Genomic DNA, 56821 nt, shown 5'->3' on the forward strand with positions numbered 1-56821 from the left:
CCGCTTTGCGAACCCAGAACCGGAATTGGTCCTCATCAGCGACCACCTCACAGGGATAACGCCCGTATTTGCTCATGAGTGAAAATTCCATGGAAGCCTTCCCCCTTCACATGTTATTGTTTTATTTTACCCGCCGCAAGTTGTTATGTAACAGATTTTTCGAAAAAAATCGTGAAGGAGGGAAGGGGGGAGAAGAATGACCTATTTGTTCGCGGTGGTGGCCGCTTATCTTCTCGGTTCGATCCCCGTACGCCCGTGGTTTGGAAAGGTGCGGAAAGGGTTGATTCGAACCCCGGTGGCTGAGAAGGAACTTTGGATTCTGGCTTTGGAAATGGCCAAAGGGATCCTTGCCGCCTCGGCCGGGTTTTTACTGGCAGGTTGGACCGGAGCTTCCCTGGCCGCCGTGGCGGTTGTTTTCGGGGAAATCGTTCCCCTCGGTTCGGCGCGCCGGCGGGGCAACGGGGCGGCCACGGCGGCGGGAGCTCTTTTCGTCCTCAGTCCGCTCTTGATCTTCATCGGCGCGCTCATCTATTTTCTCAGTCTGCTGATCACCCGTTATCCCCCATTTTCCATCCTGTGCGCCGCGATCGGCGTCCTGCTGTTCGGACTGATTCTCTCCGTCCATCTGTATGTCTGGCTGGTGATCCTCTGTTTGGTGGGATTGATCCTTCTCCGGCCGGGGAACGGGAGAAACCGTTATTTTTCCGGCAGAAATCCCTTTAGGTGGAGGCCGTTTCGGTGAAAGGCCTCACGCCTTGCCGCCCAGCACCACCCGCACCTTGTATCCGCTGTACTTTCTCATGTTGATGACGCCGTTTTCAAAGATCATGTATTGTCCCTTGACCCCGATCAATGTCCCCTCGATGTGGGCTTGCTTGTTCAAATCGAGGGACTTGATTTTTTCGGGAATCTGGAGCTGAGGATACCTAAAATCCATGACTTGCTGGGAGTCCAAAAAGTATTGCGCGTAGTTTTCGGGGATTTTTTCGCGGAGTTCCGAGCGAACCGCCGTCAGGTCCTTGTCGGCGACCTGGTTTTTCAGCATTCTTCGCCAATTGGTCTTGTCCTTGATGAATTGAGACAGATGAAATTCCAATTCGCCGGCGGTCTTGCGGTCCGGAACCTCCGCGATGGGAAGGGCGGCGACGGCCCCTTGGTCGATCCAGCGGTTGACGGCGTTCGATTTTCTGGTGATGCCGACCTTGATGTCATCGCTGAGGGCGATGTATACGAGGTGGGGCTGCATGCAATGGGCTCGTCCGAAGGCTTCATCCCGGCAGGTGCCCCGGTGAAAGTGGCACAGATGGGGCTTGACGATGCAGAGATCGTTTTCGGCCCGATCCCGGAAACACGGGTAGCAGGAACCGCTGTTGAAGGATTTTTTGATTTTTCGGCCGCAATAAATACAGGAAATGGTTCCGAGATAGTCGATTTGAACGGTATTTCCCAGGAAATCATTCAGCGGGGCTTCCTGATCGTCCAGCCGGAGGCGGTAGGCGATGGGATTTTTGTATTCGTGGCACAGCGGCCGAAGATGTCCTGTCAGAATCATGGACAATACCCCTTTTGTCGGTTCTTTGCCTTTCCGGCAATGGCGGAAGCCGGTAGTCGGCCTTCAAAATCCCGGTTCCATTTCCATGATAACTGATAATCAATCAGTGAAAAAGGGAAGAGATAATCCCAAGGGTTTTTGTTGCCAAACAAGGGAGGGATGTGCTGCGGCACTCCCGTGTCAAGGGGATCGCCCTGCCCTTTGGTTGTTGCGTCCTTCCCGGGATGCGGGCAGCGGACGCGATTCCTTCGAAGGAGGTTTCCCCATGATCCGACTGAAGCGGATCTATGATCCCCCGGAAGAGACCGACGGTTTTCGCATTCTGGTCGATCGGCTGTGGCCGAGGGGAGTGAAAAAGGAGAAAGCATCCATCGATCACTGGGCGAGGGAGCTGGCTCCATCGGATGAATTGCGGAAAAGATTTCACCGGGACCGGGATTTTGACCGTTTCAGGGAGGCGTATTTCCGGGAGTTGAATGATCCGGAAAAAACGAAAGCGTGGCGTCTCATCCTGGAGCGTGCCGCCGGCAGGCCGATCACCTTTCTTTATGCAAGCCGGAACAGGGCGCAAAATAACGCCATGGTGCTGAGGGAGTGGGCGGAAGCACAAACGGCCCGGGGAACCGGTTCATCCCGGAATTAGGCATTTCTGGATTTTGACGCCGAAGGGGCGGATGCCTTTTCCTCTCCGCCGGCGAAGCATATGATGCGATTGAAATCAGTGCAAAGGAGGGTTAACATGAGCGGATACGGCGGAGGATACGGATACGGTTACGGAATCGGTTTTCGTCGGCTCCTGATCTTCCTGTTGGTCATTGCCACCATCTTTGTTTTTGCGGGAGTCGGATTCGGCTGGTAAGCTGAAGCGGGCAGCTCACACCCCTTACCCTGGGCCTGACCTTTGCTCGAAAAATTTCATGAAGCGGGTGCCGGTTCCGCCAGGAACCGGCCTTTTGCTTCATTCAAAGGGGTGAAATCTCCAAGGACGTTTTTCCCCGGGAAAAAGAATGGATCCCGCTGATGCGCTAAAGCGGAAAAGGATGCGAAAAATGTGAAAGGACGAATTGAAAAAGAAAAATATAATGAGATGTGAAACCTTTTCCTCCGGGATATCGTTCCCCTTGACAAAGGGCTAGGCTGTGAAACGACAGGGATCCCGGAATGGGGAGCCCGCGTTTGACAAATGCAATTCTAATATTCTATAAATATATTTAAAGAGATTTGTGCGCTGCGCAATAATCCTCATAATCGATAAATCTTGTTGACCCCCTTGGGCGAAAAGGCCGGTTCATACCGGCCTTTTCGCTGTTCGAATGCCCCTGATGGCGTCCGTTACAGGACCTTCGCAAAGAAATTCGCCGTTTCTTCCAGCACCCGATCCAGATGGGGAGTGGACCCCTGGAAGGGATGGACGGCTCCAAAGGTGTGGTTTGCCCCGGGCAGAATCCGGAGGGTGGATTGGGGGGCGGCTTGGTGAAGCTGATGTGCCCCCTCCACCAGTCGGGAAACGTCCTGATCCCCTTGCAGAATCAACAGGGGGCGATTCCACTCCGGAAGCCGTTTCAGGAGGTTCCATCGCTCCCGGTTTGCCTCCAGGTCCTCCAGCACTTCCCGGTGGATGGGCATTTCCTGACCGGTTCGGGCGTTCAGGACGGTTCCTACGCCCTTTTCCCGGATCTCCCGTTTCAATTCCTCGGGAAATATATCGACGTCGGCGACGCCGTTCCATGTCACCACGCCCTTGACATTCGGGTCCTCCAGGGCGTACAGCAGGCTGTTCGCCCCTCCCCGGCTGTGGCCGATCAGTCCCAGCCGGTCCGGATCCAGGGTGCCGTCGGGAGGCAGAAGCCCTGCCTTGATTTCCCCGATGATTTTTGCCACGTCCTCCTGTTCCCGGCTGTAGGTGTTTCGGGCGAATTTGTCCAGCTCCGTAAATTCAAAGAGGTTTTCCCCCACGCCGTTCATGGAGAAATTGAAGGTGATGACTCCAAAGCCCCGTTTGGCCAGGGTTTCCGCGGCATAGGGGAAAAATCCCCAATCCTTGAACCCCTTGAATCCGTGCAGGATGACCAGCGTCGGGAGCCGGCGGGCATCCTCGGCGGCGTACAGGTCGCCGCGGATGATCCGCCCTTCCTTTCCCAAATCGAGAACGAACGATTGTTTCCGCATCGCCTTCGGCGCAGAGGGACGCGCGCCTTCTCCTCCTTTCCAAGGGATCGCAACAATTCCTTTCTGGATCGGCCCCTCCAAATCCTCTTGCCAGCCGGTCCGCCTTGCCGGTATAATGAAGCCACAAGTGAATACGGTGAAAGCGGTCTTCCGTGCCATCGGCGCGGAAGTGAAAAGGGAAGTCCGGTGCAAATCCGGCGCGGGCCCGCCACTGTGAGTGGGGAGCGAAGCCGCAGAATGCCACTGTCCGTCCGGATGGGAAGGCGCGGCGGAGCGAGGATCCACGAGCCAGGAGACCTGCCGTTTTCGCCTGACACTTGCGGTTCTCCTTTCGAGGTAAAAGGGGAGCACGCAGGCTGCGGCGTGTTTTGGTCGCGGCTTTTCGTGGACGTTTCCCCGTGCCTCGATGGAGGTGTGGGTTTTTTTTTGATCTTTTTCCGGGAGGGGACGGAAGGATGAAGCGGAGGTTCCACGGCCTTTTTGCCTGGATGATGGTCTTGGTCCTGGTTTTGGGGCTGATCGGCTGCGGGAATCCGGATGCGGCAAAGGAGGAAAAAACGCAGGCGGAGCAGAAACCGGGCGCCTCTTTCCCGGTAACGGTCCAGGATGACTCCGGCGCGGAGGTGACCGTCGAACGGGAGCCGAAACGGATCGTGTCCCTGATTCCGAGCACCACGGAGATTGCCTTTTCCCTCGGGATCGGGGATCGGATCGTCGGTGTGACGACCAATGACAATTATCCCCCGGAAGTGGAGAAAATCGAGAAGGTGGGCGACATCAACATCAATGTCGAAAAGGTGCTGGAGCTGAAGCCGGATCTGGTTCTCGCCTCGCCCCTCAACGGGGAGACGGTCGAAAAACTGCGCTCCTTGGGCTTGACGGTCTTGTCCGTGGATGCCCAAAGCCTGGAGGGGGTGTACGACTCGATTCGCCGCGTGGGGAAGGCGACCGGCGCTTTGAAGCAGGCGGAGCAGCTGATTGACGAGATGGAGAAGGAGAAGGAGCAGGTGGTCCGGAAGGTGGCATCCATCCCGGAGGAGGAGCGACCGAAGGTCTGGGTCGAGGTGGATCCCACCCCCTACACCGTCGGGGGTGACACCTTTCTGAACGAGCTGATCACCTTGGCGGGCGGACGGAACGTGGCGGCGGAGATGAAGGGATGGCCCCAGGTGTCTGCGGAACAGGTGATCAAGTGGAATCCGGACGTGATTCTGACCACCTATGAAAAAGCGGACAAATCCGTCGCTTCCCGCCCCGGTTGGGACCGGATCGCGGCGGTGAAGGCGAAACGGATTCATTCCCTCAACCCGGATTTGACCACCCGGCCCGGTCCCCGGGTCACGGAGGGATTGAAGCAAATCGCCCAGATTTTGTATCCGGAACGGTTCGATGAGAATTGACGGATGGCTTCGATTCGTCCTGTGGCCGGGGATCCTGGGGTTGTCCCTCTTCCTTCTGATCGGTGCCTCGGTGGCGGTGGGGGGAACGGAGATCGATGTCCGGACGGTCTTTGGGATCATCCTGGAGCGGATGGGCATCGGGGGGTTGTCCTCCGGGGACCCCGCCTCGGAAGCGATCGTCATGGAAATCCGGTTTCCCCGGACGCTGCTGGCGGCGCTGGTGGGCGCGTCCTTGGCCGTGGCGGGTGCGGTGTATCAGGCGATCCTGCGCAACCCTCTGGCCGATCCGTACATTCTGGGCGTCTCTTCCGGGGCGTCTCTGGGGGCGGTGCTGGCCATCCTGACAGGATGGGGTGCCTCTTGGTTCGGCCATTGGACCCTTCCGGTATACGCTTTTGTCTTCGCCTGCATCGCCCTTCTTTTCGTCCTGCGCCTCGCCCGGGCCGGGTCCCGAACGGACACGAAAACGATCGTGCTGTCGGGGGTGGTCGTTCAGGCCTTTTTCGGAGCGCTGCTCACCTTCGCCATCTCCTTGTCCCATGAACAGCTGCAGCGCATCCAATTTTGGCTGATGGGCGGCGGCTTTTCCCTGCGGGGGTGGGATCACGTCGAGGCGATCGTCCCTTTTTTTGCGGTGGGCCTGCTGGTCATCGGCTGGCACTCCCGGGAGTTGAACCTGTTCTTTCTGGGTGAACGCCACGCCGCTCACCTGGGGGTTTCCGTCGGTCGGATGCGGGTGCTGCTGCTGGTGACCGCTTCCCTGGTCGCCGGAGCGGCGGTTTCCGTCTCGGGCACCATCGGCTTTGTCGGCCTGGTGGTCCCCCATGTGATGCGAATGTTGTTCGGGCCGGACCATCGGCTTTTGTTGCCGGTTTCCGCTCTGGCGGGGGCCATGTTTCTGGTGGGAAGCGACATGTTGGCCCGGGTGTTGCTCGCCCCCCGGGAATTGCCCGTCGGCGTGATCACCGCCTTTGTGGGGGCCCCCTTCTTCGGGTGGTTGCTTCGGAAAAGCAGCGCTTCCCAAGGGACATGAAGGAAGAGGACGGGATGGATCAGGGCGGTCGGGCCGAAAGCTTTCCAGGGAGGAGACAGGTTCCAGGAGATGGAAGGAGGAGGTGGGTATGCTCCGGGCGAAGGGGTTGACAAAGCGTTACGGCGGCCGCTCCGCCCTAAGGGGCGTCGATCTCCAGGTGGAACGGGGCGAGACCGTCGGACTGATCGGGCCCAACGGGAGCGGCAAGTCGACGCTGGTCCGCCTTCTCTGCGGGGAAGAAAGGCCCGATGAAGGCCGCATATATCTCGCGGGGCGGGAACTGTCCGCATGGTCCCCCCGCGAGCGGGCCAGGCAGATGGCGGTTCTTCCCCAGGAGGGGCTGCCGCCGGTTCCTTTCACCGTGGAGGAAGTGGTGAAGATGGGGCGCCACCCGCACATGCGGCGTCCCTGGATGAGCAGGGAAGATTGGAACGTGGTGGAGGAGATTTTGAAGCGGACGGGTCTTGACCGGGATCGCCACCGGCCCGTCAACCGGTTGAGCGGAGGAGAGCGGCAACGGGTGGCCATTGCCAAAGCGATGGCCCAGGAGCCCCGGCTGATGATCCTGGACGAGCCGACCACCTATCTGGATGTCCGGTATCAGCTGGAGGTTCTGGATGCGGTGCGTCGCTGGAAGAAACGGGGGGCGGCCGTCCTCATGGTGCTCCACGATTTGAACTTGGCCGCCCAATACTGCGACCGCCTCCTGATGTTGAAAGAGGGGGAGCTGGTCGGTGCGGGGAAACCGTCGGAAGTGATCCGGCCCGATCTGATTCGGGAGGTGTACGGAGTGGAAGTCCTCGTCACCCTTCACCCCGACAGCGGCGTTCCCCAAGTGCTGCTCAAGACCCGGGAGGAGCGGGGGGCTTCCGCAACGCGGCACGTCCTTCCGACGGGCGAAAGCGGCAGTGGGCCCGGGAAAGCGGAAAACGACCAACACAAGGGAGGCGAACGGGATGCGCATATATACGCGAACCGGTGACGGGGGAGAGACGGGCGTCATCGGGGGGAGGGTTTTGAAGGACGATATCCGGGTGGAAGCCTACGGTACCATCGATGAGGTGAACGCCTTCATCGGCGAGGCGATCGCCCGGATGGATCCCCGGAAATATGAGGACGTCATCCGGGATTTGACGGAAATTCAGCACGAATTGTTTGATGCCGGCGCCGATCTCGCCCAGGCGGGGAAAAAGAGGACCTATCGGGTGACAGATGAGAGGGTGAAGCGGCTGGAGCAGTGGATCGACCGGTACGATGCGGAAACCCCGGAGATTCGTCACTTCGTGCTGCCCGGCGGAAGCGCCGTCGCGGCTGCCCTTCACGTCGCCCGCGTGCTGACGCGCCGGGCGGAGCGGCGGGTCGTCACCCTGTGTCGCCAACAGGAGACCAACGAAGCCGTGCGCCGCTATCTCAACCGTCTGTCCGATTTCTTCTTTGTCCTGGCCCGGGTGGCCAACGCGCGGGAAGGGGTGCCTGATGTCGAATACAAGCGGGGCGGACAGGTGTTTCGTTGATTCCGGCCGAAGGGGTATACTTATGGGGACGGAAAATCGCATCGCGAACAACTTCTTCAACGGGAGGATCCGCCATGTCTGCTCCGCTTCTGATGTACTGGTATCCGCGCTGCGGCACCTGCCGCAAGGCCAAGAAATATCTGGAGGATCGGGGCGTCCCCTTTGAGGAGCGCCACATCGTGGATCACCCCCCCAGCCGGGAGGAACTGAAGCGTCTCATTCAGAAGAGCGGCCTGCCGGTGCAAAAGTTCTTCAACACCAGCGGGAAGAAGTACCGGGAGCTGAACCTGAAGGAAAAGTTGAAAACGATGAGCGAGGAGGAGATGCTGGACCTGCTCTCTTCCGACGGCATGCTGATCAAAAGGCCCATCGTCACCGACGGGGAGCGGGTCACCGTCGGTTTCCGGGAGGATCAGTTCGAGGAGGTCTGGGTGCGGGGGAATGCGTGACAGCCCGGCACGGGTTTGGTGCCATTTCCGGTCAAAAGCCGTCAACCCTTGTGGTTGACGGCTTTTCCGCTTTTTGCGGCCCTTCCGGTTTTCCCTCCCCTTTTTGCGCAGACTAGGAGGAAAAAGAAGGGGAGATGATGAAATGGCCGCGATGATGACGGGGACCCGGACGAAAACGGCGGCCCGGCATCTCGTGGAACAGCTGGCCGCCTGGGGCTGCCGGACGGTGTACGGGGTGGCCGGGGATGAGAACCTTTATTTGCTGGACGCCTTGGCAGGGCAGGATGCGATCCAGTATGTCGCCTGCCGGCTGGAGACGACGGCGGCCCTGATGGCCTCGGCGGAGGCGAAGCTGACCGGACGGCTGACCGCCTGCACGGCCGGGGCGGGGCCCGGTGCCGCCCTGCTGACGGCGGGGCTGGGGGATGCGGCGCTGGATCGGGCGCCGGTTCTGGCGATCACCGGACAGGTGGAACGGAAAAAGATCGGGACCGGTGCGAAGCAGGCGGTGGATCAGCAGTTCCTCCTTCAGCCCTTCGCCCGTTACACCGCGACGACCGCCGATCCCGGGGCGCTGCCGATGCAGCTCAACCGGGCGATGCGCACGGCGCTGGAGGAGGGAGGCGTCGCCCATCTGTCCGTTCCCAAGGATGTGTGGACGCAGCAGGTGGATTCCCCGATCTTTCCTCCGCCGCCGAAGCGCAAACCGCCTCGTCCGGCCGGGGAGGAAATGGAAAGGGCGGTCCGGGCGATGGAAGGGGCGAAGCGGCCGATCATCCTGGCGGGACGGGGAACGGAGGAATCCCGGGAGGCGCTTTTGGCGTTGGCGGAGCGGCTTACGGCGCCCATCACGGTGACGATGCCGGCCCGCCCGGTCGTCCCCGCGGATCACCCCCTGTTTCTGGGAGGACTGGGCCAGGCGGGAAGCGGGATTTCCTCCGAGCTGCTCCGGGAGTCGGATCTCTGTTTGGTTCTGGGCGCCACCTGGTGGCCGGAGGATTTTGTTCCGAAGGAGATCCCCGTGGTCCAGGCGGATATTTCCCCCGGACAGATCGGGCTGCACGCGCCGGTGGTCGCGGGCATCGTGGGTGAGATGGACGAGGTGCTGAAGGAATGGCTGGAGCGCCTCCGCCCCCAGGACCGGTCCGAATGGAAAAGACGCATCGAAGGAGCCCGGATTAGGTGGAAGGAGCAGATCGAAAGGGAAGCCCGTCAACGCGCTGTTCCCCTCGCTCCGCAGCAAGTGATCGCCGCTTTGGCAAAAGTGGTGGATGACGATGCCGTGATCGCGCTGGACACGGGGGACCACACCCTGTGGTTCAACCGGATTTTCCAGCCCAAAAATCAGGAGATCCTTCTGTCGGGCCGGTGGCGGACCCTGGGATTTGCGCTGCCGGCGGCGATGGCGGCCAAACGGGTGTACGACGGCCGTCAGGTGGTGGCGCTGGCGGGGGACGGCGGATTTGCCACCACGATGGCCGATCTGATCACCGCCGTCCGGTACGGCTGGCCGATCGCCGTCATCGTGATGAACAACGGATCCTTTGCCATGGAGAAAAACCGGATGGAGGCCGCCGGGCTTGACGCGTCACCCGCCGGGCTGGTCAATCCCGACTTTGCCGCCTTGGCGGAGGCCTTCGGCGGCGAGGGCCATTTTGTCGAAGAGGCGGACCAGCTGGAGGAGGTCCTCCGGCGGGCGCTTTCCTCCCGCCGGCTTTCCATCGTCGAAGTTCGCATCGGTTCGCCCCGGGTGCCCCACACCCGGCTTTAGGAAATTTGATGAAATATATACGAATTATTCCGTTGTAATTGTTACAATTTAGTAGTAAATCCCATATGAAATTGACTCCAAACAGGCTTAATGCTAACCTTAAGATTGGCCCATGGCATCCGTGACTACCGGCCCGGAAAGATGGGCATAGTAAAAAATGGATATGCCTTGGGTGAAAGATGGAATGTTTTTTCAAACCATATCAGTAGGAGGGAAACCATCGTGGCAACCGTGACGGAAGCCCCCAAAACCCTGCGTCTCGTTGGATTGCCTGCTCCCGATTTTGAAATGGAGAGCACCAAAAACCTGGAAACTCTCGATGAAAAAGTGAGGCTGTCCGATTATCGGGGCAAGTGGCTGGTGCTCTTCTTCTACCCGCTGGATTTCACCTTCGTCTGCCCGACGGAGATCACGGCTCTGAGCGATCGGTACGAGGAATTCGAAGACCTCAACGCGGACATCCTGGGGGTCAGCACCGACAGCAAATACTCCCACCGGGCCTGGATCAACACTCCGCGGGAGGAGAACGGACTGGGTCCCATCAAATTCCCGCTGGCTTCGGATATCACCCACAAGGTGAGCCGCGACTACGGCGTCCTGGTGGAAGATCAGGGTATTGCCCTGCGCGGTCTGTTTATCATCGATCCGGAGGGGATCGTCCGCTATCAAGTGGTCCATGACGAAAACATCGGCCGCAGCGTGGATGAGACCCTGCGCGTCCTGCAGGCATTGCAAACGGGAGGTCTCTGCCCCTCCGATTGGAAGCCGGGTCAAAAAACCCTCTAAACGCGAGCCATCGGATCGACGGAGCCCGGGGCCGGGGCACCGCCGTCTGGGCGGTGCCGTCCGGCCTTTTGAAAAAGAAGTGTCCATCATGACGAGAGGAGGTTTTTTCCATGCCGATGCGCCTGCGCACGGAAATGCCGGAGCTGACCGGCGTGACCGAATGGGTCAACGGTGAGGTTTCCAAGGCGGACCTCAAGGGGAAACCGGTGTTGGTCCATTTCTGGTCCATCAGTTGCGGCCTGTGCAAGAAAAGTCTTCCCGATGTGAACGCGTTGCGGGAAAAGTATAAGGAACACGATCTTCAGGTGATCGGTGTGCACATGCCCCGCTCGGAAAAGGATACGGAGATCGGTCCCGTGAAGGAGACGATCGAAAAATACGAACTGAAGCATCCCCAGGCGATTGACAACGAACACAATGTGGTGGATGCCTTCGAAAACGAATTTGTCCCTTCCTTCTATCTGTTTGACCGCGATGGACTGCTTCGCCACCGTTCCGCAGGCGAAAAAGCCCTGAGCCTGTTGCAGAAGCCCCTTGAGAAAGTGTTGGGAATCAAAGAATGATGCGGAGGGATTAGGTCGATGAATCTGCCCAGCGAGCTCAAGTACAGCGAAGAGCACGAATGGCTGAAGGTTGAGGGTGAGGGCCGCGCGCGGATCGGCATCACCGATTTTGCCCAGTCGGAATTGGGGGACATCGTGTTTGTGGAACTCCCGGAAGTGGGCGACGAGGTGACGGCGGGCGAGCCCTTCGGCAGCGTTGAGTCGGTGAAAACCGTCTCCGAGCTGTATGCCCCTGTCAGCGGAAAAGTGGTGGAAGTCAACGAAGCCTTGGCCGACTCTCCGGAAAATGTCAACACCTCTCCGTACGGGGACGGGTGGATGATCGTGGTGGAAATGTCCGATCCCTCGCAGGTGGATCAGCTGCTGACGGCGGAACAATACAAGGAAACTATTTCCGAAGATTAAACTTTCCGACAATGGGGCATATATATGTATAGGAAACCTTTCGGAACAACCGGCCCGCGGTTCGACGGGCCGGCTTCCGCCATCGGCGCCGTCGCACAAAGGGGGTGGACGGATGGACGGAAATACTTACCGGATCAATATCACGCGAAAAGTGGTTGGGAGGTTCAGGGACGGAGACATCGTCCTTTATTACCATAAACAGCCGATCGGGAGGATCGCTCTGTCCGAGGGTGGCGGCATCGAGATGGCCGAGGGCTACGAAATGGACAATCATCACATCTATGTGCTGGGTCGGTACGATGACCACAAGGATCAATACACCCAAAGCTGCGATATGGGATGGTGTTGACATGGTTCGGAGAGCATAGCGCAAGCTATGCTCAAGTTTTTTCAGGGACATGAAAGGGCGGGACATGCAGGGAAAATCCCTTTCGGCGCATGGGAAGCCGAGCTTTTTTTGTTTTCAGGTTTTTTCAAGCGGCCGGTGTGGTATCATGGTATCAAGACGGAAAATTTCCTGGAGACAGATAAGGGAACGGGTGGAAGGAGGAGGGGGAAACATGAGCTTTTGCTGTGGGGCGACGATGATCGGCACGGTGGGAACCCTGCGCCAGGGATCGACATTGGTCCATAACGTCCCCCTGTACTACTGTCCGGTTTGTCACCAGGTGGAAGTGCACCCGACCGTGAAGGACGAATTCGAGCTGCTGGTGGAATATGCCCAGGAGGATAATGCCCGCGAAGTCAATTTGAAGGATTACATCGATGAGGAAATGGTCGCCGAGTGGAAAGAGAATTGCACCAGCTTCCAGGATGACAATCCGGAGGAAGTCCTTCGCGAACAGATCGATATGGCTTTGGACCTCTTGGGCGTGGCCAAGCAGTTGAAGGACGACCAGTGGGTGTCCGACCTGAAACGGCGTCTCCAGGTTTTGAGTTCCAGGCTGACCAAGCTGAAAAAGAAACAGGCCGAAAACAACTGATGGGTTTCGCACAAAAAGGAGCGGCTCCCGTCCGGGAGGTGTCTCCTTTTTCGATTTCGGCATCATGCTGCGGTGATTTTCTGAGTGGAGCCTGGCGCGATCATCGTCGGCCCCCTTCGCGGCGGCATTTCCTCCCTTTTTGTCGGGAAGCGATGGATCATCCAGGCGCTGCTTTGTTTTGCTTTTTTGCATTGGTGTTATTTGAAAAATATTTCACCAAAGGGATTGCGTCGGAGTTTTTGGGGAATCGTCTGTTGGCGTCGGCTCATGTATTCGCCGCCGCGGTGTCTCCCCTGATGGCCCGGGCAGTCCGGCAGAGGGAAATTTTCCGGCAAACCCGTTCCGGTTTCATCCGGGGAGGCGTCTTTTCGATCCTGGATTTGCATCGCCGCCACATCGCATTTTTCGGCCGTCTTCCGCGGATGGAAACTTTTCGACAAAACCCGGAATTCTGGGTCGGTCTGTTTTTCGTCAGGGGGGAAGGCTTCGGATTCTTCCATATGTTTTGGGTTTTGCGTTTTTCATCGCGGCGCCAAGGAAAAATCGTGACAATGAAGGGAAATTTCAGCTTGTGAACGCTGGAGCCGGTGGCGGGGCCGATGTTGTGCGCCGGCGCACCGACCCGCCTGTCCCGATTTTGTTTTCCATGGTTTGCTTTGCGGAGTTTTTAATTGGGTTGTCGATTTTGAAAAAGCCGAGGCATCGTTTTTGCGGACAAGCTTTCATTTTCAGGGGTGGTGAAGAGATTGCGCGTTCTGATCGTCGGAGCCGGCGGAGTCGGCGGTTATTTCGGAGGCAGACTCGTCGAAAAGGGGGCCGATGTCACTTTCCTGGTACGACAGCGGAGGAAGGAGCAGCTGAGGGAAAAGGGCCTGGTGATCCACAGCGTTCACGGGGACTTTTCCTCCCCCGTTCAGGCGATTACCGCCGGGGAGAAGGCGGCTCCCTTCGATCTGATCATCCTGTCGGTGAAGGCTTATCACCTGGAAGACGCGATCCGGGACATCCGCCCTTACGTGGGGGATTCCACGGCGATTTTGCCGCTGCTGAATGGCATGTCCCACATGGAGCGGCTGGAAGAGGCTTTCGGCCGCGAAAAGATCCTGGGGGGGCTCTGTCAGATCGAGACCACCCTGAACGAGCGGGGAGAGGTGGAGCAATACAGTTCCTTCCACAATATCGTTTTCGGGGAATTGGACGGGTCGATTTCGGACCGGGTGAAGCGGATTGAAAAGCTCTTCTCCGGCGCGCGGATGACGGCCCAAGCGAGCAGGGAAATCCGGGTCGAGATGTGGCACAAATACGTGTTTATCGCCGCCTTCAGCGGCATGACCTCCATGATGAGGAGCAGCATCGGCCCCATCATGGAAGCGCCCTGGGGCCGGGAGACGTATCGGCGCCTGGCGGAGGAGATCGCCGCGGTGGCCCGCTTCCACGAGCCTTCGCTGACGCCGGAAATCGGCGAGAAGGCCTTTGCCATCGCGGCGGCGTTGGAGGCGCCGATGAAATCCTCCATGTTGAGGGATGTGGAAAGGGGGGGACCGACGGAGACGGATCACCTCCACGGCTGGCTGATCCAAACGGCCCCGGAAGATTTGGACCTTCCTCTTCTGAAGGCGGTCTACGCCTCCATCAAGGCGTATGAGGCGGGAAGAGAACAAAAGGGATGAAGGGAAAGAGGTGCTCCCGAACCGATCCGGCGGGACTTGTGGCGACATGGAAATTGGTGAAGAAAAACATGTCCCGGGAAGAGGAGGGGTTCGTGAGGACGGGTCAAAACGGGGGGCGAGCTGCGTCCCGGAAATCGGAGAGAGCTTGACCGATTTATAAGGAACTCGGTCCGTGATCCGAATCCTGATGCATTCCCCATCCGGGGCTGTAAGGAGAACAGCGAAGGAGATGTTCTGCAGCAGAACATCTCCTTTTTGTTCCCGTTTGTTGGCGGGCCTCGATGTGCGGACTTCCGTCGGGTCCGCGGATTCATATGGGCCGGCGCCGCCGGGGCGGGCGGCTTCCCGGATGCGGCCGGTTTTTCGCGGGAAATGGCAGTCGCCCATCGCGTAACCGGATGATTACTTCCGCTCCTCTACAGTTTCAGCCCGGAGCCTCCCGGCCAACTGGGGAACGGGAGACAAGGGGGCCTGCATTTTTATCCCGGCGATCGCGGCCCTCTGTTTGTCCGCGCATCCCGCCGTCGAGGCGGTTTCAGGAGCACATCCCGGGTCGAACGCCGTTTTCTAGGACCTGCATGCCCGGTTGCCGCGCGCGGCTTGTACGGCATGTGCTTCTCATCGGTCACGGGCATTTCCAAAGGATCGGACGGTCCCGCCTTCCGCCAACGAAGGTCGCATTTCCATGGACCCGATCCTTTCGCCGTTTCGGATGACGGAAATCCTTTCTCCGGGGAGGATCGGACGGTCGTATTTTGCCCGCTTCCCCTGCCGGTCCGCAAAGCCGCGCGAAACTTCCGGGAGCTGTAAAAACACCGCTCCATGACTTCCGCCTTGTCTGTCCGGAAGCGGCAGCGAAACAGCGGCAAGGGCTTTCTTCCCGGATTTCCTCTCCTTTTGCCTCCGACAAGGAGGACGGCGTCCGGTGCCCGGCCGATGCGACGCCGAAAGGAGAGGGCCTGTGTCCCGAAAAGCCCTTCGCGTTTTCCCCATTCGCGCCGGCGGACCGAACGAGACCTTCCGCGGGAAGGAAGACATTTCCTTCAAGAACTGAACATGATAATCATTATAAAATAGTATTGACTATCATCTGATACTCATGTTAAACTCGGTATTGCAGGGGTTGTCCAAAAGGATCCGCCGGGTGGAAAAGCGCTTTTCCTCAACATCCCTGCGAGGTTGAGAGTCTGTTCCATCGCATACCCACGATTCAGCAGGAGGGGATTTTGTCATGTTCTTAAGAATCAACCGTCTGCAGGTGGAGTTGCCCAAGCCGAAGGAAGCCGACCCCAACGCCGGCGCGGCGGTTCAGGAGCTTCTGGGGGGCCGCTTCGGTGAAATGTCCACCTTGATGAACTACATGTACCAGTCCTTCAATTTCCGCGAGCGCAAAAAACTGAAGCCCTACTACGATTTGATCGCCAACATCGCCACGGAGGAACTGGGGCACATCGAACTGGTTGCCCACACGATCAACCTGTGCGTCACCGGTTCCACCAAGGATGAAGGCGACGCTCGCCTCAAAATCGCGAAGGATCTGCGCAACACGCACCACTTCATCGCAACCGGACAGACGGCCACGGTGGCCAACTCCATGCAGCAGCCCTGGAGCGGAGATTACGTATTCAACAGCGGCAACCTGGTCCTCGACCTGCTGCACAACTTCTTCCTGGAATGCGGTGCCCGTACCCAGAAGATGCGGGTGTACGAAATGACGGACAACCCGGTTGCCCGTCAAATGGTCGGGTACCTCCTGGTGCGCGGTGGAGTGCACGCCCTCGCCTATGCCAAAGCGCTGTACACCCTGACCGGCGTTGACATGACCAAAATGCTTCCCATCCCCAACCTGGACAACAGCAAGTTCCCCGAAGCGCGCAAATTCGAAGAGCAAGGATTCCACCGCAAGCTGTACCGGTTCAGCCCGGAAGATTATAAAGACATCGCCAAGATTTGGAAAGGAAATCATCCGGATGGCGGAGCCCTGGAAGTGGTGGACGGACCGCCGGCCGGCGGTGAAATGCCCGACCTGCAGGCCGTCACCGAGGAATATGCGCCGGGCGTTTCCGCCGAGGACATTGAGGAAATGGCCAAAAAGCTCATGCAGAATCTGTGATCTCCCCCCATCTCCCCGTTACCGCGGCGGGCCTCCGGGCTCGCCGCGTTGATGAATAGAGCTTCAGACAAGGTTTTGCCGAAGCCGGTTACAAAAAAATCGCCCGACACTTTCGGGCGCTGGATCGACTGAAATCCGCGGGCCGAAGGCCCGCTTTTTTTGGTTTTGAACATCCGCCGAAAAAGCCCTTCCGGCGGGGAAGGGCTTTTTCCATCTATTCGGCTTTCGGACCGGCATCGCGAATCCTGCTGGGAATGTCCTTGAACTTGGCGAAGTTTTCCTGGAAACGGCGCGCCAGTTCCCGGGCCTGCCGGTCAAATTGTTCCGGGTCCTTCCAGGTGTTTTTCGGCCAGAGAATTTCCTGCGGGACGCCCGGGCAGGATTCGGGGACCGCCACCCGGAAAACGGGATCGGGCCTCATCGGCACTTTTTCCAGGTCTCCCTTGATGGCGGCCCGGACCATGGCCCGGGTGTATTCGAGCTTCACCCGCTTTCCGACTCCGTAGGGACCGCCGGACCAGCCGGTGTTCACCAGGTAGACCCGGACGTCGTGCTCGGCGATCTTTTCGCCCAGCATTTCCGCGTAGACGAGGGGCGGGCGCGGGAGGAAGGGGGCGCCGAAGCAGGCGGAGAAGGTGGCTTCCGGTTCCACGATCCCCCTTTCGGTTCCCGCCAGTTTGCTGGTGTATCCCGAAAGGAAATGATACATCGCCTGTTCCGGCGTCAGGCGGGAGACCGGGGGCAGGACGCCGGAGGCATCGGCGGTCAGAAAGAGAATCACCTTCGGGTGGCCGGCAATTCCCGGAACGACGGAGGAGGGAATGTAGTCGACGGGGTAGGCCGCCCGGGTGTTTTCCGTGATATCCTTGCGATCGTAGAGAGGGGTGCGCTGATCATCCAGCATCACGTTTTCCAGCACCGAACCGAAGCGGATGGCCTCCCAAATCTGCGGTTCCTTCTCCCGGGACAGGCCGATGCATTTTGCGTAACAGCCCCCTTCGATGTTGAAGATTCCCCGGCCGGACCACCCGTGTTCATCATCCCCGATCAGGCGCCGCTCGGGGTCGGCGGACAGGGTGGTTTTTCCCGTGCCGGACAAGCCGAAGAAGAGGGCGACATCCCCGTCCTCCCCGACGTTGGCGGAACAATGCATCGGGAGAACACCCTGTTCCGGCAACAGGTAGTTCATGACGCTGAAGATCGATTTTTTCATTTCCCCGGCATAGTAGGTGCCGCCGATCAGGATCAGCCCCCGCTCCAGGCTGATGGCGATGAAGGTTTCGGAACGGGTGCCGTCGCGGGCCGGATCCGCTTTGAATCCGGGAGCGACGATCAGCGTCAATTCCGGACGGTGCTCGGCCAATTCCCGCTGTGTGGGGCGGATCAGCAACTGCCGGATGAACAGGTTGTGCCAGGCGAGCTCGTTGATCACCCGGATGGGCAAGCGGTGAGCCGGATCCGCCCCGGCATATCCGTCGAAGATGTAGGGTTGCCGCTTCTCCATGTATTCCGTCACCCGCCGGTATAACCGGTCAAACACCTCCGGATCCATCGGCTGATTGACGGGACCCCAATCGATCTTGTCGCGGACCGAGGGCTCATTGACCAGGAATTTGTCCTTGGGGGAGCGTCCGGTGTATTTTCCCGTGACGGCGCGAAGGGCCCCTTCCCGGGTCAGGATGGCCTCCCCCCGGGCCAATGCCGCCTCCACCAGCGCAGGAACGGGAAGGTTGCGGTTTCTGTCATCGAAGGAAAACGGGTTGCTTCGCGTGGTCGCATATATTGGAGTGCTCATAAGTCCCACCTAGCCTCCAGTCTTCAGAATTCAGCAAAAATATGCTGACATGAACGGGGTTTTTACGCCAAGAAGTATAACATATATATATAGCCGGTGAAAGCGAATTCATCACAATCACTGGGTATTTTGCCCATTGACTTGGGGACAAATTAATGGTATCTTCGTACAGAATGAATATCACATCGGGAGTGTTTGAATGAGCAAGGTAATGGAAGGTGCCATCGTCAGCGGTGAAGTGGTGGCCATCAAACCCTTCGGCGCTTTCGTCAAACTGGAGACGGGAGAGACGGGTTTGATCCATATTTCCCAAATCTCCACCAAGTATGTGGAGAAGGTGGAAGACGAGCTGTCGGTGGGGGACGTGGTCAAGGCGAAGGTTCTTTCTGTCGAACCGCCCGGGAAAATTTCGCTTTCGATCAAAGCGCTGAGCGATGACCGCCCGCAGCGGGGAGACCGCCGTGGCCGCAAGGGGCCCGCGGACTTTGAAGATATGATGAAGAAGTTCATGAAGAGCAGCGAAGAGCGTCTGAGCGCCCTGGCCGCCAAGCAGAAAAGGCGCTGACGAAGCGGCAGAAGAGGGATTGATTGCAACATCTTCCTTCAGGAAGATGTTTTTTGTTCCGGACCAAACGGGTGAATTTCCAGGGGATTTCCTGATTCATTAATCAATTTGTATGATTTTATCCCATTGGTTTGATGAATTTATTACAACTTTTTGCTTTTTCCCCTGTTATGGCATGGACTTTTCCAGTTTATTGGGATATAATGGACTTCGCGCGTGGGACAAGCTCCGGATGTCCCGGCAAACTCGCTCTCTGGAGCAAAACAGTGGTGGAGGGAGACACAGCTGTGAAACAAATTTTGCGTCCTTTTTTTATTTTGTTGATCATGGCGTCGCTTGTGGTTGCGGGATGCGGCAATTCCGCCGAGCAGGGATCCGCGGATGCGGAAAATCCCGAAGAGAAGAAAGAATTGGGACTCAGCGACGTGCTGTCTGAGGCGGAGAAGGCTCTGCAGGAGGAGAAGGGATTCAGCTATGCCGCTTCCGGAACCCAGACCATGTCCATGGATTTGGGCGGCCAGAAACAGGATATCGAACAAACCTTCAACGTGGACATGGATATGACGACCGATCCTCTGGCCATGCAGATGAAGGGTTCCATGCAAATGATGGGACAGGAGATCCCCATGGAAATGTACATGGTTGACAATATGATTTATCAAAAGACGCCGACGGGCGCTTGGACGAAGGGCCAGTTGGAAGGTTTGGACATGTCGCAAATGGGTGGTCAAACCCAGACGCCGAATCAGGTTTTGGAACAGTTGCAGAAGTTTCTTGAGAAGTTCCAGGGTGATCAGCAAAACGAAAATATCAAGATGAGCAAAGAGGACGGGGCTTATGTGATCGAGGTGGCCGTAACGGAGGACGTCGACGCGGAGTATATGAAACAGCTCGAGGATGCGCTCCGTTCGACCATGGTGCCCCAGATCGAGCAGAGCGGCCTTCCCATCAACAAGGATGACGTCGATGTGAAGGTGAACGAGTTTACCCAAAAGGTTTGGATCGATGAAAACAACTTCCAACAGAAAAAAGTGGAACAGTCGATGAAAGCGGCGATCAATCTCGGCGAAATCCAAATGGACGTAGTCCAGGACATGACGATGGATCTGAAGGGGAAATTCGAGGGCACCATCACCGTTCCGGAAGAAGCGAAGTAAGCGGCGGGAAATGAACACGGCCCGGAGACCGCTTGTGCGGTTTCCGGGCCGGTTTTATTATGTCTCCGGTTCTTCCCGGCGCTTTTCCACGGCGAGAAGGGATGGGGCGTGATTTCGGTTGGGCAGCTGCACCCACATGGTCTGGAACCGGCGGGGACTGAGCGCTTTCGCCCACCGGAGCACCGCCTCGCATTCCTCGGTTCCTCCCGGATGGCCGGTGTAGAGGACGATGCTCATCATTCCGCCGGGGGCGAGAAGACGGGAGGCGGCCTCCAGGGCGGGAACGGTGGTTTCGGGACGGGTGATGATCGCATGGTCACCGCCGGGGAGGTACCCCAGATTGAACATCACGGCCCGGATCCGGCCGTGCACCTCGGCAGGCAGGCATTCCGCCATCCGGTGGTGGCTTTCCTTAAACAGGGTGACCCGCCCCTCCAGATTGGCCGCTTCCAGGCGTCGGCGCGCGGCCTGAAGGGCCTCCGCCTGGATGTCGAAGCCGTAGACGCGGCCTGCGGCTCCCACCGTTTCCGCGAGAAAAAGGGTGTCGTGGCCGTTTCCCACGGTGGCGTCCACCGCCGCGTTCCCCGGCTGGAGAGCCTGCCGGATCAACTGTTTGGACAGGGAGAGTATGGAAGGGAGCATCATGGTGAAAATGCCGCTCTCCGCCGATGGCGGAGCATCGCAAGCCTCCTTCCACAGGGTTCATGGTTGTTGCCGGGAGGGTATCCTTCACAGCGCGGCGCGATACCTTGGGGCATATTTTTTGCCCTACCAGGAGTTGCGCCTTTTCAATTCGTCGTCGATCGCATTCAGCACTTCCCATTTCTTCAGGCTCCACCGGGGGCCGATCAACAGGTCGGGAGGACCGTCCCCGGTCACCCGGTGAATCACCATGTCGGGAGGCAGGATTTCCAAAGTGTCCACCACCAGGCGGACATAGGTTTCCTTGTCCAGGAAGCGCAGCAATCCCGCCTCGTACTGTTTCACCATCGGCGTGTTTTTCAGCAGATGGAGCAGGTGGATCTTGATGCCCTGAATATCCATGGCGGCACAGGCCCGGGCCGTTTCCATCATCATTTCCTCGTCCTCGCCGGGGAGGCCGTAGATGATGTGGGCACAGGTGCGGATGCCGTGGCGCCGCAGTTTTTCCACTCCTTCAAGGAAGCAGGCGTAATCATGGCCGCGGTTGATCAGCCGGGAGGTTTCGTCGTGAATCGTCTGCAGGCCCAGCTCCACCCAGAGATAGGTCCGCTCGTGAAGTTCCGCAAGGAGTTCCACTACGTCATCAGGGAGGCAGTCGGGGCGCGTGGCGATGGACAGGCCCACGACTCCCTCCTGTTCCAGGATGGTTTCGTACATGGGACGGAGGGTGGAGACCGGTGCGTAGGTGTTGCTGAAGGCCTGGAAATATCCGATGTACTTCGCCTTCGGCCATTTTTGATGCATCCGGTCGCGCACTTCCCGAAACTGCTTCACCAGATCGTCGCGCCGGTTGCCGGCAAAATCCCCGGACCCCCGGGCGCTGCAAAAGGTGCAGCCGCCGACGGCGACGGTGCCGTCCCGGTTGGGGCAGGTGAAGCCGCCGTCCAAGGGGACCTTAAACACTTTCCCGCCGAAGGTTTGGCGCAAATGGTAATTCCATGTGTGATATCGTTTGTCTCCCCACAGAAGGGGTTTTTCCTGAAATTCTCGCATCATGCAGATTCTTCCCCGCTTCCTGGCGTCCAGACTTTCGCCGGAACAGGCGGTTTCCGCGCCTTTCGGCGATGGGTCGAAACCTGTACCCATTATACATTATCGAGCCGGTCGGTGCAGACCGGCTTATGTATTTCCGCCGTCCAGCGGCCGGATGCAGGCTTCGGTGTCGTTTCGGGGGGAATTGACCAGGGTGGAGACGGGATAGAAGCGGACGGACTCATCCGGATAAGGGACGAGCAGTTGGCGGAGAAAGTCGGGCTCCTTCACCGCGGGGTCCAGCCAAAGGTCTTCCGCAGACCGCGGAAGGATGACGGGCATCCGATGGTGGATGCGGGACAGTTTTTCATTGGCCCGGGTGGTGATGATGGTGAAGGATTCGACGGTCTTCCCCTCCGGAGAGACCCAGCGGTCCCACAAACCCGCGAAAGCGAAAAGTTCTCCGTCGCCGACGATGATCCGATAGGGCTGTTTCTTTCCGGTTTCGGTTTTGGACCACTCGTAGTACCCGTCGGCGGGCACGAGGCAGCGCCGCCGGTGGAGAAGGGGACGGAAGGAAGGTTTTTCCGTCAAGGTTTCGCTCCGGGCGTTGATCATCCGCTGTCCGATGGATGTCTCCTTCGCCCAGCGGGGAATCAGCCCCCAGCGCATTTCGCGGATTTTTCTTTCCTCCCCCTCCTGCCGGATGACCGGAAGGTTCTGGGTGGGAGCGATGTTGAACCGGGGGCGGTGGAGGGAAACATCTTCAGCCGAAGCGAGAAACCGGCGACGCAGGGCATTCAGTTCGACGGTCAGGGTGAAACGGCCGCACACGGGAATCCTCCTCTCAAAGCCGAAATTCCCTATTCTTTATTTCCCGGTATCGGACGCTTTTATTGTTGATGGAAAAATAGGAACAGATCGACATCTTCCTTTTCGGTTTACAAAATAATTGATTCGATATACTGTTATATTATGTTTAATAACCTGTAAGACAAGGAGATTTTTCAAAAATCACAGCTCTGTATTAGTACATTGAATGAACCTGTATCATTGTTGTGCGCCAGAAAGGAGCCGCAAAAGCGCGGGGAGAGGGAATGTCGAATCCCAATATAAGGAATCCTAAGCAATGTACTGTTTGCTTTTTCCATTGGGTTGCCGCAGGAACTTTTGGAGAGGAGTGAAGCCTTGTGGCTGTCGAACTGAAGCAAACCTTCGACATGATACAAATTTTGAACGAAGAAGGCGAGCTCAACCCGGGTCAAGAGGTTCCGGAGTTGTCGGACGAGGAACTGAAGGACTTGTACCGGTGGATGCTGCGGCTCCGCATCTTTGACCAGCGGGCGGTCAAGCTGAACCGGCAGGGCAGGTTGGGATTCTACGCGCCGATGGCCGGGCAGGAAGCCTGCCAGATCGGATCGGTCGCCGCACTTCGGAGGGAGGACTGGCTGTTTCCCAGCTATCGGGACATGGGAGCCTCCATGTATCACGGGCTTCCCCTGCACCAAGTCTTTCTCTATTCCCGGGGGCAGATCGGCGGCGGAAGAATCCCCGAAGGGGTGAACATGTTTCCGCCGCAAATCATCATCGCCGCCCAGGTGCTCCACGCCGCCGGCGCCGGCTGGGGATTCCAGCTTCGCGGGGAAGAGAAAGTAGCGATGGCGATGTTCGGGGACGGCGCCACATCGCAGGGCGATTTCCATGAAGGGCTCAATTTTGCATCCGTGATGAACGCCCGCACCATTTTCTTCTGCCAGAACAACCAGTACGCCATCAGCGTTCCCATCTCCAAGCAGATGAAGAGCAAAACGATCGCCCAAAAGGCGATCGCCTATGAAATTCCCGGCGTCCGGGTGGACGGCAACGACATCCTGGCCGTATACCGGGAAGTGAAAGCGGCGGGAGAGCGGGCGCGCCGGGGTGAGGGGCCGACGTTGATCGAGGCGGTGACGTACCGTTTGGGGACCCACACCATGGCCGGCGACGATCCCTCCCGTTACCGCGAAAAGCGGGAGGAAGAGGAGTGGAAGGAGAAGCGCGATCCCCTGAAGCGTTTCCGCCGGTTCCTGGAAAAGAAGGGCTTGTGGTCCGACCAGGAGGAGGAGCGGACGGAACAGGAAATGCTCGAGGAGATCAACGAGGGGATCAAAAAAGTGGAAGCCATGCCCAAGGGGGCCGTCGTCGACGTGTTTGAAGACGTGTACACCGAGATGACCCCCGATCTGAAGGCGCAGAAGGAAGAGTTCCTGAAGTGGAAGGGGGAAACCAAATAATGGCCGTCATGACGATGATCAAAGCGATCCAGGATGGCATGCGAACGGAGATGGAACGGGATGAATCCGTGCTGGTCTTGGGGGAAGACGTCGGAGTCAACGGCGGCGTGTTCCGGGCGACGGAGGGCCTTTACCAGCAGTTCGGGGAAAAGCGCGTCTTTGACACGCCCCTGGCCGAATCGGGCATCATCGGAACGTCCGTCGCCCTGGCCGCCCTCGGCTTTCGTCCCGTGGCGGAAATTCAGTTTCAGGGTTTTGTTTACGAGACGATGGATCAGATCTGCTCCCAAGCCGCCCGTCTCCGGTTCCGGTCCGGCGGACGGTTCAACGTGCCGCTGGTGATTCGCTCCCCCTTCGGCGGCGGAGTAAAGACGCCGGAGCTGCATTCCGACAGCCTGGAGGCGCTGTTTTTGCACACGCCGGGTTTGAAAGTGGTCATTCCCAGCACCCCCTACGATGCCAAGGGGCTGCTGATCGCGGCCATCCGGGATCCGGATCCGGTGCTTTTCTTTGAACCGATGCGCCTCTACCGCTCGGTCAAGCAGGAGGTGCCGGAAGAGGCGTATACGGTTCCCATCGGCAAGGCCCGCATTGTGAAGGAAGGGTCGGATGTCACGCTGGTCGCCTACGGGGCGATGGTGCCGATGGCGGAGAAGGCGGCCTTGCAGGCGGAAAAGGAACGGGGAATCACGGCGGAAATCATCGATTTGCGCACGATCAACCCGCTGGATATGGACACATTGCTCGCTTCCGTGGAGAAGACCGGACGGGTGGTGATCGTCCATGAGGCGGTGAAGACGGGCGGCGTCGGCGCCGAACTGATTGCGCGCATCAACGAGCGGGCGATCCTTTCCCTGGAGGCGCCGGTGGTCCGGGTGACGGGCTATGACACCCCCTACCCGATTTCGTCCCTGGAGGATGATTGGCTGCCCTCTGTCGGGCGGATCCGCGCGGCCATCGATCAAGTGCTCGATTTCTGATAAAGTCCATCTCCGGAACCGCCGACCGGTCGGATCAAATCGGTGAGGCGGTTCCAACCTGCTTTCTGACGACCCATCAGGAGAAGGAGGGCATCGGTCTTGGCATATGAATTCAAGCTTCCCGATGTGGGAGAGGGCATCCACGAAGGGGAGATCGTGAAACTGCACGTGAAAGAGGGAGACCGGATCCAAGAGGATGACATCTTCGCCGAGGTTCAGACGGACAAGGCCGTGGTGGAGATTCCCGCGCCGGTTTCCGGAACGGTGAAGGAGCTGAGGGTGAAAGAGGGGGAAGTGGTGCTTGTGGGGAGCGTCCTGGCCGTGTTTGAAGCGGACGGGGAGGCTCCGGAAAGCGCCGGGGAAAAGGTGACGGAAGAGCCCTACGCCAATGCCCACGAGCAGGCAAAACCGATGGACAGCCTTCTGGAGACGGAGGCGAAAGCGGAGGATGCGGCAGGGAAAAAGGCTGTCCAGGTCGAAGCCGATAGAGGGGGCCGTGGAAAGGTCCTGGCCATGCCCTCGGTGCGCAAGCTGGCCCGGGAGCTGGGAGTGGACATCGCCCAGGTGAAGGGAACGGGCCCCCGCGGGCGGGTGACCGCGGAGGATGTGCGCCGGCATGCAGGTGAAGAACCCGCCCGGGCGAAGGAAGATCGGAAGGTGGTTCCGGCGGCCGAACCAATTGCCGAGGAAGAGGAGCGGATTCCCCTTCGCGGACTGCGCCGGACCATCGCCAAGCGGATGGTCGAGAGCAAATATACCGCTCCCCATGTGACGATCATGGACGAAGTGGATGCCGCCGAGCTGGTTTCCATCCGGGAACGGGGGAAAAAATACGCGGAGGAGCGGGGCATCAAGCTCACCTATCTGCCTTTCATCATCAAGGCGGTCATCGCCGCCCTGCGCGAGTTCCCCACGCTGAACGCTTCCATCGATGATGAAGCGGAAGAGATCGTCATCAAGCGGCACATTCACATGGGGATCGCCACGGCCACGGAGGACGGCCTGATCGTTCCGGTCGTCAAACACGCCGACCGAAAAACCATCTTCGAACTGGCCGAAGAGATCGCCGATCTCGCCGAACGGGCCCGCAGCCGCAAGCTGGATGTGAAGGAACTGAAGGGAAGCACCTTCACCATCACCAATATCGGTCCGTTTGGCGGACAGTTTTTCACGCCGATCATCAACTATCCCGAAGTGGCGATTCTCGGCGTCGGGACCATCGCCGAACGGCCGGTGGCCCGGGACGGGCAAGTGGTGATCCGGCCGATCTTGTCGGTCTCCCTCAGCATCGATCACCGTCTGATTGACGGCGACGTGGCTGCCCGTTTCTTGGGTCGGGTGAAGCAGCTGCTGGAGAACCCAAACCTATTGATGATGGAGATGAGGTAAGATGGTCGTAGGAGATTTCGCAAACGAAGTGGACGTGTTGGTTGTCGGCGGCGGTCCGGGCGGATATGTGGCTGCCATTCGGGCAGCCCAGCTGGGCCGAAAAGTGACGCTGGTGGACAAGGGTGAACTGGGGGGCGTCTGCCTCAACCGCGGGTGCATCCCCTCCAAGGCGCTGATCAGCGCGGCGGACTGGGTTCAGCAACTGAAGGATGCGGCCCGCATGGGCATTCGTGTAAACGGGGACATCACCGTCGATCTGCCCGAACTGATGAAGTGGAAGGACGGCGTGGTGAAAAAGCTGACCGGCGGCGTGGCCACCCTGCTGAAGGGGAACAAGGTGGACGTGATCAAAGGGGAAGCCTACTTCTCCGGTCCGGACACGGTCCGCATCGCCACGGAAAAGGACAGCCAAACCTATCAGTTCAAGGACTGCATCATCGCCACCGGTTCCCGTCCCGCCGAGCTTCCCAGCCTGCCCTTTGACGGAAAGCGGATCCTCTCCTCGACGGAAATCCTCTCCCTTCAGGAGATTCCCAAGCGGCTTCTGGTGGTGGGCGGCGGCTACATCGGCCTCGAGCTGGGGACCGCATACCGGAAGCTGGGAAGTGAGGTCACCATCCTCGAAGGCACCGACAGCCTGCTTCCCGGTGTGGATCCCTCCCTGGTGCGCATGGTGACGCGCAGATTGAAAAAGCTGGGCGTCACCGTCGTGACCGGCGCCATGGTGCAGGGAGGCGAAAGCTCCGACGATGAAGTAAAGGTGACCGCCCAGGTCAAGGGCGAAGAAAAAACCTTTGCCGCCGACGTGGTTCTCGTGGCGGTGGGCCGGAAGCCGAACACGGACGAGCTGGGACTGGAACAGGTGGGAATCCAGAAGGACGAGCGCGGCTTCATCAAGGTGGATAAGCAGCTGCGCACCTCCGTTCCGCACATCTATGCCATCGGCGACGTGGCGGGGGGTGCCCTCCTCGCCCACAAGGCCAGTTATGAGGGCAAGGTGGCGGCGGAAGTGATCGCCGGAAAGCCCAGCGAAGTGGATGTCCGGGCGATGCCTTTTGTCATCTTCAGCGATCCGGAAATCGCCTACACCGGTCTGACCGAAAAGGAAGCGAAGGAAAAAGGCTACGACCCCGTTGTCAGCCGCTTTTCCTTCCAGGCCAACGGCCGCGCCCTGACGATGGATGCGGCGGACGGTTTTGCCCAGGTGGTGGCGGACAAGGAGAGCAAACAGATTCTGGGGGTGCAGATCGTCGGGCCGGAAGCTTCCACCCTGATTTCCGAAGCGGTGTTGGCGATCGAAATGGGCGCCAATGCCGAGGATTTGAGCCTGAGCGTTCACGCCCATCCCACCCTGCCGGAATCGTTGATGGAAGCGGCGGAAGGCGTGCTGGGGCACGCGATCCACATGGTGAAACGGTGACGCGGTTTTCCGAGGCCCCCGGAGCGGGAAAGGCGGGTGCGCCCTTTCCCGGCTTCCGGCGGGGGTTTCCGGCAAAAATCCCGGAAAAGGCTCCGGGATTTTTGCCCTTTAAAGGGGAGGAAATTCACCGAATTTTGTCGAAGAAAGTACCCGTCCTGGAGGGGATTGGAGGAATATCGCAGATCACGGGAGGAACGGGATGGAAACGTCCATTCAGATCGAAGTGCGCTCCACGGAAATCGATGTGCTTGGTCATGTCAACAACGCGAAATATCTTGAATATCTGGAATGGGGGCGGGAAGACTGGTATAACCGGATCGGACTGCCCTTTGAGGCGTTCTCCGAAATGGGGGTGGGCACGGTGACGGTCAACATCAACATCAACTACCGAAAGGAAGCCCGCCTCGGCGAAAAGCTGACCATCCGGACGCGTCCCCTGCGCAAGGGAAAGAGCAGCTTTGTCTTGGAACAGATCATCGACAACGAGCGGGGGGAGCGGGTGGCGGACGCCCAGGTGACCAGCGTCACCATCGATTTGAAAGAGCGGAAAAGCGTACCCCTCCCTCCGGAGCTGGGCAAGTGGTTTGAGTGACCTTCGGCGTCTCCGATGACCGGAGAAACCGGAAGACATGGGGAAAAAGGGGCCGGAAAACCCATTCCGGCCCCTTTGCTCCGCCGCGGTTCACCGCTTCTCTTTTCGCAGCCCGCCCAGCTCGGCGAGGATCCCTTCCAGCTCCATGGGGGTCAGCGTCTTCTTTTTTTGGATCATGCGGTAGAGGGCCAGAAGCTCATCGTATTTATCCAGTTCAAAATCCTCCGGATCGATGATGGCGGTGTTGACGAGTTTGAGACGGGACTTGATCTCGTCCACGATGTGCGCCACGTTTTCTCTGCTGGGGGTTTCCAAATTCACAAAGACAACTCCTTCCTGTTCCGGGGTTCCTACTTATTGTATCGAAAACGGGCCGAAATCCAAAGGATTGTCGGTCGCCGGGAGGCGAATTCGATGGAAAGCCCGAGGAATGAGTATCCGGATCAATATGTCCGTTTTTTGGTGTATTTCAACATCGACAGGGATTACTACGAATGCCATGAAGTGATGGAAGAGCTGTGGCTGGAAGAGGGGCGGGACCCCTTTTACCAGGGGTTGTTGCAGGTGGCGGTGGGACTGTTTCATTTTCGGAGGGAAAACATCAGCGGAGCCCGGAAGCTGTTTGCATCGGCCCTGTCCAAGCTGAGGCCGTATCCGGAGCGCTACATGGGGATCGATCTCGGCCGCCTCCGCAAGGACGTGGAAGCGCATCTGAAACGGCTGGAAAGTTACGAGCGAACCCCCTTTCCCTATTACGATCTGAACATTTCGATCATCGACCGGGATCTGAGAAACCGGATTCATAAAGGGGGCGCTTGAAGGTGGCCAAAAAATATTTCACCCTGGAGGAGGCAAACAGGCTGATCCCTTTTCTCCAGGGTGAAGTGAAGCGGCTTCAAGCCCTGAAACGGGAGTTTGAGGCCCGATTTTCCGAGCTGCGGCGGATGAAAATGCTGCACGGGGCAGGCCATGTAACGGCGGGACAGGAAGATCCCTTTTTCGAGCCGGAAGCCTGGTTGGAGTTTCTTCAAATTGAGGCCCGCGGAATCATCCGCCGCATCCACGAGACTGAGGCCCAATTGAAGGACATCGACATGGGGTTGGTCGATTTTCCGGCGAAACTGAACGGCTGGGAGGTATTGCTTTGCTGGCGCCTGGGGGAGGATCGGATTCGCCACTGGCACCACGTGTGGGAGGGATATTATGGCCGGAAACCCCTCGGCGGCGAGCAGCCGGATGAGTAGGAAAAAGCCTTCCGCCCTTGGCGGAAGGCTTTGCTTTATCGGTAATTGTTTTTGACCGTTTCCATTTTCCAGGCGTACACCTTGTAGTACCGGAGCCAATCGGTGATGTTTTTGTCTTTGTTGTCGCTGGAATGATAGGTGGCGTAGATTTGGCCGTTTTGGATCTTCGTGATTACGACGCTGTGGTTGATGCTCCCGTCCCCTTCAAAATCGACGCTGATGATGTCTCCGACCTGCAGGTTCGAAGGTCGCGTGCCGTTTTGCGCCTTGCGGACTTCTTTCATGTGCAGGTAGAAGCTGTGGGCCAGGCTCCAGGTCAAGGCAGGCCGATCGTCATTGTAGAACCAGTAGTCGTACCAATCGTACCGGCCGACCCGTTCCTTGATTCCCCCGTTTTTGATCACCTGGGAGACAAAGTTGGTGCAGTCGTACCAGCAGTCATAGCAACCGCCGCGTTCCCGGCTGTAGAATCCGTATTCCTCGTTGTTGCGCTTGTTCCACCACTTATAGGCATATTCGACGGCTTTGGCCCGGTCGTAGCCGTTGGCTTCCTTCTTCAGCGGCGGCTGGTTCGGTTCGGGCTGTTCGGAGTCTTCGCCCTGTCCGTCTTCATTGCCGCCTTGGCCGTCGTCGCTGCCGTTTTGACCCTCATCGCTCCCGCTTTGTTCGTCCTCACTGCCGGTCTGTCCGTCTTCATTGCCCTCTTGTCCGTTTCCGTCCTGATTCCCGTCGCCGTCATCCTGCTGCCCTTCGTCCCGGGGTTCATCCCTGCCGGTGTCCTTTTGCTTGTCTTCCCCCGGTTGGGTCCCCTTTTCCCCTTGGGGATTCTCCTTGACGCCGTCTTTCGGTTGGTCGCCCTTTTGCTTATCGGCCGGTTCTTCCTTGCCGGGGGTCTTTACCGGTTCCTTGGACGGCGTGGACGGTTTCTTTTCAGCCTCTTTTTTGGGTTCGGGCTTCAATGCGGGGCCGGGATTTTTGATCGGGAGCAGGCTGATCAGTTCCGCCCGTTCCTTTTCCGTCAGCCCCTCTTTTTTGGCTTTCTTTTCAAGTTCTTTGATGCGTTTGTTCAGTTCCTTGTTATGGTATTTGTCCACTTTTTTTACAAAATCCGCAAGATCCTTTTGTTCCTTGGGCGTTTTGCCTTCCAGCTCCAAGCCCGCTTCCATGGCCAGTTCCCGGTAGCGCGGATTGTCCAGATCCGGCTTCACATTTTGCTGCTTGGCCTTCTGATTGACGATTTTTGTGGCGGTGGGATGGCTGCGTTGGATCTCTTCCTTGGACAGGGAGATTTCGTCGTAGTAGTGAATTTGGTTGACCAGCTCCTCATCGGTCGCTTTGGCCAACTCTTCCAACGCCGGTTCCGCTTTCACTTCCGCCCCGGCCTTTTCCGCGTCGGCGGAAGGAGGTGTGGAAGGTTCTTCAACCGAATTGAATCCCGCATACGCCAGTGAGGCGGAAAGGAGGAGGACCGCCGCGGCGCTGATCCATGCGATGCGTTTCCGCCTGGTCGAACGCTTGATCCGAGATGACCGCTTTTCCAAGATGTACTTCCCCTCCACGATGGATTGGAAAATGATGTGCGTCCCCATCGTAGAAGATTCTATTAGAATTGTCAATATACGATTTCTAATAAATATCGGTTGATCCCGTAAAATGCATAATTTGAAGCAACGGAAGAAGAAACGAGAGATGAAGTTTCATATAAAAAAGACCCCGCCGGGGGGTGAAGATTTGGCGGGGATTTTCTGCGGACATCGCGTTCCGTTTGTGGTCCGCGCCGCCCACGGCCCGGCCGTTGCCGGCCGGCGGAGCGGAGCCGCATGGCCGAAACAAGGATTTTTTGGGCGAGGGTTTCGGGGGGATTTTCCTGCGCCTTGGCAGGTTGTGCGTCCCTTGTGGTCACCCGAGGGCTTCCTGGATCCACATCTTGATGATGGAGAGACACTCCCGGGTCTTGTAAAACGGGATGAACAACACCCGGGAATGGACGGGGGCCGGCGCGGCGTCGATTCCCGCCCTTTCGGCGAGGCGCAGGGCCCGGTACATGTGGTAGTCGTGGGTGATCAGGTAGATCTGATTCCAATTCCGCTCAAGAAGAATCTTTTTGGAATTGGCGATGTTTTCGGCGGTGTTGCGGGACTTGTCCTCCAGGAGGAGCCGGTCGGGAGGGATGCCTTTCTCCACCAAATATTGCTTCATGCCCTCGGCTTCCGACGGTCCTTCATCCCCTTTCCCTCCCGACAGAATCAGGTATTGAACCCAGCCTTCGCGGTACATCTGGTAGGCCAGATCCAGCCGCTCCCTCAGGGCGGGGCTGGGCCTTCCGTCCCACAGGGCCGCGCCGAGGACCAGCCCGGCAGGGCGGGGCTGCGGATTTCGCTGAATGGAAGTGTCATCGTATAGGGATGCCTTGGACCAGAGGGAGATAAAGAGTATCAGACCAATGATGACGGGGAAAATCATCAGGATCCACTTCTGAAAAGGCATGGTGATCGTCTCCGTTTCGATTATTTCTGCTTTGGAGGGGAACGCAGACGATGGGGGCGGGGCTCTCCCTTTCGGGGAAGATGTCGATCCCCGGGCGATCGGGATACCACTGCCAATATAGCAAAAAAGGATCGGGGAGGGGAAGGCGGGTGCGGGTGTTGAAGGGACCTGAGATCCTTTGCCTTGCGGGCGCGAACAGGGGGGAGGGGTGGGGATTTCCGCGGAGTCCGGGATGGGTTTGAAGGGCGGAGGGAGCGATGTCCGGAGGCTGTGGGATGGCGAAGCCTTGGGCTGACCGGCTTCAATGGAAAAACCGGGCATGGCCCGGGTTTATCGAAGAGGGGAATTCCGTTGCATGACAATCTCTCGTGGCGGTGAGCTCACCGATACCGACCACATCGGGGTGGATCCGGCTTCCTTCGGCGCGCTTTTTACATGGTGACGACCAAGCGGGCCACTTGTCCGCGGGCCAGCCGGTCAAAGCCTTCGTTGATTTTCTCCAAGGGAAGGGTGTCTGTCAACAGGCGGTTGACGGGCAATCGACCCTGTTTGTACAGCTCGATGTAGCGCGGGATGTCCCGGCGCGGAATGCAGCTTCCGATATAGGATCCCTTGACCGTGCGTTCCTCGGTGGTCAGTGTGACATGGGGGATGGAGAATTGTTCTTTCGGGTGAGGCAGACCCGAAGTGACGGTGACCCCGCCCCGGCGGGTGATCTGGTATGCGGTTTGCATGGCCTGGACGACACCGGCGGTTTCAAAGGCATATTCAACACCGCCATCAGTGCAGGAACGAATGCGATCCACCACGTCGGGGTCCTTGGCGTTGAAGGTGTGCGTCGCGCCCAGGGATTCGGCCAGTTTCAACTTGTTCGGATTGACATCGACGGCCACAATCTGCCTGGCTCCGGTGACGACGGCACCGAGCAGGGCGCTCAATCCCACCCCGCCCATCCCGACAATGGCGACGCTGCTTCCCGCTTTGACTTGGGCCGTGTTGAGGACGGCCCCCACCCCGGTGATCACCGCACAACCGAAGAGGGCTACTTCATGAAAGGGGATGGAGGGATCCACTTTGATCAGGGAGTGTTGATTGATGACGGCATATTCGGCGAAACCGGACACCCCCAGATGGTGATGGATGTGTTCGTTTCCTTTTTTCAACCGGCGTTGACCGCCGAGGAGAACCCCTTTGTTGTTGGCTTCTGCTCCGGGTTCACACAGGGCGGGGCGGCCTTCCCGGCAAGGACTGCAATGGCCGCAGCTGGGAATAAAGGAGCAGACCACGTGATCGCCGATGGCAAGATCCCGGACACCCTCTCCCACTTCAACCACTTCGCCTGCTGCTTCGTGTCCGAGGACCATCGGAGTGGGGCGGGGGCGGGTTCCATTAATGACCGAAAGGTCGGAGTGGCATAAACCGGCGGCCCGGATCCGAACCAACACCTCCCCCTGCCCCGGAGGCTCCAGGTCCAGATGTTCGATGACAAGCGGCTTGCTCTCCTTGTAGGGGGTGGGAAGGCCCATTTTATACAATACAGCGGCACGAGTTTTCAATGGGGAACCCTCCTTATTCGTAACAGCCATCCGTCGACTTTATCAGTTGCTTGAATTGCTCGGGGTCATGACCATACCACACCTGGGCATTGTGTCTGGCCGCGTATTTTTTGATGTATTCCACCGTTTTCACATATCCGACGGAATCGTAGATGATTCCCGGCAGGCGGATGGGTGGGCCGTAGTTTTCCGAGCAATAGATGGCGTCGGAAGCCAAAATGATATTTCCCGTACCCGGGAGATTGACATGCAGACCCAGGAGACCCCATGCATGTCCGCTGCCGAAGTTTAGGATTTTCACCCCGTCCACCAGAGGGATTTCCTGTTCGTCTCGCTTGATCGGATGCCAGTCCAGTCCGTTTTTGATCCAGGCGTCGATATCCGCCCAGATATAGGCACCCATATTTTTGTTGATGGCGTAGCTCTTCATCGTATTGGCCAGTTCGTCTTCATGGACGATGATCTTGGCGTTGGTGAACATCTCCAAACAACCGGCGTGATCCAGATGGAGGTGGGAGGCGACGACGTATTTGATATCTTCGGGACGAACCTTCAATTGTTCCAACCGGTTGGGGAGATAACAGGCTTCATCGGCATAGTAAGGAAACATTTTCTGCACGGACTCCGGCCAGCGACCTTGTTTGCCCATCCCCTCGGGATGGCAGGCGGTATCAAAGAGGATTTTTCCATCGGGATGATCAATCAACACCGTGTAGATGGGGAATTCCACAAATTCCGCCGGCGGATTGGGGTTGTCCACCGTGGCCGGATTGTGCATGGCGACCATGAAGTTTTTGTCCATTTTCATCCTTCCATTATCTAGGACATACAATTTTGTGTTGGCCATTTTATCCCCTTCCTTTCCATGGGTATGGTGGCTATTTTATCCCCGTCCTTTCTGCTGTTATCATTGAAGCAAAGGACATGCCAACCGAAGCCCGCCTGAGCTGAGGGGTTTTGGAAGCGTTTTTATGCGAAGATTGTTGCAAAACTGCGACGGGAGGTGCAGAAATGCCACTTTCTGAGGGCGTCTCTGATCCGAAGCGATACCCTCTGCAGGTGCCATGGGGTGGGAGGTGTGATGGGTTCATCTTCCAGCAGACATCCTTGGGAGTCTATGTGACGGATCACCAGGGGAAAACACTCTATGTCAACGATTCCTATGTGCGGATCAGCGGCGTGCCCCGGGAAGAGCTGGTGGGAAGGCGAGTGGATGAGCTGGTTCGGGAGGGGTATTTCGATCATTCGGCAACGCTGCTTGTCCTGGAGTCGATGCGGTCGGAAAAGATCCGACAACGGATCCGCAACAAGGTTTCGGTGACTGCCACCGGAAATCCAGTGTTGGATGGGGATGGGTTTCTCCACTATGTCATCACCCTGGTCCAACCCCGCAAAGGAGATTCGGTTGAGGGGAGAGACGCTCAAAAAACGTTCATTTGTGAAAGCCCGCTCATGAAAGAGGTGCTGGCGGATGCGGAAAAGGCCGCAGCCTTTGATATCCCCGTCCTGATTCTAGGGGCGACGGGAACCGGTAAAGAAGTGCTGTCCCAGTGGATTCATGAGCGCAGCCGGCGGGCGGACGGGCCCTTCATCCGGGTCAACTGTGCGGCTTTGTCCGACGACCTGCTTGATGCCGAATTGTTCGGCTATGGTCCGGGAGCTTTTACCGGAGCGCAGAGACAGGGAAAAAAGGGATTGTTGGAAGCTGCATCAAAGGGCACCCTGTTCCTGGATGAAATTGGGGATATGCCGCTCCAGACCCAGGCCAAACTGCTTCGCGCCCTGGAAAACCAGCGGATTCGCCGCATCGGTGAGACCAAGGAGCGGGAAATCGATATCCGTATCATTTGCGCCACGAATAAGGATCTGCCCGCTTTGGTCGAGCAGGGACAATTTCGAGCGGACCTGTTCCATCGCATCGACGGCATCCGCCTCCACCTTCCCGACTTGAGTCAACGGAGAGAGGATATCCAGCCCCTGGCCCGCTTGTTTTGGAGACAATTGATTGAAAAGTATGGTATATCCAAAGAGTTGGGCGATGTGTCGATTTTGGAGCAGTTCGCCTGGCCGGGCAATGTCAGGGAGCTCAAAAATTTCATGCAGAAACTGTATGTCCTCGCTGGGGAAAGGGTAAGTCCGGATGACATTAAAAGAATCGCCGAGAAATTTGGAAACCGGCCGAAACCGGTTCAAGACTTAAAAAGCCGGATGAAGGAGATAGAAAAGAGGATTATCCGGGAGACGATCCAGCAGGAGGGATCTGTCAGCAATGCTGCAAGAGTTCTCAATATCGATCGCTCTACGCTGTTTCGAAAACTGAAGGGATGATATCTCAAAACGGCATCGAGGAAGGATGGTCGGATAGAGAAGCGCAAAAGGCCTCCATCCCCGGAAACGTGGCGCTCGCGCTGTGTATGCGGGGATCGCTGATAAGTTCAAATTATGGGAATCGGGAGGCGATATTCCGCCCGCTGGCAATGGAGCGGTCGGTATATCGCGCTCCCGAAATTTTTTATTCACCTTCCGGCATCCCGGGTGAGTTTCGGCCGGCGTTGCCCGGAGAAAGGGGATCGAGCTCCCGTTCCCCCGGCGCGGTGTGGAATTCCCCATTGATGGGATCCGCTGCCTCGTCCCATCATCATGCCGTGGGAGTTTTCCTTCCGTCCCTGTTCGGTCCTGCAGGGCTCTTCGCCGATTTGCGGCCTTTTTGTCCTCGGATCGACCCCGGAGGCGCGGTTTATTCCCCGACATTCCACTCCACGGTGAACACAGACCGGAAGTCGCCCCTTCGTTAAGGCTATAATGAATAAAAAGCGAGGTGAGAGTGTGGATAAAAGAGGGACTGTCGGATTGGCACTTATGGGAATTTTGGTGCTCTCTGCGTATCTGATACCTTACACGGTCCTGACGGATGTGCCCAAATGGTACGGAAGCGGCCTTTACTGGGTTCTCTTTGCCCTGGCTGCCATTTTCGTCATGGCCTGGCTCACTGCGGAGTGGAGGGAATGAAAGATGAAACCGACGCTTGTCTGGACGGGATTGGCGGTTTACGTCGCGGCAGTGGTCGCCATCGCCCTGATGTCCCGGAAAGGGATGCGAAAGGAACTCAATGACTATTTTTTGGCGCGAAGGGCGATGAGCGGGGTGTTGTCGGCGCTCAGCTACGGCGCGACGACCTACAGCGCCTTCATGCTGGTGGGGTTGGCCGGCCTCACCTATCAGGGAGGAGTGGGGGCGCTGGGATTTGAGCTGGTGTACTTGTCCGGAATGGTGCTGGTGGTTTATTTCGGCCCCCGATTCTGGATGGCGGGAAAAAAGTACGGCTATGTGACCCCTTCGGAGATGCTGGGGGACCGTTATGAAAGCCGGGCGGTGGCCGTCGTGACGGCCGTTGCCAGCTGCCTCTTTCTCATTCCCTACAGTTCGGTTCAGCTGGCGGGGGTGGGTTACCTCTTGTCGGGAATGAGCGGCGGATCCGTTTCCTTCACCGCCGGGGCGTTGATCGCAACGGTGCTGGCCATCGCGCTGGCCCTGATTGCGGGAATCCGCTCCGTCGCCTGGACGGATGCCTTTCAGGCGCTGATCATGATCGTCACTTCCGTCGGCGTCGTCTGGGTTGTCGCCCAGGGATTGGGCGGCTTTGACAGTCTGTTTTCCGCCCTGGAGCGCGATTATCCCGAATGGCTGACGGTGCCGGGGAACGGCTTTTTCAGCTTCGCCACCTTTCTGGGGCTCACCTTGCCCTGGTTCTTTTTCAGCATTTCCAATCCCCAGGTGAGCCAGCGCCTGTTTATGCTGTCCTCCCTGGCGGAGATGCGCCGAATGCTTCTTCTCTTTCTCGGATACGGCCTCATCTATACCCTGGTGGCCATTTTGTGGGGCTTTTCGGCCCTCGTCCAATCCCCGGATCTGGAGAATCCGGATCTGGCGACTCCCACCCTGCTCAGCTCCCCCCTGGTTCCCCCGGTGCTCGGGGTGATCGTCATGATCGGGATTTTGGCCGCCGCCATTTCGACGATTGATTCGATTTTGCTCACCTTGTCGTCCCTGGTGGCCCGGGATGTCTATGGAAATCTCGGCAGGAAGGAAAGCTCCGCCCAACAGCTTCGGGTGGGGCGCTGGGTGATTCCGCTGATCGCCCTTCTGGCCTACGGTTTTGCCGAGCTGCAGTTGGATTTGATCGCCGTGCTGTCCGTCTCTTCTTCGGCGGGACTGTTGGTGATGGTGCCCGCCATTGTCGGCGCGTTTTTCTGGAGAAGGGGAACGGCGGCCGGGGTTCTCTCCTCCGTCGTGGTCGGAGGACTGCTGGTGATCTTCCTGGAGCTGACGAGGATCAAGCCCCTGGGGCTCGCCTCCGGCATCTGGGGGCTTGCCGCATCCACGCTCCTGTTTGTCGTCGTCAGTCTCGTCACGGAGGCGCCTGCAGCGAAGGCGGAGCGCTTTGTCGGCGACATCCGCCGGTGGATCCGCGAGAAGGGGGCGTTTTGACAGGGGCGGGGCCTCCGCATGATGAGCCGGTTTCCGCCCTCCCGTTTGGCCGCCTCGGAAGGGGCTGCCCGGGCAGGCGGCCATACGCAGGATGTCTGGGGCGCGCGGCACGAAAGAAATCCGCGGCTCCGCATGCGGCGCCGATCGCCGAATGCGGAGCCCTTTTTTTGCGGGGTCTTAGGGGATGCCCCGCATCAATACAGGCGGGACATGCCGTGGTTGGCGAAGCGGTTGATCAGGGCGGCCATTTTTTCGGGAGGCAGGTCCATGTCGTTTTCGAGCCAATCCTTGATCACATGGATGGCGCCGCTGACCACGAAGGTGCTCAAATATCTCGAGTCGGCCTCGTTCATATGATAAACGGTGCTCATCATAAAGCGCCGCGCAACCTCCATCAACCGCTTTTCAAAGGCGGGGTCCTTGTTTTTGACCAGGAGGGTTTGGAAAAGGAATCGGTTTTCCGCGATGTATTCCAAGAGCTTCTGGGTCATCTTCAGCGATTCTTCTTCGATGGTGAAACGGTAATGGCTCAAATGGGCGACCATGTCTTCGATGATTTCCGATTCAATGTGATCCAGCAGGTCATACGGGTCCGAAAAATGCATGTAAAAGGTGGAGCGATTGATATCCGCCCTTTCGCAGATTTCCTTGACGGTGACGGCGGAAATGGGCTTGTCGTCGGCGAGCAGGGCGATGAGGCTTTCCTTCAGCACTTTGCGCGTGTACTTTTTGCGCCGATCCAGCTTTTTGCGCATGCCGGCCCTCCTTTATACCAATATTTCGTCAAATTCGACACGAATACAAAAAGTGTTGAAAAATCGACAGAACTTATAAAACTGTATGTTGTATTTCCGACACGGTGTCCAGTAAAATATTAAGGTGTTCAGAGGATGAGATCAAGGGAGGATGAAGACTTATAGACTTTGCCGCAAAAATTGTAAAACACAATAAGGCGATTGTCATTTCCGGCATCATCCTTGCGTTGATCGGGGCGATGGCGCATTTGGCCGTTTCGGTCAATTACAATATGGCCGACTATTTGCCCCAGGACACCCCATCGACCCGGGCCGTCGATCTGATGGAACGCGAATTCGATGAACCGGCCGCCAATGCGCGGGTGATGATTCATCACGTCTCCGTCGCCGAAGCTTTGGCGTACAAGGAGAAATTGGAGGCGATCGACGGGGTCACCGAAGTCACCTGGCTGGATGATGTGATCGATGTAAAAGAGCCCCTCGAGACGGCCGATCCCGATCTCGTGGAGCCCTATTACAAAAATGAAACGGCGCTGTTTTTGTTGCACATCCGCGAGGGGGAAGAAGTCGAGACGGTCGACCAAATTTACGAGCTGATAGGTAGTGAAAATGCCGTAGCCGGTCAGGCCGTCGATACGGCGGTTTCCCAGAAAATGGCCGGCCAGGAGTCCTTCAATGCCACCCTTTTGTTGATCCCCATCCTCATCGTGATTTTGGTTTTATCCACGACCTCCTGGATTGAACCCCTGTTCTTTTTGATCGCCATCGGCGTTTCCGTTTTCATTAACATGGGAGCCAATGTGTTTGTCGGCGAAATCTCCTTTGTCACCCATTCGGTGGCGCCGATCTTGCAATTGGCGGTGTCGATGGATTATGCCATTTTCCTGCTGCACAGTTTTTCCGGTTATCGCAAACGGATATCGGATCCCGACGAAGCCATGCGGCGGGCCGTCAAACAATCCTTCCCCGCGATTGCTGCCAGCGCATCCACCACCTTTTTCGGCTTCATCGCCCTCTCCTTTATGGAATTCGGCATCGGCGCCGATCTGGGTTTGAATCTGGTCAAGGGAATCGTTCTCAGCTTTCTCAGCGTCATCGTCTTTCTGCCGGCTTTCACCCTGATGTTTTACAAGTGGATCGATCGCACCCAGCATCCGCCCCTCGTTCCGAAATTGAAGGGGTTCGGGGAGCGGGTGCTGAAACTCCGGATTCCCAGTTTCATCGTCCTGATGCTTTTGATCGTGCCGGCATTTTTGGCCCAGAGTCAAACCTCCTTTGTCTACGGATTGGGCCAGCAGCCGGAGACCACCCGGGCCGGCGCGGATGCGGCGGCGATCCGGGAAGCGTTCGGGGAAAACAATTCGATCATTTTGCTCGTCCCCAAAGGGGATCCGGGAAAGGAAGAAAAACTCGTCCAGCGCCTGGAGCAGCTTCCCCTCGTCAAGAGCGTCTCCTCCTATGCAAACACCGTCGGTTCGGTCCTTCCGCCCGAGTATTTGGGGGAATCGGCGACGAAATCCTTTTACTCGGACAACTACGCACGCATCATTCTGAACGCGGAGACCGATTCCGAGGGGGAGGAAGTCTTTTCGTTGATCGATGAGGTTCGAAAAACGGCCGAATCGTATTATGACGAGGTCCATCTGCTCGGGGAGAGCGTCACCTTGTATGACATCAAAAAAACGGTGGAAAAGGACAACGCCCTCGTGAATCTGCTGACGGTGGGTTCGATCGCCCTCGTGCTCCTCTTCACTTTCCGTTCGGTCTCGATACCGGTCATCCTGCTGCTGACGATCCAATCGTCGGTCTGGATCAACTTGTCTGTTCCGTACTTCACCGATTCATCCCTGGTGTACGTCGGTTATCTGATCATCAGCACGGTGCAGCTGGCTGCGACCGTCGACTACGGCATATTGCTTACGGACACCTATCGGAACCTCCGGCAGTCGATGCCGGCGACGGAGGCGATAAAGAACGCCCTCAACGACAAGCTGTTTGCGATTTTGACGCCCGCGTCCATTCTGTCGACCGTCGGGTTCATTCTCTCCTTCACTTCCAGCAATCCCATCGTGTCGTCGATCGGGCTTTTGCTGGGAAGAGGGGCGCTGTTGGCGTTCGGGATGGTCGTGCTCGTCCTGCCCGCGATGTTGGTCCTTTTTGACCGGGTGATTGAAAAGACCACCCTGCGGCCGAACTTTTATCCGGGGAAAGGAGGATGGTGATGAAGCGCAAACGGACGGCGGTTCTGCTTATGGCCCTCCTTCTGCTGGTGTCGACGCCCGTCGCGATGGCGATGGATCAGGGCGCAGACTCCCCCGGAAAGGGGGTCCATTCGGGGAAAAGCGAAGTCGTGTATGCCATCTTGGAGGCCGACGGCGACCAAAAAGAGATTTATGTCGTCAACAAGTTTTCCGTCGAGCGGCCGGGGAAGATCACCGATTACGGACCCTACACCCGCGTAAAAAATTTGACCGACTTGACCGAGATAAAACTGAAGGGCGAGCGGGTCGGGTTTGTCGCTTCAAGGGACTTGTTCTATTATCAGGGGACCCTGAAGGACCGGCCGCTGCCCTGGGACATCGACATTTCCTACCGGTTGAACGGGAAGACCGTGTCCCCTGCGCAACTGCCGGGCAAAGACGGAAAGCTGGAGATCCGCATTCGCACCAAAGCCAATGAACAGGCGGGAGAGAACCCCTTTTTCGAGAATTACATGCTGCAGATTTCCCTCACTCTGGATCCGGAAATCTATCGAAACATCGAGGCGGAAGGGGGAACGGTCGCCGAGGCGGGCAAGAACCAACGGGTGACGTTCACCGCCATGCCCGGGAAAGAAGCGAGCTTTGTCGCAAAAGCCGATGTCCGGGATCTGGAAGTGGAAAGCATCGAAATCACGGGCATCCCGCCGGCCCTGTCCGTTGACACTCCCGAAACCGGCGATCTGACGGACGGGATGAAGTCCCTGTCCGATGCGATCCGGGGAATCGATGCGGGCATGGAAGAACTGAACGGGGGGATGGCGGAACTTCATCGAGGGGTCGCGGGGTTGCACGGGGGATCGAAACAGTACCGGCAGGGGCTTCAGAAACTGGAACAGGGCTCCGCAGAATTGATCAAAGGATCCGAGTCCATCCGCGACGCCTTGGAGAAACTGAGCCGGTCCCTCGAAGGAAGTGCGGATCAGATCGATGCGGGCCGGTTGAAGGAACTGCAACAAGGGCTTGCGGACATGGTGAGGGGGCTGAGGGAAACCGAACAGTCCCTGGGTGCGCTGAAGGATCGATATGCGAAGGCCGGCGACGCATTGGACCGGTCGATCGCGGCGATTCCCGCCGATGAGATCTCCGGGGAGGACATGCGGAAACTGAAAGCGAGCGGGGCCGACCCCCGGGTCGTCGATCAATTGATTCGGACGTACACCGCCGCCCGTGCCGCCAAGGATGCCTATAGCGACGTAAAGGGGAGCTTCCAGGCGGTAAATCCGGCGCTCGAAGAGGCTGCCAAATCCGTCCGGGAGATGAGAAAGTCCGTTGAAGTCATCGCCGGCCGACTGGGCGAAAGCCCGGATCAAACCCGGCCGGATGAGTCGCTTATAAGGTTGCGGCAGGGACTTCAATCCCTTTCAAAGCAGTACGGCGCCTTCCATTCCGGGCTGGTCGATTACACCCGCGGTGTGGCTCAATTGTCGGAAGCCTACGGAGGTTTGCACGGCGGGATTGCGGAGATGAAGGATGGAACCGGGCAGTTTCAAAGGGGCGTGCGCGAATTGCACCGGGGCACATCGGAGCTGGCCCGGTCGACCCGAAATTTGCCGGATCAAATGCAATCGGAAATCGATCGGATGATAAGCGAATACGATCATTCGGACTTTGATCCCGTCTCCTTTGTTTCCCCCAAAAACAAGAGGGTGGATTCCGTGCAATTCATCCTGAAAACCGAGAGCATCAAAAAAGAGGAAGCCAAGCCGAAAGGCGGGACGAAGGCGGGGGAAAAAAGGGGTCTTTGGGACCGGTTTTTGGATTTGTTCAGAGGCTGACCCCCGACGATGTATATGGATTTAGCCCGGGCGAAGCCCGGGCTTTGCCGTCCTGTGGGAAACCGGTCTCTGTGCCGGCCGCAGGAGCGTTTGTCCGGATGGGATATTTGGAGGCAACCTCCCGGTCCGGTTCATGGAAGGACGGCCTGTGCCGCGGCATTTTCCCGGGTCGGGAGCGATGAAAGGCTGGCGGGCTGTCGGCTCAGACGAATCGTGTTACAATCATGGGTGAAACGCATTTCCGGATTCGCGGCTTTTCGCCCGATGACGGGCGTGGATAAAAAAGCGGGAGATTTGTCCGATGAAGATCGGCCGTTGGAACCTGGCTCCGGTGCCGGCGCTGATCGTCGGCATCGTCGCGATCTCTTTTTCCGCCATTTTCATCAAGTGGTCGGAGGCCCCCGCTTCGATCCTCGGCATGTACCGGTTGCTGTTTACGGTGTTGCTGATGGCTCCCTTCACGGGGAGGGCCGTCCGCCGGGAAATGCGGAGAATCAAGCCGGTGGACGGCGGACTGCTTTTCTTGTCGGGACTGTTTTTGGGGCTGCACTTCCTGTTTTGGATCGAATCCCTCCGCCACACTTCGGTGGCCAGTTCGATGATCGTCCTCTCCCTTCAGCCGGTTTTGGTCGCCATCGGGGCCTATGCGGTGTTTCGGGAGCGGACCGGCGGAGCCGCCCTGCTCGGGATGGGGATGGCCCTGGCCGGAACGGTCCTGATCGGGTGGGGGGATATCGGTTTCTCCAGGGAGGCGGTGTACGGGGATGTGCTTTCCCTGCTGGGCACTCTGGCCGTTTCCGTCCACATGTTGATCGGCCAAAGGCTGTGTGCGCACATCCCTTCCCATGTGTACAGTTTTCTCGTCTTTTTGACGGCCGCCGGGGTTTTGGCCGCATATAACCTGGCGGCGGGAATCGGGATGACCGCTTATCCGGCGCGGGAATGGGGGATCTTCCTCCTTTTGGCCGTCGTCCCCACCGTCTTCGGACACCTGTTGTTCAACAGCCTGCTTCGGGTGGTGGGGGCGACCACCGTCTCCATGTCCATCCTGGGGGAACCGGTGGGAGCGATCCTTCTCGCCTATCTGCTGCTGGGGGAAGGCATCACCGATTACCAGGCGCTCGGCGGGGCCTTGACCCTTGCGGGACTTGCCGTGTTTCTTAAGACGAAGCGGACCGCCCCCTCTCCGGAGCGGCCGGCGCGGGAATCGGCTTGACCCCTCCGAAGATGCGCCTGGCTTATGTCTCCGTCCGAAGGGGAAGGGGTTTGTTGAGCGTCCTTTTCGGAGGTGAAGATCCATGCACTGGGGCGGGCGGCAGCGGGAGATCCCGGAGGGCGGAGGTTTGCCGCCGGGCGCTGAAATTCGACGGGCGACCGAGAAGGATCGGGAAGCCATCCTGGAGGTGGTTGAGACGTGCTTCGCGCCTCCGGGAGGCCATCGCCCGGGCCGCATCGAGGAGCGTTTTTGGCATGTTTATGCGCCGGATCAATTTCAACCCTCCGCCTGGCAGGTCGCCGTGGCCGGGGGAAAATCGTCGCCGCGGCGGGCTTTCCCGCGATGGAGCTGAATGTCGGTCCCTTTTCCCTCCGGTGTGCCGGGGTGACGGGAGTCTGCACCCTCCCCGGGTGGCGGGGCCGCGGCCTGATGAGCGCCCTGTTGAGGGAGGGAATCGATGACATCGATCGGCGCCGGCTTCCCCTCAGCCTTTTAAAGGGGATGCGTCACCGCTATCGGCGGTTCGGCTTTGAGGACGGAGGGCGGAGGCTGGGACTGGTTCTTCATCGGAGGCGATTTCCCGATCCCGGGTGGAGCGACGAACAAGTGGTTCACGTTGCGGGGCTCGGGGCGTCAACGCAGCTTGTCCCGGGTTTTTGCGAGCGGTTGTTGGCCGTTCAGAAGCGGTATCTGGGACGGGCGTTGCGCTCCCTTTCCGCGCAGAGGGCGATGATCTCCCGCCGGGGGGTTCATACCTACTATGTGGAACGGGCAGGAGACGCCGCCTATGCGCTGGCGGGAGATTGGGAGGGCCCTCATCTGGATGATGGATTTCTCCCGGAGGAGGAAGGCGGAACGAGGGGCAAACTGTATGAGGTGGCAGGGGATCCCCGGCTGGCGCTGCAGCTTCTCGGCTTTCTGATGCGAAAAGGGAGCGGGAGCCTGCAGGCGCTCGTCAGCCCCTGTTTAAGCGGTTTCGAGAGGCGGCTGTGGGAGCGGGCGGAACGGCAGTTTCTCAGCCCGGCGGGAATGATCCGCATTCACGATCTGGCGGGACTGCTCACGGCGTACACCCCTTGGTGGAAGACCCGTTTCCGATCCGGGGCGGATTCCCTGGTGCTGGTCATGGAAGATAAGGTGGGCGGATCGCAAGCCGTGGAGATGGTCTGGAACCGTCGGGACGTGAGGGTTCGGCGGTTGGATGCGCCGCCGGCCGGCGCGGAAGGGAATGTGATCCGGGCCGACCGATGGAATTGGGTTCAGGCCCTTTTTGGTCCCCTGGATGTGGAGGCGGCTCTGGGATATTCGCCGCATGCCCGCCGTCTGAGAGAGCTTCTCCCGCTCCCTTTTTGGCCTCCGCGGCTGGAACAGGTGTGACGGGTGTGATGTGGACGGACATCGGTTGCCCCGAAGAAGATGAAGGCCGGCTTTCCGGCTGTTCATATCCGGGGACATGGGGGGCCTCTCCGGCGTGGCGACCGATGTCCGGCTGAAAGAGGAAATCGGTTGCCCGTTTCCGGAAACCGATGAGCGAAGATGAGAACGCCGCCGACGGCGCTTTGGTCCATGGTGAGCGCGTGAGCGGGGAGACTGGGAGGCGGATGTCCGCCGCCGGACATCCGCCTCTCTTGCTGAAAGGCGCCGGCGGAAATGAAATCAAAGCGGAAGCGTTTTCCCCCGCGGGGGAGATTCGGGAGGTGAAGGCCTTTGGCGAAGGAAATCCTGTTGCAGGTGGAGGGGCCGACGGAGACGATCACGCTGTCCGGTGAACGGGACGAACGGGGAACGTGGCGCCTGTGGGTGGAGCGCGGCGGAGAGGAGGAAAGACGCGAATGGGACGATTGGCTGGACGCCCTGCTGACTTTGGATGAAAATCCCTGGGAGGAGTACGAGCCGGTCACCGTCCATCCGGAATTCCGATCGAAAGTCTGGGGGGCCGTCCTGCAGCGGGCGGCCGATCCCGCGGAGCTGGTTCCCTGGTTTCAGGCCTGCTTTCCCGATGAACCGGTGCCGGATCCCCGGGTCTGGGAGGAGAAGTGCCCGCTGCCCCGTTTGGCGGAGGTGATCGCCCGGGTCCGGGATGCGGTCGTCCTGACGGGTGCGGGGATGTCGACGGAAAGCGGGATTCCGGATTTCCGTTCATCGACGGGATTGTGGCGGAAAATCGACCCCCGGCGCGTGGCCACGGTGGAGACGATGGAAAAAGACCCGGACCTGTTTCGCCGGTTTTACGGGGAACGCCTGCGGAATCTGGAGCACGTCCGTCCCCACGCCGGCCATTATGTGCTGGCCGAGTGGGCGAAGCAGGGCATCGTTCGGGCGGTGGTCACGCAAAACGTGGACGGGTTGCACCACCGGGCGGGAAGCCCGGAGGTGTATGAATTGCACGGATCGCTCCGCACGGTCCGCTGCCATCGGTGCGGGAGCCCCGCCGACCTGGAGGATTTCCTCGGGGGGGACGCCTGCGGTCTGTGCGGAGGTCCTCTCCGCCCCAACGTCGTGCTGTTCGGCGAACTGCTGCCGGAAGAGGAATGGGACCGGGCGATCCGGGCCATCCGCGAATCTTCCCTCCTCCTGGTGATCGGCACCAGTTTGGAGGTGTATCCCGTCAACCAGCTGCCGATGCTGTCCACGGGCCGGAAAGCGATCATCAACGGGAGCGTCACCGAGTGGGATCACCGGTTTCACCACGTCATCCACGCCAGAATCGGAAAAACCCTGATGAAACTGGATCGCCTGGTGAAGGAGATGAAGTAGCGGAAAAAAAAGGCCTTGCCGTCGGAGAGGCTCCTGCCCGCCGGTTTTTTCGGTATACCACCTTTTGCCGATAGGGAGATGAGCTTCATGGAAAAAAGGGAACTTTCCGGCCGCATCGCGGTTGTAACCGGGGCGGGACGGCGCCGGGGAATCGGTACGGCCATCTGCCGGGCCCTGGCGGACAAGGGGGCGGACATCTTTTTTGTGTGGCATCCCCATGACCGAAGAATGCGGGAGGAGGGGGACGATCCGGCCGAACTGGAAGAGGAGCTCAGGAGCAAGGGCGTGCGTGCGGAAGGTTTTGCGATGGACTTGTCTTCCCCGTCCGCTCCCGAGGCGGTGCTGGACCGGGTGGAGGAGCGGCTTCGAACCCCGTCGATTCTGGTAAACAACGCCGCCCACTCGACCACGGACGGCGTTGACGGGTTGGATGCGGTCACCCTGGACGCTCACTATGCGGTGAATGTCCGGGCCGCCGTCCTGCTGAGCGTCGGTTTTGCCCGGCGCTGGAAGGGAAAGCGGGGAGGACGCATCATCAATCTCACCTCCGGCCAGTCCCTCGGCCCGATGCCGGGGGAGATCGCCTACGCCACCACCAAGGGTGCCATCGAAGCGTTTACTTCCACCTTTGCCGTGGAGGTCGCTTCCCGGGGGATCACGGTGAATGCCGTCAATCCGGGCCCGACGGACACGGGATGGATGACCGAAGAATTGAAACGGGAGCTCCTGTCCCGCTTTCCGACCGGGAGGCTCGGTCAGCCGGAGGATGCCGCCCGGCTCATCGCCTTTCTCGCCGGGGAGGAAGCCGAATGGATTACGGGGCAGGTGATTCACTCGGAAGGGGGATTTTGGCGGCGGTGAAAGGGAAGGGCCGGCCGCCGAAGCGGGAGCGATGCTTTGAACCCGGTGGATGGACGGGGGTTTGAGCGCTCCGCGGTTTCCCTCTGCTTGTATTGCCGCGGAACCGACGGGGATTGAAAAGGGATCGTGCCGGAGGTGGAGAAACGGTGAAAATCATCGAACTTTCTCATTCTTTGCTCCCCGTGTACAAAAATGAATTGATCCTGGCCAGCCGGGGGAATCAGACGGAGTTGTACGAAATTGTTTTCCCGCGGGGGAAAGGGTTGGCAGCCCACATTCACACGGCCGGAGAAGACTGCGCTTTGGTGTTGTCCGGAAATCTGACCTATTATGTGGGAAACCGGGAAACCATTCAGGTGGAACCGGGCGGACTCGTTTTCGGCTGGCAAAATGTGTTGCACGGATATCTGAATCGAGGGGACGAGCCGGTACGCTTGGTGGTGTTTGTCACTCCGGGCAAGATCGGCTTGGCCTATCCCGCAGACGGAGATTCGAGGGTGCGGAAAGTCCCCGTGGATCAACGCAAGGTGCATGTGGAGGATGAGGTGGCTGTTTCCTCGGAATATGCCTCCTTCAGAACCGTCCTTGTGGAGGGTCGGTATGAGGAGCCGGAAGAACCGGGGGTCTTCAAAGTGTTTGTCGATTGGAAAAGGAAACGGCTTGTCGTTTTCGACGGGGAAAAGGTGGAATTGATCGCGGAGGAGCCGGTTCGCCTCCTGAGATATGCCGCACGGAGCTGAAGGCGGCGAACCGAAGGTTGGCGGGTTGCAAAGGGCATTTCCGGTTCGGATCGGAGCCGGGGATGCCCTGTTTTTGTGAGGCGTCTTTCGAAAGGATTCGAAAAAAACGACTTGCGCTTCAAGGGGAATCTGTTATATATTAAAACAAAAATATATCAACTGTTATCAAACAGATTGATGAGGGAGGTGCCGCCATGTCTGGAAACAAGGGGTTGGATGCCCACAATCACGGGTTGAGCGCGTGGGAAATGCTGCATCACGAACATTGGGACTTGCCGATGCTGGAAAAGCTTCGGGATCGGTTGAAGGCAGCCGTCGAAAACCTGACGGAACACCTGGCCGAAAGGGAATGCCCCTGCGGGGACGCCCGGCGCGATATCGAACACTATCGGGAGCTGTTGAAGGATGTGGAATGGGGCATCCGAAACCGGAATTTGTCCCCCGTCCCGGTCATCGAGGAATCCCTACGGGAATACATGAGCAAAAAACTTCCGCGGCACCGCTGCATCCGGCATCTGCTGCTGACGCGTCATCAATGGGGAATGGATCTGATCCGGCAGGGAAGCGGGGGATAACGGTTCGGAGCTGGAGCCGATTCACATTTTGCCTTGCCAAAGGGAAGATGACTGTATTATAATAGTTAACAAATAATAAAGCTGTTATCAAACAGCGGGATCTTCCCCGGTATAAGGAGACGATGAGCTTATGGCCAAAGATCGGGAGGCATGGCGGCACGTGCTCCTGGCGTTGGACCTGCTGCACCATTACCAGTGGAACATCGCGTTGATGAAAAAGGTCCGGAACGAGATGAAGCTCGCAATCGACAGGATGGCGGAGCGGCTGGCCGCGGGAAGCGACGAAAACCGCGCGGAGGATTTGCGGTTTTTCCTCAGTCTGTTGAATGATGTGGAGTCGGGGATTCAAAACGGGAATCTGCTCGTCATGCGCTCTGTCGAACAATCGCTGATCCGCCATCTTCTCAAAAGGGATCCGCATGACCGCCACCTGCACCAGTTGCTCAGCACCAAGCGGGACGGCGAATTGGACATGGTGTCCGTATGATCTGCGGGATGGGCCTTTGAAAAAAGCATCAGCCGACCGAACGGGAGTGAGGAATCCGGTATGGAACAGTCGATCAGTCCGGCACGCATGCGCCTGGTGAAGGAGGCGATTCAGGCCCGGGAACAGTATCTGAAAAAACTGGAGCGGATCCGCGACGAGTGGAAGAGGATTATCCAGGAGGAGGATCAAAACAGCGGACAGCGAACGGAAGTCAGTGCCCTTGAGCGGAAGTACCTGTTCCAATACGGAGATTTGGGCAGCATGTGATCCGGTGCAAAGGCCGTTTTGTCCCGGTTGCCTTGGGCGGACAAAACGGCCTTTTTTTGCGCCCTACGGGGGGATTATGCGTCATCGATGGCAGACAAATGGTTCTTTGGAAATGGAATGAAGGCGAAACACAGATTCTCCCGCTCCCTTTTTTCAACGAAGTTTCTGCGGAAGCGGCTTGACAGGTCGCGGCCGTGACGCCCCTTAGCCGAGTGCCGCGACAGGGTCGTCGTGCATTTTTGATCCGGGCATCCGCGGAGCCTTCCGCGAGGCCGCCCGGCCCGGGTGCCATTCGCGGAGCAAGGCGAGCCCGCAACCCGACCCCAGCGAAAGGATGTCGATGGTCGCCCTGTCGCATTCTTCTTCGTTTTCCACTCCCCAGTCAATCGGGCGGCGGGACGGGTTGATCTCAAGATTCCCTCACGTCGGTTGCCTGTCCTTGCGAGACGCCACGGGAAAGCCTGCCTCCTATGCGCGGGTCGAGGGAAAGGTGCACCCTTTTTTTTCGCGAAAGAGGAGCACATATGCGATGGCTCGCCTTCAAGGGATGGCGTTTTTACCGTTCAAGATGCTGCTTTCGCACGCCCCCGGCAGGGGTCAATTTTTATAGTTTCAATATGCCGGCGCAGGGCGAAGGAATGGAGGCGGCCGTCAGCAGCGGGCGGCCATCGCGGGCGCTGATGCTTCTTCCCCGGATCATTCCCGGGGATGAACCCGTCCGGTGTCGGTAGGCGAAACCGGGATGCACTTGGCCAATCATCGGGAGGAAAGCCGGATCTCCTTCAACCTGCACGATGTTCGCCTGGCCAAAGCCTTCTCCACCCGGATCGCGGATTTATCGAGGTCCCCCCGCCTCCCTGACGGAAGCCGGGAAGAGGCGAATCTGGCCGGGATGGGGAGCGGTGAAGGGGCTTGGGTCTCCGTTTCCCGCCTTTCTTGTGATAAGATGAAAAAAGGGCGGTAGGACAATCTGAAAAGGAGGAAATGAAGCATGGCTCAGGAACGAACGGGAGTCGTGACTTTCAAGGGAAATCCGGTCACCTTGGTGGGAAATGAGGTGAAGGTGGGGGATACCGCTCCCGATTTCACCGTGTTGGACAACGATCTTTCCCCGGTAACGCTGGCGGACAGCAAGGGTTCCGTCCGCATCATCAGCGTGGTTCCCTCCCTGGATACCGGCGTTTGCGACCAGCAGACCCGTCGCTTCAACGAAGAGGCGGCTTCCCTGGAGGGAGTCCGGGTTCTGACGATCAGCGTCGACCTGCCCTTCGCCCAGAAGCGCTGGTGCGGCGCCGCCGGAGTCGATCGGGTGCAAACCTTGTCCGACCACCGCGACCTCTCCTTCGGGACCGCCTACGGGGTGGTGATCAAGGAACTGCGCCTGTTGGCCCGGGCGGTGTTCGTCGTGGACAAGAACGACAAGGTGGTATACGTCGAGTATGTGCCGGAAGTGACCCAGCATCCGAACTACGAGGCGGCGATCGAAGCGGCCAAAAAGGCGGCGGCCTCGTAAGGGAAAATCATGCGTTCTGCCCCCCGAAAACTTTTTCGGGGGGCAGAATGATTTTGAAGAGAACAAGGCCGGGCGCCGGGTTCCAGCGAGGGGGTTGTCGGCAGTCTCGGTCCCCGAAAAAAGTCCCGGGGATTTTCTTTTCGCCGCGTCGGAGGAAAGTTGCAGCCCGTTTTGGTATGATGGGGATGCATGCGACGCTACTTCAGGAAGCCGTAAGGAGGGAATGGTGTGAATCCGGAAGAGCTGCGCCTCTTCGTCGCCGTGCCGATTCCGGATCCTGTCCGCGGGCGGATCGCCCTTCGGCTCGGCGAACTGAAAAAAGCGGCCTCCTTCCGCAAATGGGTCGATCCCCGGGATTGGCACATCACCCTTCAATTCCTGGGCGAATGCAGCCCGCAGACCGGAGAGCGGGTGAAGGAGCGACTGCGGGAGCTGTCCCCGACACTGCACCCTTTTCGGTTAAAGCTCGGTGCCCTCGGTTTGTTCGGCGACCCCCGGCGGCCGAGGATTCTTTGGAGCGGAGTGGAGGGGGAACTGGAGGCCTTGAGCCGCCTTCAGCGGAAAGTGGTGAGCCGGCTGTCCTCCCTCGGTTTCCCCGCCGAGTCGCGCCCCTTCCGGCCGCACCTGACGCTGGCCAGGAACTGCCGTCAGCGGAATTTCTCCCTTCCGGAGCTGGAGGCGCGGTGGATGGATGATTCCGACCGCCCGGAATGGGAGGTGCGCCGGATCGTTCTGTACCGTTCCCATCTGGGAAGGACGCCGATGTATGAATCGGTTGCGACATTTGATCTCAAGGGGGATGAGGAAGTTTAGAAAACCGGTTTTTTTTCATTTTAATTTCCCGGCCTGATCGGAAAGATCTCTTTCGATCGCTTGACCGCTTTTTCGGACTCTCTCGGTTTACCCGGATCCAAACATCAATCGCTTCTTTCCGTTGATCCGCCGCGATGGCAGCTTCGGGCCGATCCCCTTCATTTGAGGTCTTCGAAACTTTTGATTGCATAGTTTGTTTAGGTTATTCGCTTGCCGCCGCTTTCTCGCTTTTGTTTGGGGATTTGCCTGCGAAAGGGACGAAGACCTACACCCTGTTTCGAGATGGGGTTTTTCCAATGGCCTCGGGAGGTAAAAAAATATCCTTCCCCGGGGTATGGAGGTTAAACCGGTGAGCGAGTCACACCGCCGGGTATGGGAGAAACCCGATGGCAAGGAAGGGGAAGTTCTTTTTGAGTTCAGTCGGATCTTGATAACGCTTCCGGGCCGGGCGCCATTTCCGAACAATATGGTGTGCGATGTGTGGGCCGCGGGATGAATGGAATGATTGCATCCAAGTTGTGCGTTGTCTGCTTCTGATAATGCGGGGCGACGATACTTTTTCAATTGACGGAATTGTTCCCGGGGGTTATATTGTAAATACACGGCCCATTGGTTTGTCTCTTTTCGCGAATTGCAGGCTGCCTGGAAAAATGTATTGGCTTGTGGCTATATTTCAGGGGTTTGCCTATGAAAGGTGCATTTTGCGAACACCGGGAGCTTCGGCAAAAACCCCGGAGGTGTTCGCAAACGCGGAAACCCGCATCAAATAAGGGGAAACGGCGTTTTGCCGCTTCCGAAGCAAACGTCGGATTTCCTAAAATATGGTTAAATGGAGGAGATGTTCGCAAAACGGCGTAGAAGTCCAAGCCCATCAAGGAATTCAGCGCCCGCCGTCACAATAAGAACACCTCGGTAAAGAGGATTGAAACACCTGGTCCCGGGAGCCGATCCCGGTGGCCCGATCACAGTCACAATAAGAACACCTCGGTAAAGAGGATTGAAACACTGAAACCATAATTTTATAATCCCTCACATTGGTGGTCACAATAAGAACACCTCGGTAAAGAGGATTGAAACGGATGATGGCGATCAGTGGATCGAAAGGGGAAAAAAGGTCACAATAAGAACACCTCGTAAAGAGGATTGAAACGATCGTTTTGAACATTAACTCCCAAAATCCTTTAACTGTCACAATAAGAACACCTCAGTAAAGAAGATCGAAACTCATGCCCGTCTTGTTCAGAATTCCTCTACGGCTCGTCGCTCAGTAAAGAGGTTTGAAACGGGCTCACCAGATACGCGAACCGTTCCCCTTTTGTCACATCAGGATTGAAACGTTCCATGAAAACTGTGGCCAACAACAAAATGGGTCGCAATAGGAACACCTCCATGAAGACGGTATTTTCATCCCCACATGTTCAACTCGCACAAAAAGATGGCTGGGCATGATGTCCAGCCTTCATCACGCCGGGATGATCCCGGCCTTTCGTTATTTCAAGGTTTGATGAGCGGATAAACATCAAAATACAGCGTAGCTGCCACGATTTATATCAGACGCCGATGTACGAGCCGGTGGAGGCCTTTGGGCTGAAGGGGGATGGAAAAAGTGGAAGATCGGTTTTCCATTCTTCGATTTCCCGTGTAAGAGTGGTTTTCCGTATGATATCAATTATGGGATTTTTTACCGGAAGGACAATCCTTGGTCTTCGCCGTTCTTGCCTTCGGATCGGATGAGGCGGCCTTTTGCCGGACAAGCTTTGTTTTCCGCTGTTGCAGTGCCGGCCCCCTGAATTGGGGACGCGTTCCGTCTGGCGGGCGTCGCCCGGATCTTTCTTTTGCCGGCGTGTGGAAGGAGAATCAAGGAAATATTGGAAGAAAAGTTGTCTTGCAGTTCAAAAGAAAAGGCGTAAGAATTGTCAGGGGAGGTTCTGTTGATTTTTGTTTTATGGAAGGAAATCACTTCTTCCTCCCTGACACGCGGGACGAGGTCTACAAATCCGAGAGTGGGGGATTTGCCGGTGCTATTCCGCAAGGAGATTCAATTTTTTGGATGTAAAATTTTTTGTTTTTTAAGCCCCTTCTATTTCCAAATCCGAATAAAAGTAGTATCATATAAATGTTCAGTATGATATGACTGGTGAGGTGGAACAAGTGGATCCTTTGGAAATGCGGGAAATCGGTGAAGTGATCCGCAAGGTGCGGAAAGAACGAGGCATGCGCCTGGAGGATCTGGCCGACGAACATATTTCCCCGGCCACCATCAGCAATATTGAGCGGGGCGTTCCCCACGTCAGCAAGGACAAGGTGAACTATGTCCTCGATAAATTGGGCCTGTCGCTGGACCGGCTGCCGGAGATGATGACCAGGGAGCAGAAGAAGCTGGAGGATATCCGGCTGCAGCTCACGGCGGTGGAAAGCCTGATCGAATCGAACGAAACCAAACTGGCCGCGGAGAAGTTGGAAGCGTTGCAATTGGAAGATGATCATCCCTTCGCTCCGCATTATCACTTTTTGAGAGGGAGATATTTTTTAAGCGAACGAAAATGGAATCGGGCGGAGAAAGCTTTGTCCAACGCCATTCGCCTGTGTGAAGGGAATCCTCACGCTGAGCGGATGAATATCAAGGCAGATGCTTACAACGAACTTAGTATCAACAGCTATTACCAGAACGATATGGCCAAAGCCGTCCATTTCACGGACGAGGGAATGGAAGCTTTTAACCCGGAAGGAGAACGGAAACATGTAAAATATGTGCTCCTTCGGAACAAAGGAATCTATCTGGAGCGGATGGGGCGGATCGTTCAAGCCCTGCGGATTGTGGACAAGGTGTGGCCCGAGCTTAAAAGCATCGATCAGACGGAAACCGTGCTCAGTTTCTACTGGCTCCGTTCCGATCTGCTGCGTCGGAGCGGCGTTCTGGACGAAGCGTTGAAATATGCCCGGGAAGGGATTGAAATTGCCCGCAGGAACCGGGTGTGGATCAGCCTGTTTGACCTTTGGACCGTTTTGGGCACGATCTACATGGATCTCAAGGACTGGGAGAATGCCAAGGCGTGCTTTGATGTGGTGCTGTCACTGAGGGACAAGTTTCCTGAGAAAGAAATGTTTATCACCACATATACGAGGATCGGAATCATGCATATGAATTTGAAAGAATGGGATCAGGCGAAGCTTTTTCTGGAAGAGGCCATTGAAAAAGGTGAAGAACTGAACGATGTTCCCCGCTTGACGAAGGCTTTGATTTCCATGGGAGATTTTTACCGCTTGCAGGCGAAGAATCGGGAGGCCATTCCTTACTATCAGCGGGTGGAGAAACTGGCCAACAGGCATAATTTGAAGGATTTGGAATACGAAGCGTGGTTCAGGCTCAGTCAGTGCTGGAAAGACATCGACGAGGAGGAATTTCGGCGTTGCACGGAGAAGATGTTTGTAGTACAAGAGGAGCTTGATCGTGAGAGTGGAGGTGTGAGCCGTGAAGTGGGTTAAACTCCTGTTTGTCGCAGCTGCGATCCTGTCTGTTGCGTGGGTTGGCTTTGAAGCAAGCGCTGCTGTTTCCGTCGCTGATGTTGCTCCGCAACATAGCAATCCCGGTCATGCATGATGATGTAACTAAAAAAGGAATTTGCAATCGGCTGCCGGTTAAAAGGGCAGCCCTTTTTTGGGCAAAATCACCGATTCAGAAGTTTTCTATTAGGCTTCCGAACTGTTTGTCAGGGTTTCCTCGAAACGGTGCCCCCTGAAGGTCCCGTGCCGTATGCTTTGCTCAGTTCGCAGGAGAAGTCGGGAAAGTCCACTTAATGGACCGGTGTATTTCGCGGAAGAATCGGACCATCCTCCACATTAGCGGTTTTGGAGGTTCGCGCCATGGGAAAGCGAAGCAGTCACGCCAGGCTCTTTTTTTATTCCCTTCTGGTGGTTCTGTACTTCATTACGATTTTTTTGCCCTCGAAGGCCGTGATGACTGCCTTCGGCCTCGTCGGCCTTCTCTGCATTCTTCTCTCTTTTCCGGGGGCCGACCGGTTGTATCAGATGGTCGGTTTCCTCTTCTTGGCGTCCGGAATCGGCATCGCTTGGGTGGAGGGGATCAGCCCGAAGAATGTGTCGGATCACTTTGTTTCGCCCGTCATGCTGCTCGCCCTGCTGTTCGTTCTTTCCTTTTTTCAGAGCCTGATGAAGGTGGGATCCTTTGACCAAGCGCTGAGCCGCCTGCTGAGCGCGCGGGCGGGACACCTGGGAAAACTGTATATTCGCGGCACTTTCGCAAGCTACCTGTTGACGGTTTTTTTATTTTTTGCGGCCATTCCGATCGCCCACGATCTGTTGAAGCGAAACCTTGCCGGGATTTCTCCCTCCCTGCAAAAGAAGTTTTTGAGCCGCGCGATCCTGCGGGGATTTGCCCTGGGAACGGTCTGGAGTCCCCTGGAGGTGCTGATCGCCCTCGTGGCTGAAATGACCCGGGTCGATTATACGGCGATGCTTCCGTGGCTCCTCCTGTTTTCTCTTGGGCTGCTGGCGGCCGACGGAACGATGGGTTATCGGCGCCATTCCGCTGAATGGAGCGGATGCGACCGGCTGCCGCCGGGAGATGATCGAGGCCGCCGCCGGCTGTTTCTGCTTCCGGTGGTGCTGGCGTTCTTTTTGGCCTTCGTGTGGTTGGTGCAGAGTCTCCTTCATGTCCGATTCTTCACCGCCGTGACGCTCGCGATGGTTCCGTACGCCGCCGTTTGGGCAGCCATGCTCGGCCGCTTGAAGCGGTATGTGAGGCACAGCTTT

The 56821-nt window shown here is 57.8% G+C and carries 57 protein-coding genes and 1 riboswitch (2 of these 58 only partly in view); of the genes, 44 read left to right on the forward strand and 13 right to left on the reverse strand.

Annotated elements, in window-relative coordinates:
• Positions 1-91 carry the 5' end (the start) of a hypothetical protein gene (locus BM063_RS02555; protein WP_092035754.1) on the reverse strand. Its footprint begins 137 nt before the window's first position, so only the first 91 of its 228 coding nucleotides appear in the window; its start codon is at positions 89-91; the stop codon falls past the left edge of the window.
• A gap of 105 nt (positions 92-196) precedes the next feature.
• Here BM063_RS02555 and BM063_RS02560 point away from each other — a divergent pair, with 105 nt between their 5' ends.
• The gene (locus BM063_RS02560; RefSeq protein WP_092035755.1) at positions 197-742 is read left to right on the forward strand and encodes a glycerol-3-phosphate acyltransferase; all 546 of its coding nucleotides are present in this window, start codon (positions 197-199) and stop codon (positions 740-742) included.
• 6 nt (positions 743-748) lie between these two features.
• Here the strand turns inward: BM063_RS02560 and BM063_RS02565 are convergent, their stop codons facing one another.
• The gene (locus tag BM063_RS02565) at positions 749-1552 is read right to left on the reverse strand and encodes a DUF2797 domain-containing protein (RefSeq protein WP_092035756.1); all 804 of its coding nucleotides are present in this window, start codon (positions 1550-1552) and stop codon (positions 749-751) included.
• A 265-nt stretch (positions 1553-1817) separates the two neighbouring features.
• Here BM063_RS02565 and BM063_RS02570 point away from each other — a divergent pair, with 265 nt between their 5' ends.
• Positions 1818-2195 carry a DUF488 domain-containing protein gene (locus BM063_RS02570; RefSeq protein WP_092035757.1) on the forward strand — a complete coding sequence of 126 codons (378 nt, stop codon included), beginning with the start codon at positions 1818-1820 and terminating at the stop codon, positions 2193-2195.
• Between the two features lie 689 nt (positions 2196-2884).
• Here BM063_RS02570 and BM063_RS02575 read toward each other — a convergent pair.
• Entirely contained in the window at positions 2885-3721 is an 837-nt protein-coding gene (locus BM063_RS02575) for an alpha/beta hydrolase family protein (RefSeq protein WP_092035758.1), read from the reverse strand.
• 126 nt (positions 3722-3847) lie between these two features.
• Positions 3848-4040, forward strand: a riboswitch (cobalamin riboswitch).
• 136 nt (positions 4041-4176) lie between these two features.
• Here BM063_RS02575 and BM063_RS02580 point away from each other — a divergent pair.
• The 13 genes from BM063_RS02580 to BM063_RS02650 all read left to right on the forward strand — a co-directional run bounded on the left by BM063_RS02580 (position 4177) and on the right by BM063_RS02650 (position 16408).
• Positions 4177-5121: an ABC transporter substrate-binding protein gene (locus BM063_RS02580; RefSeq protein WP_092035759.1), complete on the forward strand. Its 945-nt coding sequence runs from the start codon at positions 4177-4179 to the stop codon at positions 5119-5121.
• Positions 5111-6154 (forward strand): FecCD family ABC transporter permease, encoded by a 1044-nt coding sequence (locus BM063_RS02585; RefSeq protein WP_092035760.1) that lies wholly within the window; start codon positions 5111-5113, stop codon positions 6152-6154. Before BM063_RS02580 ends, BM063_RS02585 begins: the two co-directional genes overlap by 11 nt.
• 88 nt (positions 6155-6242) lie before the next feature.
• Positions 6243-7136 (forward strand): heme ABC transporter ATP-binding protein, encoded by an 894-nt coding sequence (locus BM063_RS02590; RefSeq protein WP_092035761.1) that lies wholly within the window; start codon positions 6243-6245, stop codon positions 7134-7136.
• A complete protein-coding gene (locus BM063_RS02595; RefSeq protein WP_092035762.1) occupies positions 7111-7668 on the forward strand; it encodes a cob(I)yrinic acid a,c-diamide adenosyltransferase in 558 nt (185 codons plus the stop codon). The genes BM063_RS02590 and BM063_RS02595 overlap by 26 nt, the downstream gene beginning before the upstream one ends.
• A 74-nt stretch (positions 7669-7742) precedes the next feature.
• A complete protein-coding gene (locus BM063_RS02600) occupies positions 7743-8117 on the forward strand; it encodes an arsenate reductase family protein (protein WP_177198938.1) in 375 nt (124 codons plus the stop codon).
• Between the two features lie 142 nt (positions 8118-8259).
• Positions 8260-9888: a thiamine pyrophosphate-binding protein gene (locus BM063_RS02605; protein WP_092035763.1), complete on the forward strand. Its 1629-nt coding sequence runs from the start codon at positions 8260-8262 to the stop codon at positions 9886-9888.
• Between the two features lie 222 nt (positions 9889-10110).
• Positions 10111-10674 carry a peroxiredoxin gene (locus tag BM063_RS02610; protein ID WP_425439107.1) on the forward strand — a complete coding sequence of 188 codons (564 nt, stop codon included), beginning with the start codon at positions 10111-10113 and terminating at the stop codon, positions 10672-10674.
• 116 nt (positions 10675-10790) lie between these two features.
• Entirely contained in the window at positions 10791-11237 is a 447-nt protein-coding gene (locus BM063_RS02615) for a redoxin domain-containing protein (protein WP_092035824.1), read from the forward strand.
• Positions 11238-11255: 18 nt separating this feature from the next.
• Complete coding sequence (gcvH, locus tag BM063_RS02620; RefSeq protein WP_092035765.1) at positions 11256-11642, forward strand: glycine cleavage system protein GcvH; 387 nt, start codon at positions 11256-11258, stop codon at positions 11640-11642.
• Positions 11643-11754: 112 nt separating this feature from the next.
• The gene (locus BM063_RS02625) at positions 11755-11991 is read left to right on the forward strand and encodes a DUF2553 family protein (RefSeq protein ID WP_092035766.1); all 237 of its coding nucleotides are present in this window, start codon (positions 11755-11757) and stop codon (positions 11989-11991) included.
• 211 nt (positions 11992-12202) lie between these two features.
• Entirely contained in the window at positions 12203-12625 is a 423-nt protein-coding gene (locus BM063_RS02630) for a hypothetical protein (protein WP_092035825.1), read from the forward strand.
• A 746-nt stretch (positions 12626-13371) separates the two neighbouring features.
• Complete coding sequence (locus BM063_RS02640; protein ID WP_092035768.1) at positions 13372-14295, forward strand: ketopantoate reductase family protein; 924 nt, start codon at positions 13372-13374, stop codon at positions 14293-14295.
• A 1231-nt stretch (positions 14296-15526) separates the two neighbouring features.
• On the forward strand, positions 15527-16408 hold the full coding sequence (locus BM063_RS02650) for a manganese catalase family protein (protein WP_092035770.1): 882 nt from the start codon (positions 15527-15529) through the stop codon (positions 16406-16408).
• 214 nt (positions 16409-16622) lie between these two features.
• On the opposite strand, the gene pckA is transcribed toward BM063_RS02650, so the two are convergent.
• Positions 16623-18203: a phosphoenolpyruvate carboxykinase (ATP) gene (gene pckA / locus BM063_RS02655; RefSeq protein ID WP_092035771.1), complete on the reverse strand. Its 1581-nt coding sequence runs from the start codon at positions 18201-18203 to the stop codon at positions 16623-16625.
• 199 nt (positions 18204-18402) lie between these two features.
• On the opposite strand from pckA, the gene BM063_RS02660 reads away from it, so the two are divergent.
• Together BM063_RS02660 and BM063_RS02665 are read left to right on the forward strand one after the other, a co-directional pair.
• Positions 18403-18768, forward strand: a complete 366-nt coding sequence (locus BM063_RS02660; RefSeq protein WP_092035772.1) for a S1 RNA-binding domain-containing protein — start codon at positions 18403-18405, stop codon at positions 18766-18768.
• A gap of 287 nt (positions 18769-19055) precedes the next feature.
• Positions 19056-19925 (forward strand): DUF6612 family protein, encoded by an 870-nt coding sequence (locus BM063_RS02665; protein ID WP_092035773.1) that lies wholly within the window; start codon positions 19056-19058, stop codon positions 19923-19925.
• Positions 19926-19982: 57 nt separating this feature from the next.
• On the opposite strand, the gene mnmM is transcribed toward BM063_RS02665, so the two are convergent.
• The 3 genes from mnmM to BM063_RS02680 all read right to left on the reverse strand — a co-directional run bounded on the left by mnmM (position 19983) and on the right by BM063_RS02680 (position 22433).
• Positions 19983-20570: a tRNA 5-(aminomethyl)-2-thiouridylate-methyltransferase MnmM gene (gene mnmM, locus BM063_RS02670; protein ID WP_092035774.1), complete on the reverse strand. Its 588-nt coding sequence runs from the start codon at positions 20568-20570 to the stop codon at positions 19983-19985.
• Between the two features lie 123 nt (positions 20571-20693).
• Complete coding sequence (gene mnmL, locus BM063_RS02675) at positions 20694-21623, reverse strand: tRNA modification radical SAM protein MnmL/YtqA (protein WP_245751987.1); 930 nt, start codon at positions 21621-21623, stop codon at positions 20694-20696.
• A 123-nt stretch (positions 21624-21746) separates the two neighbouring features.
• A complete protein-coding gene (locus BM063_RS02680) occupies positions 21747-22433 on the reverse strand; it encodes an SOS response-associated peptidase (RefSeq protein ID WP_092035775.1) in 687 nt (228 codons plus the stop codon).
• 386 nt (positions 22434-22819) lie between these two features.
• On the opposite strand from BM063_RS02680, the gene pdhA reads away from it, so the two are divergent.
• The 5 genes from pdhA to BM063_RS02705 all read left to right on the forward strand — a co-directional run bounded on the left by pdhA (position 22820) and on the right by BM063_RS02705 (position 28253).
• Entirely contained in the window at positions 22820-23872 is a 1053-nt protein-coding gene (gene pdhA, locus BM063_RS02685) for a pyruvate dehydrogenase (acetyl-transferring) E1 component subunit alpha (RefSeq protein WP_092035827.1), read from the forward strand.
• Positions 23872-24852, forward strand: a complete 981-nt coding sequence (locus tag BM063_RS02690) for an alpha-ketoacid dehydrogenase subunit beta (protein ID WP_092035776.1) — start codon at positions 23872-23874, stop codon at positions 24850-24852. Before pdhA ends, BM063_RS02690 begins: the two co-directional genes overlap by 1 nt.
• Positions 24853-24951: 99 nt before the next feature.
• On the forward strand, positions 24952-26241 hold the full coding sequence (locus BM063_RS02695) for a dihydrolipoamide acetyltransferase family protein (protein WP_092035777.1): 1290 nt from the start codon (positions 24952-24954) through the stop codon (positions 26239-26241).
• Between the two features lies 1 nt (position 26242).
• Complete coding sequence (gene lpdA / locus BM063_RS02700; protein ID WP_092035778.1) at positions 26243-27661, forward strand: dihydrolipoyl dehydrogenase; 1419 nt, start codon at positions 26243-26245, stop codon at positions 27659-27661.
• Positions 27662-27860: 199 nt separating this feature from the next.
• Positions 27861-28253 carry an acyl-CoA thioesterase gene (locus BM063_RS02705; protein ID WP_092035779.1) on the forward strand — a complete coding sequence of 131 codons (393 nt, stop codon included), beginning with the start codon at positions 27861-27863 and terminating at the stop codon, positions 28251-28253.
• A 90-nt stretch (positions 28254-28343) separates the two neighbouring features.
• On the opposite strand, the gene BM063_RS02710 is transcribed toward BM063_RS02705, so the two are convergent.
• Entirely contained in the window at positions 28344-28574 is a 231-nt protein-coding gene (locus BM063_RS02710) for a DUF1128 domain-containing protein (protein WP_092035780.1), read from the reverse strand.
• A gap of 93 nt (positions 28575-28667) precedes the next feature.
• On the opposite strand from BM063_RS02710, the gene BM063_RS02715 reads away from it, so the two are divergent.
• Together BM063_RS02715 and BM063_RS02720 are read left to right on the forward strand one after the other, a co-directional pair.
• The gene (locus BM063_RS02715) at positions 28668-29072 is read left to right on the forward strand and encodes a DUF309 domain-containing protein (RefSeq protein ID WP_092035781.1); all 405 of its coding nucleotides are present in this window, start codon (positions 28668-28670) and stop codon (positions 29070-29072) included.
• 2 nt (positions 29073-29074) lie between these two features.
• Complete coding sequence (locus BM063_RS02720; protein WP_092035828.1) at positions 29075-29497, forward strand: DUF2203 domain-containing protein; 423 nt, start codon at positions 29075-29077, stop codon at positions 29495-29497.
• 35 nt (positions 29498-29532) lie between these two features.
• On the opposite strand, the gene BM063_RS02725 is transcribed toward BM063_RS02720, so the two are convergent.
• From BM063_RS02725 to ahlS, 4 genes are all read right to left on the reverse strand, one after another.
• On the reverse strand, positions 29533-31038 hold the full coding sequence (locus BM063_RS02725; protein WP_177198939.1) for an amidase domain-containing protein: 1506 nt from the start codon (positions 31036-31038) through the stop codon (positions 29533-29535).
• Between the two features lie 358 nt (positions 31039-31396).
• The gene (locus tag BM063_RS17515; protein ID WP_177198940.1) at positions 31397-31984 is read right to left on the reverse strand and encodes a YdcF family protein; all 588 of its coding nucleotides are present in this window, start codon (positions 31982-31984) and stop codon (positions 31397-31399) included.
• A gap of 431 nt (positions 31985-32415) precedes the next feature.
• Positions 32416-33540 (reverse strand): zinc-dependent alcohol dehydrogenase family protein, encoded by a 1125-nt coding sequence (locus tag BM063_RS02735; RefSeq protein WP_092035784.1) that lies wholly within the window; start codon positions 33538-33540, stop codon positions 32416-32418.
• 13 nt (positions 33541-33553) lie between these two features.
• The gene (gene ahlS, locus BM063_RS02740) at positions 33554-34387 is read right to left on the reverse strand and encodes an AhlS family quorum-quenching N-acyl homoserine lactonase (RefSeq protein ID WP_092035785.1); all 834 of its coding nucleotides are present in this window, start codon (positions 34385-34387) and stop codon (positions 33554-33556) included.
• 164 nt (positions 34388-34551) lie between these two features.
• On the opposite strand from ahlS, the gene BM063_RS02745 reads away from it, so the two are divergent.
• From BM063_RS02745 to BM063_RS02755, 3 genes are all read left to right on the forward strand, one after another.
• Positions 34552-35868 (forward strand): sigma-54 interaction domain-containing protein, encoded by a 1317-nt coding sequence (locus BM063_RS02745; RefSeq protein ID WP_092035786.1) that lies wholly within the window; start codon positions 34552-34554, stop codon positions 35866-35868.
• A gap of 522 nt (positions 35869-36390) precedes the next feature.
• Positions 36391-36549 carry a hypothetical protein gene (locus BM063_RS17520; RefSeq protein WP_177198931.1) on the forward strand — a complete coding sequence of 53 codons (159 nt, stop codon included), beginning with the start codon at positions 36391-36393 and terminating at the stop codon, positions 36547-36549.
• A gap of 3 nt (positions 36550-36552) precedes the next feature.
• Positions 36553-38028 carry a sodium:solute symporter family protein gene (locus BM063_RS02755; RefSeq protein ID WP_092035788.1) on the forward strand — a complete coding sequence of 492 codons (1476 nt, stop codon included), beginning with the start codon at positions 36553-36555 and terminating at the stop codon, positions 38026-38028.
• Positions 38029-38222: 194 nt separating this feature from the next.
• Here the strand turns inward: BM063_RS02755 and BM063_RS02760 are convergent, their stop codons facing one another.
• Positions 38223-38783, reverse strand: a complete 561-nt coding sequence (locus BM063_RS02760) for a TetR/AcrR family transcriptional regulator (protein WP_092035789.1) — start codon at positions 38781-38783, stop codon at positions 38223-38225.
• Positions 38784-39022: 239 nt separating this feature from the next.
• On the opposite strand from BM063_RS02760, the gene BM063_RS02765 reads away from it, so the two are divergent.
• The 17 genes from BM063_RS02765 to BM063_RS02850 all read left to right on the forward strand — a co-directional run.
• A complete protein-coding gene (locus tag BM063_RS02765) occupies positions 39023-41005 on the forward strand; it encodes an efflux RND transporter permease subunit (protein WP_092035829.1) in 1983 nt (660 codons plus the stop codon).
• Complete coding sequence (locus tag BM063_RS02770) at positions 41005-42819, forward strand: hypothetical protein (RefSeq protein WP_092035790.1); 1815 nt, start codon at positions 41005-41007, stop codon at positions 42817-42819. Before BM063_RS02765 ends, BM063_RS02770 begins: the two co-directional genes overlap by 1 nt.
• A gap of 301 nt (positions 42820-43120) precedes the next feature.
• Entirely contained in the window at positions 43121-44035 is a 915-nt protein-coding gene (locus tag BM063_RS02775; RefSeq protein ID WP_092035791.1) for a DMT family transporter, read from the forward strand.
• Between the two features lie 82 nt (positions 44036-44117).
• A complete protein-coding gene (locus tag BM063_RS02780; protein WP_092035792.1) occupies positions 44118-44387 on the forward strand; it encodes a hypothetical protein in 270 nt (89 codons plus the stop codon).
• Positions 44378-45412, forward strand: a complete 1035-nt coding sequence (locus BM063_RS02785; RefSeq protein WP_092035793.1) for a GNAT family N-acetyltransferase — start codon at positions 44378-44380, stop codon at positions 45410-45412. The genes BM063_RS02780 and BM063_RS02785 overlap by 10 nt, the downstream gene beginning before the upstream one ends.
• A gap of 330 nt (positions 45413-45742) precedes the next feature.
• Positions 45743-46792, forward strand: coding sequence for an SIR2 family NAD-dependent protein deacylase (locus tag BM063_RS02790; RefSeq protein WP_092035794.1), 1050 nt, complete (start codon positions 45743-45745; stop codon positions 46790-46792).
• Between the two features lie 78 nt (positions 46793-46870).
• Positions 46871-47653, forward strand: a complete 783-nt coding sequence (locus tag BM063_RS02795) for an SDR family oxidoreductase (RefSeq protein WP_092035795.1) — start codon at positions 46871-46873, stop codon at positions 47651-47653.
• A gap of 146 nt (positions 47654-47799) precedes the next feature.
• On the forward strand, positions 47800-48393 hold the full coding sequence (locus BM063_RS02800) for a cupin domain-containing protein (RefSeq protein WP_177198943.1): 594 nt from the start codon (positions 47800-47802) through the stop codon (positions 48391-48393).
• A gap of 194 nt (positions 48394-48587) precedes the next feature.
• Positions 48588-48968, forward strand: a complete 381-nt coding sequence (locus BM063_RS02805; protein ID WP_092035797.1) for a hypothetical protein — start codon at positions 48588-48590, stop codon at positions 48966-48968.
• 130 nt (positions 48969-49098) lie between these two features.
• On the forward strand, positions 49099-49455 hold the full coding sequence (locus BM063_RS02810) for a hypothetical protein (RefSeq protein WP_092035798.1): 357 nt from the start codon (positions 49099-49101) through the stop codon (positions 49453-49455).
• A 60-nt stretch (positions 49456-49515) separates the two neighbouring features.
• Positions 49516-49722: a hypothetical protein gene (locus tag BM063_RS02815; RefSeq protein ID WP_092035799.1), complete on the forward strand. Its 207-nt coding sequence runs from the start codon at positions 49516-49518 to the stop codon at positions 49720-49722.
• Positions 49723-50443: 721 nt separating this feature from the next.
• Complete coding sequence (locus tag BM063_RS02825) at positions 50444-50686, forward strand: hypothetical protein (protein WP_092035801.1); 243 nt, start codon at positions 50444-50446, stop codon at positions 50684-50686.
• Positions 50687-50713: 27 nt separating this feature from the next.
• Positions 50714-51235, forward strand: a complete 522-nt coding sequence (gene tpx, locus BM063_RS02830) for a thiol peroxidase (RefSeq protein WP_092035802.1) — start codon at positions 50714-50716, stop codon at positions 51233-51235.
• Positions 51236-51463: 228 nt separating this feature from the next.
• Entirely contained in the window at positions 51464-52048 is a 585-nt protein-coding gene (gene thpR / locus BM063_RS02835) for an RNA 2',3'-cyclic phosphodiesterase (protein WP_092035803.1), read from the forward strand.
• A 1699-nt stretch (positions 52049-53747) separates the two neighbouring features.
• Complete coding sequence (locus tag BM063_RS17170) at positions 53748-54104, forward strand: hypothetical protein (RefSeq protein ID WP_143085212.1); 357 nt, start codon at positions 53748-53750, stop codon at positions 54102-54104.
• Positions 54105-54199: 95 nt separating this feature from the next.
• Complete coding sequence (locus tag BM063_RS02845; RefSeq protein WP_092035805.1) at positions 54200-55534, forward strand: helix-turn-helix domain-containing protein; 1335 nt, start codon at positions 54200-54202, stop codon at positions 55532-55534.
• 378 nt (positions 55535-55912) lie between these two features.
• Positions 55913-56821, forward strand: the 5' portion of a protein-coding gene (locus tag BM063_RS02850) for a hypothetical protein (RefSeq protein ID WP_092035806.1). 450 nt of this gene lie beyond the right edge of the window; the window shows 909 of its 1359 coding nt (coding positions 1-909); it begins with the start codon at positions 55913-55915; the stop codon falls past the right edge of the window.

The organism is Planifilum fulgidum, assembly GCF_900113175.1.
GTDB lineage: Bacteria > Bacillota > Bacilli > Thermoactinomycetales > DSM-44946 > Planifilum > Planifilum fulgidum.

What these genes read in the sequence shown, in the direction of transcription:
- BM063_RS02795 (WP_092035795.1), top strand. Translation starts at nt 46,871, where the DNA reads ATGAGCTTCATGGAAAAAAGGGAACTTTCCGGCCGCATCGCGGTTGTA.
- BM063_RS02570 (WP_092035757.1), top strand. Translation starts at nt 1,818, where the DNA reads ATGATCCGACTGAAGCGGATCTATGATCCCCCGGAAGAGACCGACGGT.
- BM063_RS02565 (WP_092035756.1), bottom strand. Translation starts at nt 1,552, where the DNA reads ATGATTCTGACAGGACATCTTCGGCCGCTGTGCCACGAATACAAAAAT.
- pckA (WP_092035771.1), bottom strand. Translation starts at nt 18,203, where the DNA reads ATGAGCACTCCAATATATGCGACCACGCGAAGCAACCCGTTTTCCTTC.
- BM063_RS02575 (WP_092035758.1), bottom strand. Translation starts at nt 3,721, where the DNA reads ATGCGGAAACAATCGTTCGTTCTCGATTTGGGAAAGGAAGGGCGGATC.
- ahlS (WP_092035785.1), bottom strand. Translation starts at nt 34,387, where the DNA reads ATGGCCAACACAAAATTGTATGTCCTAGATAATGGAAGGATGAAAATG.
- BM063_RS02715 (WP_092035781.1), top strand. Translation starts at nt 28,668, where the DNA reads ATGGAAAGCCCGAGGAATGAGTATCCGGATCAATATGTCCGTTTTTTG.
- BM063_RS02815 (WP_092035799.1), top strand. Translation starts at nt 49,516, where the DNA reads ATGGAACAGTCGATCAGTCCGGCACGCATGCGCCTGGTGAAGGAGGCG.
- BM063_RS02775 (WP_092035791.1), top strand. Translation starts at nt 43,121, where the DNA reads ATGAAGATCGGCCGTTGGAACCTGGCTCCGGTGCCGGCGCTGATCGTC.
- BM063_RS02580 (WP_092035759.1), top strand. Translation starts at nt 4,177, where the DNA reads ATGAAGCGGAGGTTCCACGGCCTTTTTGCCTGGATGATGGTCTTGGTC.
- BM063_RS02760 (WP_092035789.1), bottom strand. Translation starts at nt 38,783, where the DNA reads ATGCGCAAAAAGCTGGATCGGCGCAAAAAGTACACGCGCAAAGTGCTG.
- BM063_RS02705 (WP_092035779.1), top strand. Translation starts at nt 27,861, where the DNA reads ATGGAAACGTCCATTCAGATCGAAGTGCGCTCCACGGAAATCGATGTG.
- BM063_RS17515 (WP_177198940.1), bottom strand. Translation starts at nt 31,984, where the DNA reads ATGCCTTTTCAGAAGTGGATCCTGATGATTTTCCCCGTCATCATTGGT.
- BM063_RS02690 (WP_092035776.1), top strand. Translation starts at nt 23,872, where the DNA reads ATGGCCGTCATGACGATGATCAAAGCGATCCAGGATGGCATGCGAACG.
- gcvH (WP_092035765.1), top strand. Translation starts at nt 11,256, where the DNA reads ATGAATCTGCCCAGCGAGCTCAAGTACAGCGAAGAGCACGAATGGCTG.
- BM063_RS02585 (WP_092035760.1), top strand. Translation starts at nt 5,111, where the DNA reads ATGAGAATTGACGGATGGCTTCGATTCGTCCTGTGGCCGGGGATCCTG.
- BM063_RS02810 (WP_092035798.1), top strand. Translation starts at nt 49,099, where the DNA reads ATGGCCAAAGATCGGGAGGCATGGCGGCACGTGCTCCTGGCGTTGGAC.
- BM063_RS02605 (WP_092035763.1), top strand. Translation starts at nt 8,260, where the DNA reads ATGGCCGCGATGATGACGGGGACCCGGACGAAAACGGCGGCCCGGCAT.
- BM063_RS02600 (WP_177198938.1), top strand. Translation starts at nt 7,743, where the DNA reads ATGTCTGCTCCGCTTCTGATGTACTGGTATCCGCGCTGCGGCACCTGC.
- BM063_RS02615 (WP_092035824.1), top strand. Translation starts at nt 10,791, where the DNA reads ATGCGCCTGCGCACGGAAATGCCGGAGCTGACCGGCGTGACCGAATGG.
- BM063_RS02625 (WP_092035766.1), top strand. Translation starts at nt 11,755, where the DNA reads ATGGACGGAAATACTTACCGGATCAATATCACGCGAAAAGTGGTTGGG.
- BM063_RS02650 (WP_092035770.1), top strand. Translation starts at nt 15,527, where the DNA reads ATGTTCTTAAGAATCAACCGTCTGCAGGTGGAGTTGCCCAAGCCGAAG.
- lpdA (WP_092035778.1), top strand. Translation starts at nt 26,243, where the DNA reads ATGGTCGTAGGAGATTTCGCAAACGAAGTGGACGTGTTGGTTGTCGGC.
- BM063_RS02630 (WP_092035825.1), top strand. Translation starts at nt 12,203, where the DNA reads ATGAGCTTTTGCTGTGGGGCGACGATGATCGGCACGGTGGGAACCCTG.
- BM063_RS02780 (WP_092035792.1), top strand. Translation starts at nt 44,118, where the DNA reads ATGCACTGGGGCGGGCGGCAGCGGGAGATCCCGGAGGGCGGAGGTTTG.
- BM063_RS02745 (WP_092035786.1), top strand. Translation starts at nt 34,552, where the DNA reads ATGCCACTTTCTGAGGGCGTCTCTGATCCGAAGCGATACCCTCTGCAG.
- mnmL (WP_245751987.1), bottom strand. Translation starts at nt 21,623, where the DNA reads ATGATGCGAGAATTTCAGGAAAAACCCCTTCTGTGGGGAGACAAACGA.
- BM063_RS02660 (WP_092035772.1), top strand. Translation starts at nt 18,403, where the DNA reads ATGAGCAAGGTAATGGAAGGTGCCATCGTCAGCGGTGAAGTGGTGGCC.
- BM063_RS02560 (WP_092035755.1), top strand. Translation starts at nt 197, where the DNA reads ATGACCTATTTGTTCGCGGTGGTGGCCGCTTATCTTCTCGGTTCGATC.
- BM063_RS02765 (WP_092035829.1), top strand. Translation starts at nt 39,023, where the DNA reads ATGGCGCATTTGGCCGTTTCGGTCAATTACAATATGGCCGACTATTTG.
- pdhA (WP_092035827.1), top strand. Translation starts at nt 22,820, where the DNA reads ATGATACAAATTTTGAACGAAGAAGGCGAGCTCAACCCGGGTCAAGAG.
- mnmM (WP_092035774.1), bottom strand. Translation starts at nt 20,570, where the DNA reads ATGATGCTCCCTTCCATACTCTCCCTGTCCAAACAGTTGATCCGGCAG.
- BM063_RS02590 (WP_092035761.1), top strand. Translation starts at nt 6,243, where the DNA reads ATGCTCCGGGCGAAGGGGTTGACAAAGCGTTACGGCGGCCGCTCCGCC.
- tpx (WP_092035802.1), top strand. Translation starts at nt 50,714, where the DNA reads ATGGCTCAGGAACGAACGGGAGTCGTGACTTTCAAGGGAAATCCGGTC.
- BM063_RS02595 (WP_092035762.1), top strand. Translation starts at nt 7,111, where the DNA reads ATGCGCATATATACGCGAACCGGTGACGGGGGAGAGACGGGCGTCATC.
- BM063_RS02755 (WP_092035788.1), top strand. Translation starts at nt 36,553, where the DNA reads ATGAAACCGACGCTTGTCTGGACGGGATTGGCGGTTTACGTCGCGGCA.
- BM063_RS02785 (WP_092035793.1), top strand. Translation starts at nt 44,378, where the DNA reads ATGGAGCTGAATGTCGGTCCCTTTTCCCTCCGGTGTGCCGGGGTGACG.
- BM063_RS02770 (WP_092035790.1), top strand. Translation starts at nt 41,005, where the DNA reads ATGAAGCGCAAACGGACGGCGGTTCTGCTTATGGCCCTCCTTCTGCTG.
- BM063_RS02805 (WP_092035797.1), top strand. Translation starts at nt 48,588, where the DNA reads ATGTCTGGAAACAAGGGGTTGGATGCCCACAATCACGGGTTGAGCGCG.